At 74.7% G+C, this 56811-nt stretch carries 49 protein-coding genes and 1 pseudogene (1 of these 50 only partly in view); 25 read left to right on the top strand and 25 right to left on the bottom strand.

The features are described from left to right. The 4 genes in view from AB0H83_RS27090 to AB0H83_RS27075 are tightly spaced (at most 28 nt apart) and all read right to left on the bottom strand, a layout consistent with a single transcriptional unit that may run on beyond the window. Nucleotides 1–759: the 5' portion of a universal stress protein gene (locus AB0H83_RS27090; RefSeq protein ID WP_360099184.1), read on the bottom strand. It extends 96 nt beyond the left edge of the window; 759 of the gene's 855 nt are visible here — the first part of the coding sequence; its start codon is at nucleotides 757–759; its stop codon lies beyond the left edge, outside the window. Nucleotides 760–770: 11 nt separating this feature from the next. Further along, nucleotides 771–1307, bottom strand: coding sequence for a hypothetical protein (locus AB0H83_RS27085; protein WP_360099182.1), 537 nt, complete (start codon nucleotides 1305–1307; stop codon nucleotides 771–773). Nucleotides 1308–1335: 28 nt separating this feature from the next. Beyond that, the gene (gene ppdK / locus AB0H83_RS27080) at nucleotides 1336–3969 is read right to left on the bottom strand and encodes a pyruvate, phosphate dikinase (RefSeq protein WP_360099286.1); all 2634 of its coding nucleotides are present in this window, start codon (nucleotides 3967–3969) and stop codon (nucleotides 1336–1338) included. Nucleotides 3970–3985: 16 nt separating this feature from the next. Then, entirely contained in the window at nucleotides 3986–4480 is a 495-nt protein-coding gene (locus tag AB0H83_RS27075) for a CBS domain-containing protein (protein WP_360099180.1), read from the bottom strand. A 198-nt stretch (nucleotides 4481–4678) separates the two neighbouring features. Between AB0H83_RS27075 and AB0H83_RS27070 the strand changes: the two genes are divergently transcribed. Next, complete coding sequence (locus tag AB0H83_RS27070; RefSeq protein WP_360099178.1) at nucleotides 4679–5374, top strand: CBS domain-containing protein; 696 nt, start codon at nucleotides 4679–4681, stop codon at nucleotides 5372–5374. Between the two features lie 60 nt (nucleotides 5375–5434). Here AB0H83_RS27070 and AB0H83_RS27065 read toward each other — a convergent pair whose 3' ends face one another. The 6 genes from AB0H83_RS27065 to AB0H83_RS27040 are packed head-to-tail and all read right to left on the bottom strand — an operon-like array spanning nucleotide 5435 to nucleotide 10910. Further along, the gene (locus tag AB0H83_RS27065) at nucleotides 5435–5809 is read right to left on the bottom strand and encodes a hypothetical protein (protein ID WP_360099176.1); all 375 of its coding nucleotides are present in this window, start codon (nucleotides 5807–5809) and stop codon (nucleotides 5435–5437) included. After that, a complete protein-coding gene (locus tag AB0H83_RS27060; protein ID WP_360099174.1) occupies nucleotides 5806–8232 on the bottom strand; it encodes a GNAT family N-acetyltransferase in 2427 nt (808 codons plus the stop codon). Before AB0H83_RS27060 ends, AB0H83_RS27065 begins: the two co-directional genes overlap by 4 nt. After that, the gene (locus AB0H83_RS27055; RefSeq protein ID WP_360099172.1) at nucleotides 8229–8984 is read right to left on the bottom strand and encodes a CBS domain-containing protein; all 756 of its coding nucleotides are present in this window, start codon (nucleotides 8982–8984) and stop codon (nucleotides 8229–8231) included. The genes AB0H83_RS27060 and AB0H83_RS27055 overlap by 4 nt, the downstream gene beginning before the upstream one ends. Before the next feature lie 60 nt (nucleotides 8985–9044). Continuing rightward, nucleotides 9045–9497 carry a hypothetical protein gene (locus AB0H83_RS27050; protein WP_360099170.1) on the bottom strand — a complete coding sequence of 151 codons (453 nt, stop codon included), beginning with the start codon at nucleotides 9495–9497 and terminating at the stop codon, nucleotides 9045–9047. 19 nt (nucleotides 9498–9516) lie between these two features. Beyond that, entirely contained in the window at nucleotides 9517–10137 is a 621-nt protein-coding gene (locus AB0H83_RS27045) for a vitamin K epoxide reductase family protein (RefSeq protein WP_360099168.1), read from the bottom strand. Continuing rightward, a complete protein-coding gene (locus AB0H83_RS27040) occupies nucleotides 10134–10910 on the bottom strand; it encodes a thioredoxin domain-containing protein (RefSeq protein WP_360099166.1) in 777 nt (258 codons plus the stop codon). Before AB0H83_RS27040 ends, AB0H83_RS27045 begins: the two co-directional genes overlap by 4 nt. Before the next feature lie 281 nt (nucleotides 10911–11191). Here AB0H83_RS27040 and AB0H83_RS27035 point away from each other — a divergent pair, with 281 nt between their 5' ends. From AB0H83_RS27035 to AB0H83_RS27000, 8 genes are all read left to right on the top strand, one after another. After that, nucleotides 11192–11728, top strand: coding sequence for a DoxX family membrane protein (locus AB0H83_RS27035; protein ID WP_360099164.1), 537 nt, complete (start codon nucleotides 11192–11194; stop codon nucleotides 11726–11728). Between the two features lie 104 nt (nucleotides 11729–11832). Continuing rightward, entirely contained in the window at nucleotides 11833–14085 is a 2253-nt protein-coding gene (gene pflB / locus AB0H83_RS27030; RefSeq protein ID WP_360099162.1) for a formate C-acetyltransferase, read from the top strand. Further along, a complete protein-coding gene (gene pflA, locus AB0H83_RS27025) occupies nucleotides 14082–14894 on the top strand; it encodes a pyruvate formate-lyase-activating protein (RefSeq protein WP_360099160.1) in 813 nt (270 codons plus the stop codon). The genes pflB and pflA overlap by 4 nt, the downstream gene beginning before the upstream one ends. A 17-nt stretch (nucleotides 14895–14911) precedes the next feature. Further along, a complete protein-coding gene (locus AB0H83_RS27020; protein WP_360099158.1) occupies nucleotides 14912–15385 on the top strand; it encodes a CoA-binding protein in 474 nt (157 codons plus the stop codon). Between the two features lie 10 nt (nucleotides 15386–15395). Beyond that, entirely contained in the window at nucleotides 15396–16100 is a 705-nt protein-coding gene (locus AB0H83_RS27015; protein ID WP_360099156.1) for an SRPBCC family protein, read from the top strand. A 21-nt stretch (nucleotides 16101–16121) separates the two neighbouring features. Continuing rightward, nucleotides 16122–16880, top strand: a complete 759-nt coding sequence (locus AB0H83_RS27010; RefSeq protein ID WP_360099154.1) for a family 20 glycosylhydrolase — start codon at nucleotides 16122–16124, stop codon at nucleotides 16878–16880. A 161-nt stretch (nucleotides 16881–17041) separates the two neighbouring features. Further along, entirely contained in the window at nucleotides 17042–17590 is a 549-nt protein-coding gene (locus AB0H83_RS27005; protein ID WP_360099152.1) for a hypothetical protein, read from the top strand. Beyond that, nucleotides 17587–19827, top strand: coding sequence for a bifunctional polysaccharide deacetylase/glycosyltransferase family 2 protein (locus AB0H83_RS27000; protein ID WP_360099150.1), 2241 nt, complete (start codon nucleotides 17587–17589; stop codon nucleotides 19825–19827). Before AB0H83_RS27005 ends, AB0H83_RS27000 begins: the two co-directional genes overlap by 4 nt. Here AB0H83_RS27000 and AB0H83_RS26995 read toward each other — a convergent pair. Continuing rightward, nucleotides 19740–20465 carry a DUF4386 domain-containing protein gene (locus AB0H83_RS26995; RefSeq protein ID WP_360099148.1) on the bottom strand — a complete coding sequence of 242 codons (726 nt, stop codon included), beginning with the start codon at nucleotides 20463–20465 and terminating at the stop codon, nucleotides 19740–19742. The genes AB0H83_RS27000 and AB0H83_RS26995 overlap by 88 nt on opposite strands. A 33-nt stretch (nucleotides 20466–20498) precedes the next feature. Further along, nucleotides 20499–20951 (bottom strand): universal stress protein, encoded by a 453-nt coding sequence (locus AB0H83_RS26990; protein WP_360099146.1) that lies wholly within the window; start codon nucleotides 20949–20951, stop codon nucleotides 20499–20501. Between the two features lie 145 nt (nucleotides 20952–21096). Between AB0H83_RS26990 and AB0H83_RS26985 the strand changes: the two genes are divergently transcribed. Beyond that, nucleotides 21097–21807: an ATP-binding protein gene (locus AB0H83_RS26985; protein ID WP_360099144.1), complete on the top strand. Its 711-nt coding sequence runs from the start codon at nucleotides 21097–21099 to the stop codon at nucleotides 21805–21807. A 34-nt stretch (nucleotides 21808–21841) separates the two neighbouring features. Here the strand turns inward: AB0H83_RS26985 and AB0H83_RS26980 are convergent, their stop codons facing one another. From AB0H83_RS26980 to AB0H83_RS26970, 3 genes are all read right to left on the bottom strand, one after another. Beyond that, nucleotides 21842–24088 carry a molybdopterin oxidoreductase family protein gene (locus tag AB0H83_RS26980; protein WP_360099142.1) on the bottom strand — a complete coding sequence of 749 codons (2247 nt, stop codon included), beginning with the start codon at nucleotides 24086–24088 and terminating at the stop codon, nucleotides 21842–21844. A gap of 154 nt (nucleotides 24089–24242) precedes the next feature. Further along, a complete protein-coding gene (locus AB0H83_RS26975; protein ID WP_360099140.1) occupies nucleotides 24243–25847 on the bottom strand; it encodes an ABC transporter permease in 1605 nt (534 codons plus the stop codon). Beyond that, on the bottom strand, nucleotides 25844–26782 hold the full coding sequence (locus AB0H83_RS26970) for an ABC transporter ATP-binding protein (protein ID WP_360099138.1): 939 nt from the start codon (nucleotides 26780–26782) through the stop codon (nucleotides 25844–25846). The genes AB0H83_RS26975 and AB0H83_RS26970 overlap by 4 nt, the downstream gene beginning before the upstream one ends. A gap of 59 nt (nucleotides 26783–26841) precedes the next feature. Between AB0H83_RS26970 and AB0H83_RS26965 the strand changes: the two genes are divergently transcribed. Together AB0H83_RS26965 and AB0H83_RS26960 are read left to right on the top strand one after the other, a co-directional pair. After that, on the top strand, nucleotides 26842–27399 hold the full coding sequence (locus AB0H83_RS26965; RefSeq protein ID WP_360099136.1) for a MarR family transcriptional regulator: 558 nt from the start codon (nucleotides 26842–26844) through the stop codon (nucleotides 27397–27399). A gap of 159 nt (nucleotides 27400–27558) precedes the next feature. Next, nucleotides 27559–27906, top strand: a complete 348-nt coding sequence (locus AB0H83_RS26960) for a DUF6223 family protein (RefSeq protein WP_360099134.1) — start codon at nucleotides 27559–27561, stop codon at nucleotides 27904–27906. 85 nt (nucleotides 27907–27991) lie between these two features. Here AB0H83_RS26960 and AB0H83_RS26955 read toward each other — a convergent pair whose 3' ends face one another. Continuing rightward, entirely contained in the window at nucleotides 27992–28819 is an 828-nt protein-coding gene (locus AB0H83_RS26955; RefSeq protein ID WP_360099132.1) for a universal stress protein, read from the bottom strand. A 29-nt stretch (nucleotides 28820–28848) separates the two neighbouring features. Beyond that, entirely contained in the window at nucleotides 28849–29697 is an 849-nt protein-coding gene (locus AB0H83_RS26950; protein WP_360099130.1) for a universal stress protein, read from the bottom strand. Between the two features lie 175 nt (nucleotides 29698–29872). On the opposite strand from AB0H83_RS26950, the gene AB0H83_RS26945 reads away from it, so the two are divergent. Then, complete coding sequence (locus AB0H83_RS26945) at nucleotides 29873–30466, top strand: DUF2231 domain-containing protein (RefSeq protein ID WP_360099128.1); 594 nt, start codon at nucleotides 29873–29875, stop codon at nucleotides 30464–30466. Between the two features lies 1 nt (nucleotide 30467). Here AB0H83_RS26945 and AB0H83_RS26940 read toward each other — a convergent pair whose 3' ends face one another. Beyond that, a complete protein-coding gene (locus tag AB0H83_RS26940; protein WP_360099284.1) occupies nucleotides 30468–31547 on the bottom strand; it encodes an NAD-dependent epimerase/dehydratase family protein in 1080 nt (359 codons plus the stop codon). A gap of 89 nt (nucleotides 31548–31636) precedes the next feature. Continuing rightward, entirely contained in the window at nucleotides 31637–31819 is a 183-nt protein-coding gene (locus AB0H83_RS26935) for a hypothetical protein (protein ID WP_360099126.1), read from the bottom strand. A gap of 124 nt (nucleotides 31820–31943) precedes the next feature. Here AB0H83_RS26935 and AB0H83_RS26930 point away from each other — a divergent pair, with 124 nt between their 5' ends. After that, nucleotides 31944–32246 carry a hypothetical protein gene (locus AB0H83_RS26930; RefSeq protein WP_360099124.1) on the top strand — a complete coding sequence of 101 codons (303 nt, stop codon included), beginning with the start codon at nucleotides 31944–31946 and terminating at the stop codon, nucleotides 32244–32246. Between the two features lie 78 nt (nucleotides 32247–32324). Here AB0H83_RS26930 and AB0H83_RS26925 read toward each other — a convergent pair whose 3' ends face one another. The 4 genes and pseudogenes from AB0H83_RS26925 to AB0H83_RS26910 all read right to left on the bottom strand — a co-directional run. Continuing rightward, on the bottom strand, nucleotides 32325–34307 hold the full coding sequence (locus AB0H83_RS26925) for a CotH kinase family protein (RefSeq protein ID WP_360099122.1): 1983 nt from the start codon (nucleotides 34305–34307) through the stop codon (nucleotides 32325–32327). Nucleotides 34308–34310: 3 nt separating this feature from the next. Next, on the bottom strand, nucleotides 34311–35078 hold the full coding sequence (locus tag AB0H83_RS26920; RefSeq protein WP_360099120.1) for a polyphosphate polymerase domain-containing protein: 768 nt from the start codon (nucleotides 35076–35078) through the stop codon (nucleotides 34311–34313). After that, a complete protein-coding gene (locus AB0H83_RS26915) occupies nucleotides 35075–35719 on the bottom strand; it encodes a DUF4956 domain-containing protein (RefSeq protein ID WP_360099118.1) in 645 nt (214 codons plus the stop codon). The genes AB0H83_RS26920 and AB0H83_RS26915 overlap by 4 nt, the downstream gene beginning before the upstream one ends. A 322-nt stretch (nucleotides 35720–36041) precedes the next feature. Next, nucleotides 36042–36275, bottom strand: a pseudogene (locus AB0H83_RS26910) (Hsp20/alpha crystallin family protein); the annotation flags it as partial. 130 nt (nucleotides 36276–36405) lie between these two features. Between AB0H83_RS26910 and AB0H83_RS26905 the strand changes: the two are divergent. Together AB0H83_RS26905 and AB0H83_RS26900 are read left to right on the top strand one after the other, a co-directional pair. Further along, a complete protein-coding gene (locus tag AB0H83_RS26905; RefSeq protein ID WP_360099116.1) occupies nucleotides 36406–37293 on the top strand; it encodes an SGNH/GDSL hydrolase family protein in 888 nt (295 codons plus the stop codon). A gap of 170 nt (nucleotides 37294–37463) precedes the next feature. Continuing rightward, complete coding sequence (locus AB0H83_RS26900; RefSeq protein WP_360099114.1) at nucleotides 37464–38489, top strand: Gfo/Idh/MocA family oxidoreductase; 1026 nt, start codon at nucleotides 37464–37466, stop codon at nucleotides 38487–38489. A gap of 6 nt (nucleotides 38490–38495) precedes the next feature. On the opposite strand, the gene AB0H83_RS26895 is transcribed toward AB0H83_RS26900, so the two are convergent. After that, a complete protein-coding gene (locus AB0H83_RS26895; protein WP_360099112.1) occupies nucleotides 38496–39104 on the bottom strand; it encodes a hypothetical protein in 609 nt (202 codons plus the stop codon). A gap of 17 nt (nucleotides 39105–39121) precedes the next feature. On the opposite strand from AB0H83_RS26895, the gene AB0H83_RS26890 reads away from it, so the two are divergent. Continuing rightward, nucleotides 39122–39499, top strand: coding sequence for a hypothetical protein (locus AB0H83_RS26890; protein ID WP_360099110.1), 378 nt, complete (start codon nucleotides 39122–39124; stop codon nucleotides 39497–39499). Here the strand turns inward: AB0H83_RS26890 and nadE are convergent. Continuing rightward, entirely contained in the window at nucleotides 39490–40335 is an 846-nt protein-coding gene (gene nadE, locus AB0H83_RS26885; RefSeq protein WP_360099108.1) for an ammonia-dependent NAD(+) synthetase, read from the bottom strand. The two genes, AB0H83_RS26890 and nadE, sit on opposite strands and share 10 nt — an antisense overlap. A gap of 148 nt (nucleotides 40336–40483) precedes the next feature. Here nadE and AB0H83_RS26880 point away from each other — a divergent pair, with 148 nt between their 5' ends. From AB0H83_RS26880 to AB0H83_RS26845, 8 genes are all read left to right on the top strand, one after another. After that, nucleotides 40484–43588: an amino acid adenylation domain-containing protein gene (locus tag AB0H83_RS26880; RefSeq protein ID WP_360099106.1), complete on the top strand. Its 3105-nt coding sequence runs from the start codon at nucleotides 40484–40486 to the stop codon at nucleotides 43586–43588. 82 nt (nucleotides 43589–43670) lie between these two features. Further along, a complete protein-coding gene (locus AB0H83_RS26875; RefSeq protein WP_360099104.1) occupies nucleotides 43671–49184 on the top strand; it encodes an amino acid adenylation domain-containing protein in 5514 nt (1837 codons plus the stop codon). Beyond that, entirely contained in the window at nucleotides 49181–50689 is a 1509-nt protein-coding gene (locus AB0H83_RS26870; RefSeq protein ID WP_360099102.1) for a class I adenylate-forming enzyme family protein, read from the top strand. Before AB0H83_RS26875 ends, AB0H83_RS26870 begins: the two co-directional genes overlap by 4 nt. Next, entirely contained in the window at nucleotides 50686–53634 is a 2949-nt protein-coding gene (locus AB0H83_RS26865; protein WP_360099100.1) for an amino acid adenylation domain-containing protein, read from the top strand. Before AB0H83_RS26870 ends, AB0H83_RS26865 begins: the two co-directional genes overlap by 4 nt. Next, entirely contained in the window at nucleotides 53631–53828 is a 198-nt protein-coding gene (locus AB0H83_RS26860; protein WP_033360100.1) for an MbtH family NRPS accessory protein, read from the top strand. The genes AB0H83_RS26865 and AB0H83_RS26860 overlap by 4 nt, the downstream gene beginning before the upstream one ends. Before the next feature lie 29 nt (nucleotides 53829–53857). Continuing rightward, nucleotides 53858–54118 carry a phosphopantetheine-binding protein gene (locus AB0H83_RS26855; RefSeq protein ID WP_360099098.1) on the top strand — a complete coding sequence of 87 codons (261 nt, stop codon included), beginning with the start codon at nucleotides 53858–53860 and terminating at the stop codon, nucleotides 54116–54118. Between the two features lie 4 nt (nucleotides 54119–54122). Beyond that, nucleotides 54123–55496 (top strand): condensation domain-containing protein, encoded by a 1374-nt coding sequence (locus AB0H83_RS26850; RefSeq protein WP_360099096.1) that lies wholly within the window; start codon nucleotides 54123–54125, stop codon nucleotides 55494–55496. Beyond that, nucleotides 55493–56811, top strand: a 1319-nt coding sequence (locus AB0H83_RS26845; protein ID WP_360099094.1) for a N,N-dimethylformamidase beta subunit family domain-containing protein, incomplete at its 3' end; no start/stop codon positions are given. The genes AB0H83_RS26850 and AB0H83_RS26845, both read left to right, overlap by 4 nt.

Here is a 56811-nt window from a genome sequence, read left to right as displayed (position 1 = left end):
GCCGTGCCCGCGGCTGCCGACCACGGCGAGCTGCGCCGTGTGCGACATGCCGATGAGGACCTTCGCGGCCCGCCCGGCGGCGACGACGGCCTCGAGCTTCACGCCCGGGTACCGGTCCCGCCAGCCGCCCAGCGACGACTCGAGCGCGGTGCGCTCCGCCGCCTCGGCCGCCTCGTGCGGCACGACGGCCGCCGGTGGTGGCACGTACGCGCGGACGGCCACGACCCCGGTGCCGCGGGCCGCGGCGGCCTCGAACGCCAGGCGCAGCGCCGTCTCCGCGGACGCCGAGCCGTCCACGCCGACGACCACCGGCCCGCCGACCACGCCGGAGTGCCCGCGCACGACGGCGACGGGGATGCGCGCGTGCGTCGCGACCTGCTGGCTCACCGAGCCCAGCAGCAGGTTGCTGACCCCGCCGGCGCCGCGGCTGCCGACGACGAGCAAGGACGCGGCGGTGTCGCCGAGGTCGAGCAGGGTGGTGGCGCCGGACGCCTGCACGGCGGTGCCGATGACGTCGACGCTCTCGTGGCGTTCGCGGACCCGGCTGACGGCCTCGTCGACGAGCTGCTCGCCGGCGCGTTCGGCGGCCTCGATGAGCTCGGCTGTGACGTCGTAGTAGATGCCCGGCCACGCGAGCTGGTAGCCGTGCACGATCTGCAGCTGCGAGTGCGTCCGGGCGGCCTCGTCGGCGGCCCAGTCGACCGCCTTGCGCGCCTCGTCGGAGCCGTCGTAGCCGACCACGATCCGCTGGGCGTTCATGATGTCCTCCTTCAGTGCCCCCGCGCGTGCGCTGCGGGGCCGTCGTTCGATGGGTTCTGCGGCGGCGGGTCCCCGGCCCGCAGCGCGGCCGCGATCTGCTGCGCCCAGCTGCGGACCTCGCCGGGGTCGGGTTCCAGCGCGTGCGGCGTCCACGGCTGCCCCGGCGGGTGCGCGGCCAGGAACGGGCGGTGGTCCAGCGCCGCGACGGCGTCCTCGACGGCGCTGATGTCGATGCGCTGCTGCGGGGCGACCGCGTCGCCGGCCGGGCTGTTGGAGAACAGCCAGACCGGGACGCGGCACAGCCGCTGCCGCTGCGCCATCGCGAACCGCACCGTGCGCCGCGGCCAGTGCCCGCCCCGGGCCGGCCCGCCGAGCACGACCGCGTCGAAGCCGCCCAGGCCGCTTTCGCCGCCGCCTTCGCCGCTCCTGTCGGCGGGCACCTCGCGCACGACGCTGTCCAGGCCGTGCGCGCCGAGGGTGGCGCCGATCAGCCGCGCCGTGTCGGCGGACGCACCGTCGTCGTCGGTGTACGCGACCAGGACGCGCATGTCGTCACCCTCCAGTGTCCAGCGATGTTCAACGGGTGTCGGAGCCGCTCGCCGCGACGGCGCTGCGGCCCGCCTCCAGCCGGGCGACCGGCACCCGGAACGGCGAGCAGGACACGTAGTCCAGCCCTGCCTCGTGGAAGAAGTGGATGGATGCCGGGTCCCCGCCGTGCTCGCCGCAGACGCCGATGTGCAGGTCCGGCCGGGTCCGCCGGCCCTCCTCCACGGCGATGCGCACCAGCCGGCCGACCCCGTCGCGGTCGATCGACTCGAACGGCGACACCCCGAAGATGCCGAGCTCCAGGTAGCGGGCGAAGAACGCGCCCTCGACGTCGTCGCGGGAGAAGCCCCATCCCATCTGGGTGAGGTCGTTGGTACCGAAGGAGAAGAAGTCCGCAGCGCGGGCGATCTCCCCGGCGGTGAGGGCGGCCCGCGGCACCTCGATCATCGTGCCGACCCGCGCCTGCACGCCGAGCGAGCCGAGCAGCCGCAGCGCCTCGTCGCGGACGGCCTCCAGCTCCTGCACGGCACCGACGAGCGGCACCATGATCTCGGGGTGCACGGTGACGCCCTGCGCGCGGCAGTCGAGGGTGGCCTCGGCGACGGCGCGGATCTGCATCGCGAACAGGCCGGGCACCACCAGGCCGAGCCGGACCCCGCGCAGGCCGAGCATCGGGTTCTCCTCGTGCATCCGCTGGACCGCGTCCAGCAGCGCCCGGTCGTGGCCGTCCGGCTCGCCGCGCGACTCGGCCAGGGCGACCTTCACCGACAGCTCGTCGAGCGGGGGCAGGAACTCGTGCAGCGGCGGGTCGATCAGCCGGATCGTCACCGGCAGCCCGTTCATGGCCTGGAACAGCTGCACGAAGTCGGCGCGTTGCAGCGGCAGCAGGTCCGCCAGCGCCGCGTCGCGGTCCTCGTCGGTGCGGGCCAGGATCAGCCGTTCGACGAGCGGCCGCCGCTCACCGAGGAACATGTGCTCGGTGCGGCACAGCCCGATGCCCTGCGCGCCGAAGCGGCGGGCCCGGGCGGCGTCGTCGAACGTGTCGGCGTTGGCGCGCACGGCCAGCCGCCGCACCTTGTCGGCGTGGCCGAGGATGCGGTCGACGGCCGCGACGAGCGGGTCGGCGCCGGGGGAGAGGGTGCCCTCGAAGTAGCGCACCACCGGCGACGGCTGCACCGGCACGGCGCCGAGGTACACGCGGCCGGTGGTGCCGTCGATGGAGACCACGTCGCCCTCCGACACGACCCGGCCGGCCACGGTGAACCGGCGCGCGTCGACGTTGACGTCGAGGTCCTCGGCGCCGCACACGCACGTCTTGCCCATGCCGCGGGCGACCACGGCGGCGTGCGAGGTCTTGCCGCCGCGGCTGGTCAGGATGCCCTGCGCGGCGATCATGCCGGGCAGGTCGTCGGGGTTCGTCTCGCGGCGCACCAGGATCACCGCCGTCCCGCCGGCGGCCAGCTGCGCCGCGCGCCGGGCGTCGAACACGACCGCGCCGACCGCCGCGCCGGGCGAGGCGGCGATGCCGGTCGCGATCCGCTCGGGCGCGCCGGACAGGTCGAACGCCGGGAACATCAGCTGCCCGAGCTGCGCACCCGTCACCCTGCTCAGCGCCTCGTCGGCGTCGATGACGCCGTCGTCGACGAGCTGCGCGGCGATGACGAACGCCGCCGCCGCGGTCCGCTTGCCGACCCGGGTCTGCAGCATCCACAGCTTGCCGCGTTCGATGGTGAACTCGATGTCGCACAGGTCGCGGTAGTGCGCCTCCAGTTGCGCCATGATGGCCAGCAGCTCGTCGTACGAGCGCCGGTCGAGCCGCGCGAGCTCCTGCAGCGGCACCGTGTTGCGGATGCCGGCCACGACGTCCTCGCCCTGGGCGTTGGCGAGGTAGTCGCCGTAGACGCCGGGCGCGCCGGTGGCCGGGTCGCGGGTGAACGCCACCCCGGTGCCGGAGTTGGCGCCGAGGTTGCCGAAGACCATGGCGACGATGTTCACCGCGGTGCCGAGGTCCGCCGGGATGTGCTCCTGCCGCCGGTACAGCACGGCACGCTCGGCGTTCCAGGACTTGAAGACGGCCCGGATCGACTGGTCGAGCTGCTCGCGCGGGTCCTGCGGGAACGGCCGCCCGGTGTGCGCGGTGAAGATCTCCTTGTACGTGCCGACCAGCGCCCGCAGGTCCTCGGCGTCCAGGCCGAGGTCGTCGGTGGTGCCCTTGGCCGCCTTGGCCGCGTCGAGCGCCTGGTCGAAGCGTTCGCCGGGGACGTCGCAGACGGTCTTGCCGAACATCTGGATCAGCCGCCGGTAGGAGTCCCAGGCGAAGCGGGCGTCGCCGCCGGTCTGTTCGGTGAGGCCGGCGACGGTCTCGTCGGTCAGGCCGACGTTGAGGATCGTCTCCATCATGCCGGGCATCGAGAACTTCGCCCCGGAGCGCACCGAGACCAGCAGCGGGTCGGCGGTGTCGCCGAGCCGCCGCCCCGCCTGCTGTTCCAGGCGCTCCAGGTGCAGGCCGATCTCGTCGGCGAGGCCGAACGGTTCGTCGCCGGTGCGCAGGTACGCCCGGCACGCGTCGGTCGTGACGGTGAACCCGGGCGGCACCGGCAGCCCGAGCTTCGCCATCTCCGCCAGGTTGCCGCCCTTGCCCCCGAGCAGGTCCTTGAGCTCCATGCCACCTTCGGCGAAGTCATACACGTACTTGGTCACGACCGGCCTCCTTCAGCGCGGTGGGGGCCGCCGGCGCCGGCCGGCACTGGCGGGTGGTGATGGTGCCCCGTACGCAGCCCAGGTCGTCCACGACGAACGCGACGTCCATGCCGGCGTCGGTGAGGACCCTCGACGCCCGCGCCACCGGCCAGGTGCCGGCGACGGTGGCGGCGGGTGCCATGAGGTCGGCCGCGACCGCCCCGTGCAGTCCGGCCCGGCGGCGGCGGTGCCGCGGCGTGCCCGCGACCCGGGGGCCGGCGGCGTGGAGGCCGGCGGCGTGTGGGCCGGCGGCGGGGGCGAACAGGTCAGGGTGGTCGGCCGGGTCGATGACGCCGACGAGCCGGCCGAAGCCGTCCACGACCGCGACACCGGCGGCCGTGCCGCCCTCCACGAGGTCGACCACCTGTTGCAGGCGGGCGTGCTCCTCGACGGTGACCGCGCCAGCGGTCATCAGGGTCGCCACGGTCGGCGTCACGGTGCACCTCCAAGGGGTCCGTCTCGAAAGCTAGGCACGGTCCCCGGCCCTGGACAGGGCCGATGGACCCGGGTTCCCGGGCCGGTCGAACGTCACCCCCGGACGTGTCGTTGGGCCCTGCTGCACGGGTCCGCCCCGGTCGTACGGTCGGCCCGAGACACAGCGACGAACTGCAGGGACGCCAGAAGGAGGCACACCATGGGCCGCTGGAACGTCGCCGACGTGATGACGATCGGCGCGATATCGGTGCAGGAAGACACGCCGTTCAAGGAGATCGTCGACCTTCTGGAGGCGCACGAGATCAACGCGGTCCCAGTGGTGGACGGCTTCGACCGGGTCGTCGGCGTCGTGTCGTCGGCGGATCTGGTGCCGAAGATCGAGTTCGCCGGCGACGACGACCACCTGCGGCTGTTCGAGAACCGGCACACCCGCCAGGCGCGCGGCAAGGCCCACGCGACCGCCGCCGGCGAGCTGATGAACGCCCCGGCCGTCACCGTCATGAGTACCACGTCCGTGGTCGCCGCGGCCAGGATCATGGAGGCCGAGGAGCTCAAGCGGCTGCCGGTCGTCGACGACATGGGCCGCCTCATCGGCATGGTCACCCGCCGCGACCTGCTCAAGGTGTTCCTGCGTACCGACGAGGAGATCCGCCGCGAGATCCTCGCCGACGCCATCGAGGGCCTGGTCGGCGTCGAGCGGTCCCGGCTGCGCGTCGAGGTCGACGACGGCGTCGTCACCCTGCTCGGCCAGGTGGAGCGGGCCTCGCTCATCCCGGCCATCATCCGCCAGATCGAACGCGTCGACGGCGTCGTGGACGTCGTCAGCCACCTCTCACCCGAGGTGGACGACACCAGCGACCAGCCGAAGGGCTACCGCGCACCCGTGATGTTCTGACCGGCGGTGCGGCGGAAGGGGGCGGACGGCAGAGCCGTCCGCCCCCTTCCGCCGTGGCGATCACTCCACGACGAGCCGGTGGGCCCGGATCAACCGTGCCCACCATGGGCGAGGGGTGCGCCGCCGCGGCAGGAGGTGTGCGGGGGCGGCGCCCTTCACGCTGAGCCAGCCGCCGGGGCCCATGCTGACCGCGCCGACCGATGCGCCGGATCTGCGCGCGGCGGTGCCGGCGGCGACCACGGCAGCGGCGGCGGCGAGGCCCGCCACGGCGCACCACGCGAGGCGCTGCGGGTCCACGACCGGCACGAAGCAGACGGTGCCGTCACCGCGGACGGCGACGGCACCGAGGGGCCTGGACCAGTCGGCGTGGCGCTCGACCACGGGGATCAGCACGGTGCCGCCGGCGGCGGTGACGGTTGGTTCGAGTGCGGTCATGGTGGTGGCTCCCCGGGGTCGTCGGTGTCAGGACGGGCGCGCAGGCTGCGCAGGTACGGGTCGGGCTCGGCGCCGACCATGCACAGCCGCAGCCGCACCCCGCCGACCGCGCACCCGTCCGGGAGCACCCGGATCGGGTCCAGATCGAGCTCCGCGATCTCCGGTACGTCCTCGGCCAGCCGGCCCAGGCGCAGCAGCAGGTCCTCCAGGGCCGCGGTGCCGGCGGGCACGGCGCCGGTGAGCAGGGACCGCCACATGCCCGCCGCGTCGCGGTCGGTGAGGGGCAGCAGCCGCACGACCCGTTCGCCGTGCGGCCCGGTGGGGGCGCTGGCGCCGAGCGTCACCAGCGAGCCGAACAGCGGGTCGTGCGCGATCCCCGCGACCAGCTCCACACCAGCGGCAAGCTGCGAGTCCGGGGCCGGGATGCCGTACGCGTCGAGCAGCCGCCGGGCGACCCCGGCCGGTTGCCAGCCGCCGCCGGCGTGCACCGCGGCATCCACGACCGCGCGGGCGGCGGTGGCCCGCACGCCGCCGAGCGCCGGGCGTTCGCCGATCGGCGAGCGGCGCCACGCGGCGTAGCGGGCGACCCGGCCGAGGGCGCGGACCGCGGGTTCAGGCAGCCGGTACACGGGGACCTTGCGCCGGCCCAGCGTCGCCGGCGGGTCGGTGACCCCGACCACCACGACCGCGACGGGCAGGTCGGTGGCGTCGTCGACGGCGTCGGCGAGGGCCTGCAGCGTGGCCGCGCCGTCGTCGGTGCGGGTGGCGGCGTACGCGACGAGGAGCAGGTCGGCCTCGCCCGAGGCGGCCACCACCTGGACCGCGGCGGCCATGGCCGAGGCGGTGGCGCCGGTGCCGAGGTCGGCGGGGTTGCCGGCGGTCACGGCGCCGGGTGCCAGCCGGCGCAGCCGGTCGGCGGTCGCGGGGGCGAACGGCGGCACCGTCAGCCCGGCGGCGCCGGCCGCGCCGGCGGCCAGGACGGCGAGCCCGCGGGCGTTGCCGACGACGGCGAGCCGGTCACCGGCCGGCAGCGGCTGGTCCACGAGGATCCTGGCGGTGTCGAGCAGGTCGCCGAGGGTGTCGGTACGGATGACGCCGGCCTGCTCGAACAGCGCCTCGACGGCGACGTCGGCGGGGCTGGCGCCGGGGCGCCGGGCGCTCTGCACGGCCAGGACCGGTTTGCGCCGGCCGAGGGCGCGGGCGATCCAGGCGAAGCGGCGCGGGTTGCCGAACGACTCCAGGTACAGCGCGACCGCCCGGGTGGCCGGGTCGTCGTGCCAGTACGCCAGCAGGTCGTTGCCGCTGACGTCGGCCTTGTCGCCGAGGGACACGAAGGTGGACACCCCGATGGCGTCCCGCGCGGCGGCCTCGAGGATGGCCACGCCGATCGCGCCGGACTGCGAGGCGACCGCGAGCCCTCCGGATGGTGGCAGGGTCCGGGCGAACGTCGCGGTGAGCCGCACCGCCGGGTCGGTGTTGAGCACGCCGAGGCTGTCCGGGCCGACGAGCCGCATGCCGTGCCGCCGCGCCTGCCGTACGAGGCCCGCCTGGACGGTGGCGTCCAGCCCGGACGTGAGGATGAGCGCGGCACGGACCCCAGCGGCGCAGCACTCGGCCACAACCTGCTCCACGGCGGCCGCGGGCACGGCGATGACGGCCAGGTCGAGCGGCTCGCCGACGAGCGCGACGGACGGCAGCGCGGGCAGGCCGAGGATGTCGCGGGCGCGAGGGTTGACCGCGAACAGGTCGCCGTCGTACCCGCCGGCCTGCAGCGCGGCGAGGATCTCGTGCCCGGCGCCGCCCGGCCGCCGGCCCGCGCCGATGACGGCGACGGACGCCGGGGCGAGCAGCGGCCGCAGCGAGTGGTGGGCGGCGGTGCGGTCCCGTTCGCCGACCGCGGCGAGGGCGGCCTCGTCCGGCAGTGTCGGGATGCGCACCCGCACCACGCCGGGGTCCCCGAAGCCGCGCGGCACCCCCGGTGCCAGGTCGCCGCTGACGCGCAGCATCGCCCGGTTGCCGGCCAGGACGTCGCCGACGAGCTCGGTGATGCCCTGCCGGCGGGCGGCGGCGGCCAGGTGCTCCAGCAGCAGCGTGCCGAGCCCCTCGCCGTGGTGGTCGTCGTGCACGATGAGGGCGAAGTCGGCCTGTTCGGGGCCGATCCGCTCGTACGACCCGGCGGCCAGCACGGTGTCGCCCCGCTCGACCAGCAGCGCGAGGTGCTGGTCGTCGGCGGGGCGGGTCAGCCGCTGGACCTCCGTGTCCAGGGCGGCACCGGCGCTGAAGAACCGCAGGTACCGGTTCTGCACGGACATGCCCTCGTGCAGCGCGAGCAGCGCCGGCACGTCGGCGGCGGTGACCGGCCGGACCCGCACGACGCCGCCGTCGGCGGTCAGGCAGTCGGCCGGTGCCGCCGCGGCACTCATCCGGCGTCCGGGCCGGTGCCCCGTCCGGGCTCGGCGGGCACCGCCGGCTCGGAGACGACGAAGGACACCGCCGGCGCGGCGGGCGCCGGCGGCACGGTCACCAGGTCCGGCGCGCTGATGGCGTCGACCACGCTGAACACGCCGTCCAGGCTGCCGGCGATCCTGGCCGCCGCCATGACGTCGCGCCGCGGCGCGGTGCCCGACAGCGTCACCACGCCGTCGTGGACGGTGCCCGTGACACCCTCGTCGCCCTGGCACAGCCCGTTGACGAGCAGCTCGTCCACCAGCTCGCGTTCGATCGCCTCGTCGGAGCGCAGCGCGCCGCGCAGCAGGTCGCGCCTGGTCACGATGCCGACGAGCGCCCCGGTGTCGTCGTCGAGCACCGGCAGCCGCTTCACCCGGTGCCGCTGCATGAGCCCGGCGGCGGTGCTCACCGGCGCCCCGGCGGTCACGGTCACCGGCGGGGCGGTCATCAGCGCGGCGGCGGTGCCGGGGTCGGACCGTCGCGGGGTGGCGTCGCCGGCCGGGTCCAGCGCGGGCGCGGTGGCCGGTTGCAGGTTCGGCAGCAGGTCGGCCTCGGAGATCACGCCGATCACCCGGTCGTCGTCGCGCACGACGGGGACGCCGCTCACGCCGAACTCGGTGATGACGTCGACGACGTGGCGGCTGGTGCAGTCGGCGGTCACCACGACCACCGACGGGTTCATGACGTCACGGACCAGCAGGTCGTGCGCCGGTCGTAGGTCGTTCATCGGTCCACCTCCTTCGCGCTCACGATGCCCCGTGACCGCCGTGCGTACACGGGGCAAAGGTCACCTGAGTCCGGGCCCGTCGTCCTGACGTGGCGGCTCCGGGCCGGTGACGGAGTGCTCGGCGGCGTCGCGGGCGGCGAGCGACGCCATGATGCGCCGGTACCCGGCCGCGTCGAGCCGACCGGCGACCAGCCGCCTGGCGGCGTCCGCCTCCGCGGCCGCCAGCGGGTCGTCGGCCGCCCACGGGTCGTCGGCCGCCCACGGGTCGTCGGCCGCCCACGGGTCGTCGGCCGCCAGCGGGTCGGCAACTGCCAGCGGGTCGTCGGGCGCGACCGGCTCGGCGGGGGCCGGCGGCCGCGCCGGAGGCCGGGTCTGCCGCGCCGTGCGGCGGGCGCCGAGCCCGGCCCGGGTGCCGTCCGTGGCGGTGCCGGCCCGGTACACGGCCAGCACGGCGAACCCGGCAAAGCCGTACACCAGCAGGACGACGGCGGTCACGATCAGCGTGTGCATCATTGGTCCAGCTCCCGTCGGGCTACGCGACCAGTGCGCTGCCGTACTTCACGACCACCACCAGCGCCAGCAGCAGCAGCCAGATGGTGACCGCGATGGCGTCGAGGTCGGCGTCGATGGCGGCCCGCAGCGCGGGTGCGGCGCGGCGGGGCAGCGGCAGGTGGCCGTCGCGGATGTTGACATGGGTCAGGGTGGAGAACACCAGCGTGGTCGACACGGTGATCAGCAGGCACCACGGGCACAGCGCCCCGATGACGAACGACGACTGGTAGAACAGCCAGTAGGCGAAGACGACGCCGATGGTGTACACGATCTGCGCGGCGAGCATGAACCAGCGCGGGAACCGGACGCCGCCGAGGCTGGCGACCGCGACCGTGATCACGACGGGCTCGGCGACCAGGCCGAAGAAGGCGTTCGGGAAGCCGAACAGCGACGCCTGCCAGGAGCTGCCGACGGTGCCGCAGGACAGCACGGCGTTGATGTTGCAGGTGAGGTCGGCGGCCGGGTCGGCGGCGAGGCGGACCGCGTCGACGGACAGCACGAACGACGCGATCAGACTCAGCACCGCGGACAGCAGCATGGTGCCGTAGATCCAGCCGGTGCGGTGCCGCAGCCGCCGCACCCGCTCCAACGTTCCGGTCATGACTTCCCCTTGGCCGCCGTGATGGCGGCGGTCAGCGGGCCGGTGGTGTACAGGTCGCCCTCGAACACCTTGCCGTTGATCTTCACGGTGGGGGTGCCGGTGACGCCGCCGCGCTGGAACGCGGTCTCGGTGGAGGCCGCCACCCAGTGCTCGAACAGGCGCTGGGTGAACGTCGCGGCGACGTCCGCGGGGACCCCGGCGGCGGTCGCGATCGCCGCGATCCGCTCATCGGTCAGCCCGGGACCGCCCTCGGCCGGCTGCTGTGCGAACAGCGCGGCGTTGAACGCGAGCACCGACGCCGGCGCGCGGTCCGCCACGGTAGCGACGGCGTTCGCGGTACGGGTGGAGTACCGCGTGCCCTGCGACGCCTTGTCCAGGAAGGCGAGGGGGTGCAGCTCCAGCCGGACGGTGCCGTCGGCGACGAGCCGCTCCAGCTCGGCGCTGTTGGCCCGCTCGAACCGGCCGCAGTACGGGCACAGGTAGTCGAGGTACACCGTCACCGTGACGGGCCCGGTGCCGGTCACGATCGCGCCGGCGGCGGTGGCCCCGGCCGGCGCGGCCGTCGAGGACGGTGCGGGTGCCGCGGCGTCGTCGCCGGAGGCGGCGTCGAACAGGACGAACCCGATCGCGGCCAGCAGGACGAGGATGACGACCCCGCCGGCCGCGGCCAGGTAGCGGTGCCGGCGCTGGGTGCGCCGCAGCGCCTCGGCGCGTGCCTGGTGGGCGCGTGCTTGCTGGTTGCGGCGTGACGCGGTGCGTGCCTGTGTGCCCATGGCGGTGGTCCCCCTGTCGGCTGCGGTGTGCGCCATGCCAGCCTGCGGGCGGGCCGCGGGGTGGCGGATGAGGCGAACGTCATCGGCTCGGGCCCGATCGGCCCTGTCCCGCCGGGACCTTCGCCTCATGCCCCCCCGGCGGTGCCCGCCGGCGAGCCGGCGCCGGGACCTTCGTCCCGTGGTTCGGTGCGAAGGACTCTGCTGACGCCGATCGATCCGCGCGAACCTGAGCGTGTCAAACGATCAGGGCCGATATCTCACCTCGAAGGGAAGCGAGCACCATGGCCACCCTCGCCCCCAGCACCGCCACCACCGCGACCGGCGCGACGGCGGGCACCGCAGGCCGGTACGTCTTCGCCGGCGTGCGCATCGCGCTCGGCTGGGTCTTCCTGTGGGCGTTCCTCGACAAACTGTTCGGGCTCGGCCACGAGACCACCGAGAAGGCCGCCTGGATCAACGGCGGCAGCCCCACCAACGGGTTCCTCGGCCGCGCCGTCGCCGGCCCGTTCAAGGACTTCTACCACAACATCGCGGGCGCCGGCTGGGCCGACTGGCTCTTCATGCTCGGCCTGCTCGGCATCGGCGTCGCGCTGATCCTCGGCATCGGCATGCGGGTCGCCGCGGCCGCCGGCGCGCTGCTGCTGGTGCTCATGTGGACCGCGGTGCTCCCGCCCGCCAACAACCCGTTCATGGACGACCACCTCATCTACGCCGGCACCATCGTCGGGCTCGCCCTCACCCACGCCGGTGACACCCTCGGCCTCGGCCGGTGGTGGGGCGGCACGGCGCTGGTCAGGAAGGTGCCGTGGCTGCGGTGAACACCGGGCCCGCGTCCCGGGGCGGCAGGACTTCCGGCCCTGCCGCCCCGGGGCGTGCCACGGCAGGCTTGAGCCGCAGCAGGAAACTCTCGAGGAGGACAGCGATGACCACCATCAGCGCCCCGGCCGAGCTCGCCGCCTGGCGGGGCTTCCAGGGCGGATCGTGGCGCGACCAGGTCGACGTGGCCGGGTTCGTGCGGGCCAACGTCCGCCCGTACAACGGCGACGAGGGCTTCCTGAGCGGCCCGACCGAGCGGACCACGCACGTGTGGGGCCTGCTGACCGCGATGTTCCCGCAGGAGCGCGAGCGCGGCATCTACGACGTCGACACGCACACCCCCGCCTCGATCACCGCGCACGCGCCCGGGTACATCGACCGCGACCGGGAGCTGATCGTCGGCCTGCAGACCGACGCGCCGCTGCGCCGCGCGATCATGCCGTTCGGCGGGCTGCGGATGGTGGAGAACGGGCTGAAGGCCTACGGCTACGAGCTCGACCCCGTCGTGAAGGAGATCTTCACCCGGTACCGCAAGACGCACAACGCCGCCGTGTTCGACGCGTACACGCCGCAGATCCTCGCCGCGCGCAAGGCCGGCGTCATCACCGGCCTGCCCGACGCCTACGGCCGCGGCCGGATCATCGGCGACTACCGGCGGGTGCCGCTGTACGGCGTCGACTTCCTCATCGCCGCGAAGCAGCTGGACAAGGCGTCGCTGAACGGCCGCGCCGCGACCGCCGACGTCATCCGCGACCGGGAGGAGCTCGCCGAGCAGCTGCGCGCCCTCGCCGAGCTCAAGGCGATGGCGGCCGGCTACGGATACGACATCTCCGGGCCGGCCCGCACCGCGCGGGAGGCCGTGCAGTGGCTGTACTTCGCCTACCTCGCCGCCGCGAAGGAGCAGAACGGCGCGGCGATGTCGCTCGGGCGCACCTCCACGTTCCTGGACGTGTACCTCGAACGCGACCTCGCCGAGGGCACCCTCACCGAGTCCGGCGCGCAGGAGCTCATCGACGACTTCGTCATGAAGCTGCGCATCATCCGGTTCCTGCGCACCCCCGAGTACGACCAGCTGTTCTCCGGCGACCCGACCTGGGTCACCGAGTCGATCGGCGGGATGGGCATCGACGGGCGGACCCTGGTCACCAGGACGTCGCTGCGGTACCTGCAGACCCTGTACAACCTGGGCCCGGCCCCGGAGCCGAACCTGACGGTGCTGTGGTCGCCGGAGCTGCCGGAGCCGTTCAAGCGCTTCTGCGCGAAGGTGTCGATGGACACCAGCGCCATCCAGTACGAGAACGACGACCTGCTGCGCCACTACAGCGACGACGACACCGCGATCGCCTGCTGTGTGTCGGCGATGCGGGTCGGCAAGGACATGCAGTTCTTCGGCGCCCGCGTCAACGTCGCCAAGGCGCTGCTGTACGCCATCAACGGCGGCCGCGACGAGATGACCGGGGCGCAGGTCGCGCCCGCGACGGCGCCGGTCACCGGGGACGTGCTGCGCTACGAGGACGTCCTCGCCGCGTTCGACCGCACCCTGGACTGGCTCGCCCGCACCTACGTCGACGCGCTCAACATCATCCACTTCATGCACGACAAGTACGCCTACGAGCGCATCGAGATGGCGCTGCACGACTACCCGGTCCGCCGGTTCCTCGCCTGCGGCATCGCCGGGCTCTCCGTGGCCGCCGACAGCCTCGCCGCGATCCGCTACGCGCGGGTCACGCCGGTGCGCGACGAGACCGGCCTGGTCGTGGACTACACGATCGAGGGGGAGTACCCGGCGTACGGCAACGGCGACGACCGCGCCGACAGCATCGCCGTGTGGCTGGTCGAGACGTTCATGGACAAAGTCCGGGCCAACCCCAGCTACCGCGACGCGATCCACACCCAGTCGGTGCTCACCATCACCTCCAACGTGGTGTACGGCAAGCACACCGGCAACACCCCGGACGGCCGGCGGGCCGGCGAGCCGTTCGCGCCCGGCGCCAACCCGATGAACGGCCGCGACACCCACGGCATGGTCGCCTCGGCGCTGTCGGTGGCGAAGCTGCCCTACGCCTCGGCCCGTGACGGGATCTCCCTCACCAGCACCGTCACCCCCGACGGCCTCGGCCGCGCCGACGCCGAACGGGTCACCAATCTCGTCGGCATCCTCGACGGCTACACCGGCGCCGGCGGCTTCCACCTCAACGTCAACGTCCTGGACCGGGCCACGCTGCTGGACGCGATGGCGTACCCGGAGCGGTACCCGCAGCTGACGATCCGGGTCTCCGGCTACGCCGTCAACTTCGTCCGGCTCACCCCGGAGCAGCAGCGTGACGTGGTCAACCGCACCTTCCACGGCACGACATGAACCACCCGACCGTCCCGCCGGCTGCCCCCCTCGGTGGGACCACCCTGCCGGACGCCACCGGTTCCCCCCACTGGTGGCGTCCGGTACAGGGCCGCCTGCACTCCTGGGACGTCTCCACCGGCGTCGACGGCCCCGGCACCCGGTTCGTGGCGTTCGCCGCCGGGTGCCCGCTGCGCTGCCTGTACTGCCAGAACCCCGACACGTGGCGCATGCGCGACGGCACCCCGACCACCGCCGAGCAGGTCGTCAACCAGGTCCGTGGCTTCGTCCAGTTCGTGCGGACCGCCGGCGGCGGCATGACCGTCAGCGGCGGCGAGCCGCTGCTGCAGCCCGCGTTCACCCACGCGCTGTTCACCGGCGCCAAGGAGCTCGGCCTGCACACCGCCCTCGACACGTCCGGCGCGCTCGGCGCCCGGGCGAGCGACGCTCTGCTCGACGCGACCGACCTGGTCCTGCTGGACATCAAGTCCTGGGACCCGGCCCGCTACCACCGGCTCACCGGCGCGGCGATCGAGCCGACGCTGGCCTTCGCCCGCCGCCTCGCCGAGCGGGGCACGCCGGTGTGGGTCCGGTACGTGCTCGTGCCCGGCCTCACCGACGACCCGTCCGACGTCGAGGGCGTCGCCCGGTTCGCCGCCGGCCTCGGCAACGTCGAACGCGTCGACGTCCTGCCGTTCCACCGTCTCGGCGCCGCCAAGTACGACCGGCTCGGCATCCCGTTCGCCCTGCGCGACACGGCACCGCCGGACGCCGAACTGCTCACCCGGGTCCGCGACACGTTCACCGCCGCCGGGCTCACCACCTACTGACCTTCAAGGAGGTCGCCATGCGTACGAAGGCCGCCGCGGCACAGTTCCTGGCCAGCCGGCGGATCGCGGTGACCGGGGTCTCCCGCACCGCCCAGGGGCACGGCAGCAACGTCGTCTACCAGCGGCTGCGCGACCGCGGCTACGAGGTGTTCGCCGTCAACCCGAACACCGGCACGGTCGAGGGTGACCGCTGCTACCCGAACCTCGGCGCCATCCCCGGCGGCGTCGACGCCGTCGTCATCGGCACCCGCCCGGAGACCGCCGACGCCACCGTGCGCGAATGCGCCGAGCTCGGCATCCGCCAGGTGTGGATGCACCGCTCGTTCGACGCCGGCAGCGTGTCGCCCACCGCCGTCGAGTACGGCCGCAGCCACGGCATGACCGTCATCGACGGCGGCTGCCCGCTCATGTACGGCCCCACCGCCGACCCCGGCCACAAGGTGATGCGCTGCGTGCTGTCCTGCACCGGCAAGGTTCCCAGGACCGTGTGAGGAGGCTGCCGTGCGCGTACTGAGGACAGCCGGCCTTGTGGCCGCAGCCGCCGGCCTGACCGTGGCGGCGGTGTACCCGCTGCTGCTGCGCCACTGGTGCCTCACCTGGGGCGCCACCGCCGACGAGGAGACCCGCCCGATCCCCGGCGACGCCCTCCTGCCGGACCCCGACATCTGCTCCACCCGCGCGGTCACCATCGCCGCCCCGCCCGCCGCCGTCTGGCCGTGGCTGGTCCAGATGGGCAGCGGCCGCGGCGGCGCGTACACCTACGACTGGATCGAGAACCTGCTCGGCCTCGACATGCACAGCGCCGACGAGATCCTGCCCGAGTTCCAGTCCCTCCACGCGGGCGACGTCCTGCCGTTGGGGGAGCGGGGACCCAAGATGCGCGCGGAGATCGTGGACCCGGAGCACACGCTGGCGTTCCGCTCCGAGGACGGCAACTGGGTGTGGGCGTTCGGCCTGTACCCGGTGGCGGGGGCGACGCGGCTGGTGAGCCGGAACCGGATCGCGACCCCGGACGCGACGGCGCTGCACCGGCTCGCCGACCTGCTGGTGATGGAGCCCGGCAGCCTGGTCATGGAGCGCAGGATGCTGCTCGGCATCAAGGAACGCGCCGAGCGCCTGGCCCGGCAGCCGGCCGGCCGCTCGTCCCGGGCCTCCTGCTGTCAGGCCGCCCAGCCGTACAGGTTGATCTCGGCGGCGGAGGCGTAGCCGGCGCCGTTGGCGGCGCGGGTGGTGCGTAGCCGGACGTGCCGTGCGGTGGTGGGGGTGAAGGTGACGGTTTTGAGGGTGTTGCATGCCCTTCGAGGCGCCGGCCGAGCTGTTCCACGCCGCGGTGCCGTAGACGGCACCGCCGGCCGGGTCGCCGCCGACCCAGTGCACGTCGCTGAGCAGCCGTTCGTTGGTGCGTGCCCACCTGGCGTTGGCCGCCACCGTGTCCCAGAACCAGGCCGCGCCGGGCCGGTCGGCTACTCCTCGCTGGACGCGGGCGCGGCGGTGACGTACGAGTTCGTCCGGCAGGTCCTCACCCAGATCGCGGCCATGACGCCCGGCCCGTACCTGCACATCGGTGCCGACGAGGCGTACGTGACCAGCCACGCCGACTACACCGCGATGGTCGACGCGTTCACCGCCCAGGTCGCCACGCTGGGCAGGACGGTCATGGGGTGGAACGAATACGCGGGCACGGCGCTGCCGCGGAACAACGCCGTCGTGCAGTACTGGAACGGCGACCGGACGGCGGTGGCGAACGCGGTCACCACCCGCGGCGCCAAGGTGGTGCTCTCACCGGCGCCGCACACCTACGTGCCGCAGAAGCAGGACGCCCGGCAGCCGCTGGGCGGCACCTGGGCCTGCGGCGGCGTGTGCGGCCTGGACCGGCACTACAACTGGGACCCCGGCACGTTCATCCCGGGCGTCGCGCGACGAGGTCCTCGACGACCGTCACGATGCCGGAGAGGTTCCCGGCACCGGCCAGCGCCGCGGCGCTGACCGGCGCGAAGCGCGGCACCGGGTGAAGGTGGGGCCGGCGGTCGGTACTGCCGGGTGAGGCGGCAGCGGTCGCGGGTGAGCGCCGTGGGAGATTCGACAACGCCCTGCGGCGGGCGGTGCTTCCGGCGATTTCGGCGGCGGGTCGCTCCTAAGCTGGCGCGGTGCCCGTGAAAGCCCCGGCCGCCGGTGCGGCGGTCGACACCGTCGTCGTCGCCGCCGGTGAGGCGTCAGCGCCTGTCTTCGTCGACACCACCGGTCGTCGTGGACGGCGGATCCGGCTCGTCTTCCATCTGGCCGGTGCGGCGGCGCTGACCTATGCGGTGCTGGTACTGGCCGCCACGCTCTTCTTCACCGGCCCGCTGGAGCTGCTGTCGCTCCCAGCACCGGGGCAGTCCCCGTCCGCGCCGGCGCCGGCGACGAAGAAGGTCCCGCCGACGCCCGGTCAGGCCGGCAAGCGCACCACCGGCGGCGGGCCCGGCCGCAGCAGCCCGGCGCCCGTCGTGGCGAGTGCGTCCCCGGGGCCGAGTGGCTCCGTGACCGCCGCACCGTCGCCCGGGGCGACGGCGAGCGCGGGGCCCTCCGCGTCACCGTCGAGCCTGCCGGCCGAGCCGAGCGAGTCCGCCACGCCGGCTGCGCCAGCCCCGACGCAGCAGCCGGAGCAGGGCTCCGCCGCCGGTGTCACCGTGGTCGTCGTGGTGGGCCCGGCGTGACCCGTGCGCGGGAGCGGGTGTCGTTCAGCCGGCTCATCTTCGGGGTGATCGCGCTGAGCGTGCTGGCCGGCGCGCTGCTGGTCGAGGCATACGCCAACGCCGAGTTCCACCCCGACCACACCGCGAAGCCCGGGCAGCGCAAGAAGGTGCCGGCCGAGGTCATCGGTGGCGGCCCGATCATCGACACCCGCACCGGCACGGTGCGCTCCTACCGGCTGCCGGCCCGCACCATCGCCCTCACGTTCGACGACGGCCCGGACCCGCGGTGGACGCCGCGGGTCATGGAGGTGCTGCGCCGGCACCACGTCAACGCCACGTTCTTCGTCGTCGGGTCCCAGGTGATCCGGCACCCGCAGATCGTCACCGAGCTGGCCCGGGCCGGTGACGAGATCGGCGTCCACACCTTCACGCACCCGCAGCTCGACCGCCTGCCGCGGTGGCAGCGCGAGCTGGAGTACTCCCAGGCCCAACTGGCCGTCGTGCACGCCACCGGGACCAAGTCGGCGCTGCTGCGGCTGCCGTACACCTCCAGCGCTCGCGCCGTCGACGACACCCAGTGGCCGCTGATCCAGGAGGCCGGCCGGCTCGGCTACCTGTCGATCCTGGCGGACACGGACAGCCGGGACTGGAGCAGCCCCGGCGTCGAGGCGATCATCGCCGGCGCGACCCCGCCGGGCGACGAGGGCGCGATCGTACCCATGCACGACGGCGGCGGGGACCGCGCGCAGACCGTCGCGGCGCTGGACAGGTTCATCCCCATGATGCAGCGGCGCGGCTACACGTTCACCACCGTGTCGCAGGGCCTGGCGCGCACGCTCGCGGGCCGGGCGGTCGTCGCCGCCGCGCCGAGCGCCGCGGCCGACCGGCGGCGCGCATTCGCCCTGGTCACGGCGGTCGTGCTGGCGGACTGGGTGACGGCCGCGTTCCGCGTGCTGTTCCTGGCCGCAGGTCTGCTGACGATCGCCCGCACCGTGGCGATGCTGCTGCTCGCGGGGCGGCACGCGCGGCGCCGCCGGGCCGCGTCGTGGCGGTGGGGCCCGCCGGTGCGGCTGCCGGTGTCGGTGATCGTGCCTGCCTACAACGAGAAGGAGGGGATCGAGGCGGCCGTGCGGTCCCTGGCCGGTGGCGACCACCCGGGTGGGATCGAGGTGGTGGTCGTCGATGACGGCTCGACCGACGGCACGGCGGCGCTGGTGGAGGCGATGCGATTACCGAACGTGCGGGTGGTGCGGGTCCCCAACGGCGGCAAGCCCAACGCGCTGAACGTCGGGGTGGCGATGGCCCAGCACGAGCTGATCGTCATGGTCGACGGCGACACCGTCTTCGAACCGGACTCGATCCGGCACCTGGTGCAGCCGTTCGCCGACGCCTCGGTCGGCGCGGTGGCGGGCAACGTCAAGGTCGGCAACCGTCGTTCGATCGTGGCCCGGTGGCAGCACATCGAGTACGTCATCGGGTTCAACCTCGACCGCCGGCTGTACGACACCCTGCGCTGCATGCCGACCATTCCGGGCGCGATCGGCGCGTTCCGCCGCGAGGCGTTGCAGGCCATCGGCGGGATCAGCCACGAGACCCTGGCCGAGGACACCGACGCCACGATGGCGTTGTGCCGCGTCGGCTGGCGCGTCGTCTACGAGGAACGCGCCCGTGCCTGGACCGAGGCGCCCGCCACCCTGCGGCAGCTGTGGCTGCAGCGGTACCGCTGGAGCTACGGCACCATGCAGGCGATGTGGAAGCACCGCCGCTCGATCCTGGACCGCGGCCCGTCGGGCAGGTTCGGCCGGGTCGGGCTGCCCCTGGTCGCGCTCTTCGGCATCGCGCTGCCGCTGCTCGCCCCGCTCATCGACATCATGCTCGTGTACGGCCTGTGCTTCTCCAGCTGGAAGGTCACCACCGGCGCGTGGCTGGCCATGTTCACCATGCAGGTCCTCACCGCCGCCGTCGCGTTCCGCCTCGACCGGGAGAAGCTGCGCGCCCTGTGGGTCCTGCCACTGCAGCAGATCGTCTACCGGCAGCTCATGTACATCGTGCTCCTGCAGTCCCTCGGCACGGCCCTCACCGGCGCCCGGCTGCGCTGGCACAAGCTGCACCGGGCGGGCTCCGCCGGCGCGGCCGCCCCGGTGCCCCCGGTGGGGCCGCCCGTGGATGCCTACCCGGCGGCGGTGCGCACCGGCTCCGCGGCCGGCGCCGGGCCAGAGGTGATCGGGGCGGGCCGGAACCCTTTGACGATCAGGTAGACGCCCAGCGAGAACTCCCACACCGCGATGGGGAGCGCGGCGACCGCGGCCACCGGTGACAGCCGGTCCCAGGCGCCGAACAGCGTCCCCACGTCGGAGGCCACCAGCAGCGGCGCCCCGACGAGTCCCAGCAGGGGAAGGATCCGTGGCACGAGGCGCGACTGGTACAGCAGCGAGCCGAGCAGCACGGCGTTCACGGCCGGGATGAACCCCTGACTGAGCAGGAAGACGGAGTCGTAGAAGGCGACCAGGGCGTGGCCGACGGCCTCGTCCTCCGGGCCGGCGCCGGCCCGCCGCAGCGTCACCAGGGTCATGAGGCTCCCGACCCCGATGAGGATGGCGCCGGCCTCCAGGACCCGGGTGCCGACGAAGCCCAGCGCGCGGGCCGGCCCCTGCCGCTTGAGCACCGGGTAGAGCGCGACGGCGGTGCCGATGCAGGCGAGCGCCACGATCATCTCGAGGATGCCGCCGGTGACGACGGCGGTGTCCGGGCCGCTGCCGCGGAGATAGTCGTCGTCACGGACCCGCCCGTACAGCGCGACGGTCGGGATGGAGACGAACGTGAGCACGTAGAACCCGCCCGCGACCAGGGCGGTCCTGCGCAGCGGACTCGTCGGCGTCCGGTCGATGTCGGTCACGGCGCTGCTCCCAGGAGACGACCCGCAGTGTCCTCAGTATCTTCGCGCGATCCGGTGGACGTTGTCGATGGGTTGCCGCTGCGGCAGCGGTACGACCACGACCGGGCAGCTCGCGTGCCGGGCGCACCGCCGGCTGGTCGAGCCGAGCAGCGCGCGGCGCAGCCGGCCGTGGCCGTGGCTGCCGAGCACCAGCAGGCGGGCGTGGCGGGCGGCGGCGAGCAGCACCGGGACCGGGTCGCCCTCGACGACCGAGACCGACGCCCCGCCGGCGGGGAACCGGGCCAGTTCATAGCGGCAGACCAGCTCCGCGAGCTCGCGTTCGACCCGGGGCCCGGCCCCGGCCGGCAGGGCGGCGTCCCAGGTCCAGGCGGTGACGGCGGCGACCGGCACGCCGGTCCGCAAGCCCTCGGCGATCGCCCAGCGCAGCGCGTGCCGGGCGCCCTCGGTGCCGTCGACGCCGACGACGATGCGGTCCCTGCTGGTCATGCCCGCAGCCTGCCCCGGGCCGGGCGCGGGCGGCAGGGCACACCGGCCCGGGCCGGCGGGGCGAAGGGCCCGCAGTAACGCCGGCGGCCGATGTCTCGCTCCTTGCGGTGAGGGTGCAACCAGCGGGGGCGGCGGGAGGTGGGTGGTGGGCACGTTCGGGCTGTGGCTCGGATCCGGCGCGGCGGCGTTGCGGCGGCGGCGGGAACGGTCGGCCGTCGCGGTGCGGGCCGCCGAGCCGGAGCGCAGGCAGGAGCACGCCGAGCTGCTGGCGCGGCTGCGGGAGCTGGAGTCAACCCGTACCGGCGACGACGCGGGACACGGCGGGCACCGGCGGACGCAGGAGGTGGCGGCGATCATCGGCTCGACCCGGGCCGCCGCCGACCCGGCCGTGCGGGCCCTCACCTCGCGCGCCGAGACGGTGCTGCGCCACGCGCTGCGGGACCTGTGCGACGCGGCCCTCGGCGACGGCGCCGGCGAGGGGCCCGCGGAGCCGGAGGATCTCGACACCTCGGTGCGGGCGCTCGCGGCGGCCGTCCCGTTGCCGGTGCGGGTGACCGTGGACGTGGGGCCGCTCGCGCCGGCGGTGGCCGCGACCGTGTACGCCGTGATCTGCGAATCACTCGCCAACGTCGTCGGGCACGCCCGGGCCCGGCAGGTGGTCGTGACGGTGCGCCGGCACGGGCCGACGGTGCAGGTGGCGGTCAGCGACGACGGCGACGGCGGCGCGCAGCCGGTCATGGGCGGCGGCATCGTCGTGCTCGCCGCCCGGGTGGCCGCCCTCGGCGGCTTGCTGCACGTGGACAGCCCGCCCGGCAGCGGCACCCACGTCACGGTGGAGCTGCCGGCCCGCACCTGAAAGGCCGCGGGTCACGGCCGCGCCGGCGCGCGGGTCAGGCGGCCGGCGCGACGGTCACCGGGATGCCGTTGAGGACGCTGTTGCCCGACAGCGGGTCGATCGCCCGGTCGTCGGTGAGGATGTTGCTGTTGACGCCGGGGCGGGCGGCAGCGACCTGGGCGCGGGTGCCCGGCGCGTCGTGGCCCCAGCCGTGCGGCAGGCTCACCACGCCCGGCATCACCGTGTCGGTGACCTCGACGGGCACGGTGAGCGTGCCGACCCGCGACGCGACGGTCGCGGCGGCGCCGTCGGTGAGGCGCAGCGCGGCCGCGTCGCTCGGGTGGACCTGCAGCGTGCACCGGTCGCGGCCCTTCATCAGCCCGGGCACGTTGTGCATCCAGCTGTTGTTGGAGCGCAGGTGCCGCCGGCCGACGAGGACCAGGCCGTCGCCGGGGCGCTCCAGCGCGGCGCGCAGCCGGGCGACGTCGGCGGCGACGGGTTCGGGGCACAGCTCGACCTGCCCGCTGGGGGTCCGCAGCACCTCCGGGATGCGCGGCCGCAGCGGCCCGAGGTCGAGGCCGTGCGGGTGGTCGAGGAGCTTGCGCAGGGTCAGCCCGTCCGGGGTGGCGCCGAAGCCGTCGCCGTACGCGCCGAGCCGCAGCCGGGCGTCGAGGAGGCGTTCGGCGGGGCCGTCGCCGTCGACGAGGGCCCGCAGGTCGGTCACGGCCCGGCCGGCGACCGGCGAGTCCGGGTCGTCGGTGGCGCGTTGCAGCAGCTGCGCCAGCAGGTACTCGTGGCCGGCGGTCACGTCGGCGCCGGCGCCGCGGCCGGCGGCGATGAGCGTCAGCCGGGCGAGGATGTCGCTCTCGTCCATGCCGCCGGGGTCCTTCGGCAGCACCGGCGGGGAGTACGCGGCGATGTTGTGCACGACGAGCGTCAGGAACGCGAAGTCGTAGTGCCCGACGCGGGCCGGGTCGGTCGGCGGCAGGATCACGTCGGCGTGCCGGGTGGTCTCGTTGAGGTACGGGTCGACGCTCACCATGAACTCGAGCCCGGCGAGGGCCCGGTCCAGCTGCCCGCTGTTCGGGGTGGACAGCGCCGGGTTTCCGGCGACGGTGACGAGCGCCCGGACCTGCCCGTCGCCGGGGGTGGTGATCTCGTCGGCGAGGGTCGCGACCGGCAGCTCGCCCTTGACCTCGGGCAGGCCGCGGACCCGGCTGGTCCACCGCCCGACGCGGAAGCCCTTGCCGCCGGGCCGGGCGGCGGTGCGCGCGTGCGGCGCGAGGGGGAACATCACCCCGCCGGGCCGGTCGAGGTTGCCGGTGAGGACGTTGACGACGTCGACGAGCCAGGTGGTCAGGGTGCCGAACTCGACCGCGCAGGTGCCGATGCGGCCGTACACGGCGGCGGCCGGCGCGGCGGCCAGCTCCCGGGCGAGCCGGCGGATGTCGCCGGCCGGGACGCCGCAGCGCGCCCCGACGACCTCGGGCGCGAAGTCCTTGGCGAGGACCGCGAGCCGCTCGACGCCGCGGACGTGCCCGTCGAGCCGGCCGAGGTCGGCGAGGCCCTCGTCGAACAGGGTGTGCACCAGCCCGAACAGCAGCAGCGCGTCGCCGCCGGGCCGGATGAAGACGTGCTCGTCGGCGAGGGCCGCGGTACGGGTGCGCCGCGGGTCGACGACCACGAACCGCCCCCCGCGGGCCTGCAGGGCGGCGAGGCGGCCCGGGAAGTCCGGGGCGGTGCACAGGCTGCCGTTGGACTCCAGTGGGTTGGCGCCGATGAGCAGCAGCAGGTCGGTCCGGTCGACGTCGGGCACCGGGATCGCGTCGGGGTTGCCGTACAGGTACCCGCACGCGACGTGCTTCGGCATCTGGTCGACGGTGCTGGCGGAGTACACGTTGCGGCTGCCGACCGCGCGCACGAGGGGCCCGCCGAACAGCGGGCCCGCCATCGTGTGCACGTTGGGGTTGCCGAGGTAGACGGCGACGGCGTCGCGGCCGTGCCGGGTGACCACGCCGGTCAGCCCGGCCTCGACCGCGGCGAACGCCTCGTCCCAGCTCACCTCGTGGTGTACCCCGTCGGCGCCGCGCAGCAGCGGCCGGCGCAGGCGGTCCGGGTCGTGCACGAGCTGCCCGAACGTGGCGCCCTTCGGGCAGACGAAGCCGGCGCTGAGCACGTGCTCGCGGTCGCCGCGGGCGGCGGTGATCCGCTCGCCGGTGACGGTGAGCTCGAGGCCGCAGACGGCCTCGCACAGCGGGCAGGTCCGGTAGGCCGTGTGGGTGCCGTTCGGTGCGCCGGTCATGTGCCTCACCACCGTTGGTCGAGGTTGCGGTCGCCGTCAGCTTGGCCGGTGGGACGCCGTCCCAGCAAGCGCCGCCGTGAGGTTTCCGGCGTTGCTGATTTCGGCGTTGCTGATTTCGGCGTCCCTGATTCCGGCGTCGCTGATTCCGGCGTCGCTATGTGACGGGCACGCTGCGCCGGCGGAAGCCGGTGAGACCGGCGAGCACCAGCGCGACGGTGATGACGGTGAGCACGAGCAGCGGTGCCACCGTGACCGTCCCGCCGGGGACGCGGGGGATGTGGGTGAACGGCGACACGTCCAGCAGCGCCTGGCTCAGCTGCAGCGCCGCGCCGATCTGGCCGAGCACCACGCACACCGACAGCGCCGCCCAGCCGACCGCCGGGGCCCGGCGCGGCGCCAGCCCGAACACCGCGACGGTGAGCGCCGCGAGCACCCAGATCGCGGGCAGCTGCACGAGCGCGCCGGCCAGCACGCGGGGGACCGCCCGGCCGACGTCGCCGGTGCTCACGCCGTAGCAGAGCCCGGCGACCAGACCGGTGACGAGCATGACCGCGGCCGGGCCGAGGAAGGCGAAGACCAGGTGGCTGGCCGCCCACCGCAGCCGGCTGACACCGGTGGCCAGCAGGGCCTCGCTGCGCAGCGCGGCCTCCTCGGTGCGCATCCGCAGCGCCGCGGAGATGCCGTAGGCGGCGACGGCGATCGCGCCGATGCCGAGGGTCCCGGCCAGGAACACGTCCGCGGCCCCGGACGTGCCGCCGATGCGTTCCAGGATCTGCTTGAGCTGCTCGTTGTCGGCCAACAGGTCGGCGGAGGTCTTGGCGACCCCGCCGAAGAGCAGCCCGCCGACGATGCCGAGGCCGGCCAGCCAGCCGTACAGGCTGCCGCGGTGCAACCGCCAGGCGAGCGCGAGCGGGCCGGACAGCCCCGGTGCCGCGGCGGGCGGGCCGAGCCGCGGCGGGAGCAGCCCGGCACCGACGTCGCGGCGGGCCGACAGGCGCAGCGCCAGCGCGGACACGGCGACCGTGGCGACGGCGACCACGCCGAAGATCCACCAGCGGTTGCCGGTGTACGCGTGCACCTGGTAGATCCAGCCGAGCGGCGACACCCAGGACAGCCACGACAGCCCGGCGGCCACGTCGCCGGCGCCGCGCACCCCGAACGACAGGCCGACCACCGCGACGCCGATGCCCCTGGCGGCGCCGGCTCCCTCGCTGAGCTGCGCGGTCACCGCACCGACCGCGGCGAACAGGATGCTGGCCGACGCCCACGCCAGACCCATCGCGAACGCGCCGCCGGCAGGGGTGTCCTGGCTGATCATGCCGAGCGCGACGAGCACGCCGACGGCGAGGCTCGCGACGGTCATGGTGAGCAGGGCGGCGGCGACGGCGGCGTGCCGGCCGACGACGGTGGCGCCGAGCAGCTCGCGGCGGCCGGCCTCCTCCTCGACCCGGGTGTGCCGGATGACGAACAGCACCCCGATCAACGCCATGATCACCATGCCGGTCGCGCCGCGCCAGAAGATCAGCGCGCCGAGGTTCGGGTCGGCGGGTTTGGTGCCGTAGAACAGCAGCAGCAGCGGGCTGCTGCCGAGGTCGTCGATGTAGCCCTGCCGCTCGGCGTCGGTCTTGTACAGCGTCGCCGTGCCGGACGCCAGCGACAGCGGCAGCACGGCCATGAACAGCATCCAGATCGGCAGCAGCACGCGGTCGCGGCGCACGATCAGCCGGGCGAGGTTTCCGGTGCCGGTGAACGCGGTCATGTCGCCGGCTCCGTCTCGTGCCGGCCGGTCTGGTGCTGGCCCGTCTCGTGGCGGCTCGTCTCGTAGTGCCGCAGGAACAGCTCCTCCAGCGTCGGCGGCTGGCTGACCAGGCTGCGCACGCCGTGCGAGGTCAGCTGCCGCAGCACCGGGTCGAGCTGGGCGGAGTCGACCTGCAGCCGGACCTGGTTGGCCGCCACCTGCAGGTCGTGTACGCCGGGCAGGTCCGCCAGGCCGTTGGGCGGCGTGCTGAGCTCGGCGGAGATGAAGGTGCGGGTCAGGTGCCGCAGCTGGGTGAGGGTGCCGGTCTCGACGGTGCGGCCCTGCCGGATGATGCTGACCCGGTCGCAGAGCGCCTCGACCTCGGACAGGATGTGGCTGGACAGCAGCACGGTGCGCCCGCGGCGCTTCTCCTCCGCGATGACCTGCCGGAACACCTCCTCCATCAGCGGGTCGAGGCCGGAGGTCGGCTCGTCGAGCAGCAGCAGCTCCGCGTCGGAGGCGAGGGCGGCGATGAGGCCGACCTTCTGCCGGTTGCCCTTGGAGTAGGCGCGGCCCTTCTTGCGCGGGTCCAGGTCGAAGCGCTCCAGCAGCTCGTTGCGGCGGGCCGGGTTGAGGCCGCCGCGCAGCCGGCCGAGCAGGTCGATGACCTCGCCGCCGGACAGGTTGGGCCAGAGCGTCACGTCGCCCGGCACGTACGCGAGGCGCCGGTGCAGCGAGACGGCGTCGTGCCACGGGTCGCCGCCGAGCAGGCGCACGGTGCCGCCGTCGGCGCGCTGCAGGCCGAGCAGGATGCGGATGGTGGTGGTCTTGCCTGCCCCGTTGGGACCGAGGAACCCGTGCACCTCGCCCTGCGCGACGGTCAGGTCCAGACCGTCCAGCGCGGTGGTCCGGCCGAACCGTTTGATGAGGCCTGCGACCGAAATGGAATTTTCCATGGTTCAGACGCTACACTCATTTCACACAACTGTGAAAGTACGCGTTGGACAATTGATGGATGGAACCGCAGATGCCCCAGCGACCGCAGCGTGACGAGGCGGCCCTCCGAGCCTTCGTCGAGGACATGGCCAGGCTCCTCGGCGACTGGGGCTTCCCGCGCATGGCCGGCCGGGTCGTCTTCACCCTGATGGCCGCCGACGAGCGTTCCCTGAGCGCCGGCGAGCTCGCCGACCGCCTGGGCGTGAGCGCCGCCGCCATCTCCGGCGCCGTGCGCTACCTGTCGCAGATCGCCATGGTGACCCGGGAGCACGTGCCCGGCTCCCGGCGCGACCGGTACCGGCTCGTCGACGACTCGTGGTACGAGGTGACCGTCGCCAAGATGACGCTGCTCAAGACCCTCGCCGACGCGGCGGGCCAGGGCGCGGCGGCGGCCGGTGGCGCCGGGACCACCGCCGGGTCGAGGCTCGCCGGCATGCGCGACTTCTACAACTGGGTCCAGGATCGGATGCCGACCCTGCTGGACGAGTGGGCGGCGCTCAAAGCCGCCAGGACCGGGCAGGACCCGCCGGAGCCGACCCCGGCGGCGGTCGCGGACCCCGCCGTCCGGCCGTGGTGATCTCCGCCGGTGCCGCTACGCCGGGCGGCGCGGTCGGGTGCCGGGCGGCTACGCCGAGCTGCGTACCGGCGGCCGCCTGACGGCCCAGGACAGCACCCGTGTCGAACCGTGACGATCGGTCGTGACCGCTGATCGCCCACGGATTCGAAGGGACCCACCATGTCTGTCCTGCACCTGCTCGCCGCCCGGGACGTGCTCGCCGCCGGATACGAGATCGGCACCGGCCGGCTGGTGCCCACGTCGGCCGCCGCCGTCGGCCTCGCCGGCGTGGTGCTCGGCGTCCTCGCGGTGACCCGCGCCGCTCGCCCCAGCGCCGCCCGGCGCGCCGTCGTGGCCCTCGCCGCCGGCCTGGTCAGCGCCACGGTCGGCGGCGTGCACTGGGCCAACGTCGCCGGCGGCCTCGGCACCGGCAACGGCCTGGCCGGGGCGGTCATGGCCGTGGCGCTGGGCGCGGTCGCCGTCGTCGCGGCGGGCCTGGCCCTCGTCCGCACCCGCCGCGCTGCCTGATGGCCGCCTGACGGCCTGACCGCCTGACCGAGCCGTCCGCCGGGCCGGTCGACCCGCCGGGCCGGTCGACCCGCCGGGCGGGTGGTCAGTGCGGGGCCGGGTCGCTGTCGGGCTCGTCCGGGAGCGGGACCGGCTCGCGCAGGAGCAGGACCGGGCAGTCGGCGCGCTGCAGCAGGTGATGGGTGACCGGTTCGAGCAGCGCCCCGATGACACTGTCGCGGCCGCGGCCGTCGCGCACGACCAGCTGCGCGCTGCGGGAGGCGGCCACGAGGACGTCGGCGGGGTTGCCGGCGGCCTGCTCCACCTCGACCGGCACCTCCGGGTGCCGCTGCCGCAGCCGGGCGAGCGCGTCGGGCGTGCCCTCGTCGGTGTGCACGACGACGAGGCCGCAGCTGCGGCGGTACGCCTCCACGAAGGCCGCCGACAGGACCCGCTCGCTCACCGGCCCGTCGTCGATCCCGGCGACCACCGGCCCGATCGCGGTGTGCGCCCGGCCGCGCACGACCACGATCGGGCCCTCGGCGTGCGTGGCGACCTGCAGCCCGACGGAGCCCAGCAGCGCCGAGGCGAGCGCGCCGCGGCCGTGGGAGCCGACGACCAGCAGCGCCGCGGTCTTCGCCTCGGTGAGCAGCGTGTCGGTCGGCAGGCCGAGGATCGCGCCGCCCTGCACGTCGAGTCCGGGCCGGGCGGCGTGGGCGTCGGCGACCGCCGCGGCCACGACGGCCTCGGCCTGGCCGCGGGCGGACGCGTCCATCTCGGCGGCCGACCCGATCGGGCCGGGCAGGTGCCACTGGTAGACGCACACGACCCGCAGCCGCGCACCGGTCCGCGCCGCGTGGTCCGCGGCCCACCGGACCGCGGACGTGCCGGACGCGGAACCGTCGGTGCCGACCACGACGTCGGTGTACTGCATGCCTGCTCCTTCGGGGGGTTGGGTGATGCTCAGGCGTGCCGGGCGATGAGCACCGGCGCATCGGCGTGCTGCACGACGTGCTGCGTGACGCTGCCGATCCGCAGCCCGGTGAACCCGCCGTGCCCGCGGGCGCCGAGCACGACCATCAGCGCGTCGCGGGCCTCGTCCAGCAGGACCTGCACGGGCGGGCCGTGCACCACCCGCGGCTCCAGCCGCACGGCGGGGTCCTTGGCGCGCAGCGGCTCCAGGTCGGCGGCGAGTTCGGTGGCGAGGTCGGCGGCCAGCCGGTCCGGGCCGGCGCGGCGGGCGTGCCGGCTCGGCGGCTCCTGCCACGCCCGCACCGCGATCAGCGGCACCTGGCGCGCGGACGCCTCCCGGAACGCCAGCTCCAGCGCCTGCCGGCCACCAAGCGACCCGTCGGCGCCGACGACGACCGGCCGGCCGGAAGGCAGCGCCGCCTCCGGTCCGGCCCAGCGCTCGGCGTGGTGGACCACGAGCACGGGGCAGTGCGAGTACATGGCCAGATTCAACCCGACCGAGCCGACCCGCAGCGCGTGGAAGCCCCCGTGGCCCCGGCTGCCGACGACGATCAGCTCCGCGTGCCGGGACTGCTCGCGCAGCACGTGGGCCGGCTGGCCGTGCCACGTCGACGTCGTCACGTGCAGCCCCGGGTACCACAGCCGGGCCTCGGCCGCGGCGTCCAGCACCAGGCCCTGCTCGTCGATGACCTCCTCGAACGGTCCGGGCATCCCGAGCGCGTGCATGATGCGCAGCGACCGGCCCATGCGGGCCGCGAGGTCGGCTCCCCAGCGGACCGCGCCGAACGCGGCCGGCGAACCGTCGACACCCACGATGACCGGCCGATGGATGATGCTCATGACGGCCTCCTCACGGTGCGAGCTGTGCAGCTTCCACCGTTGCGCGCCCAGGGGCGCCCCGGAAGGGCCGATGGTCCCGTCCCGCGACGGAAACCGGTACACGGGACGCATGAGGGCATCATCCACCATCGGCGGCGCGGCGTTTCGGCGGCCGGTGCCCGGGCAAGGGACCTTCATGCAGAGGTTGCTCGCCAGACTTGAAGGTGCCGGCTCGCTCGACCGGGCCGCGGACATGCTGCGTCGGATCGCCGGGGCCACCGCCGGAAGGGGCCGGCTGCGCTCGGCCTTGCACGGCGAGTGGTTCGGCCACCCGCTGCACCCGGCCATCGTGCAGTTCCCCGTCGGCGCCTGGATGAGCACGGCCGTGCTCGATCTGATGCCGGGCACCGAGCGGGCCGCGGCCGCGTTGCTGACCGCCGGCACCGCCGGGGCGCTGCCCGCCGTCACGACCGGACTCGCCGAGTACACCACCCTGTCGCGGCGGCAGCGCCGCGTCGCCCTGGTGCACGCCGGCGCCAACACCGCCGCGCTCGGCTGCTTCGCGGCGTCGATCGCGGCCCGGATGCGCGGCGACCACAGCCGCGGCAGGATGCTGTCGCTCGCCGGGCTGAGCGTCGCCGGTCTCGGCGCGTACCTCGGCGGGCATCTCGCGTTCAGCCAGGCCGCCGGCGTCGACTCCGGCGCGGTCCGCGACGCGGCCGCCGACGAGACCCGCGACGCGGCCGCCCGCGAAACCCTCGAACAGGCCCTGGAGACCGCGCCGCGGTAGCTCAGTACGGATCCCCGGTGCCCGGCAGGCGGCCTCGCAGCAGCCCGCCGGGCCGGCCCGCCATCGTGGCCGCGTCCGACAGCGGCGGCGCGTCGGTGTGGGCGTGGGTGGCCATGCCGTCGACGAGCTCCCGCAGTGCCGTGGCCGCGTCCGTGCGAGGGCGCCAGCCCAGCTCGGTGGCGGCCCGCTCGCAGGACATCAGCGGCGCGTTCAGGGCCAGGCGCACCCAGCCGCTGTCGACCGGTTGCAGCCGCAGCCGCCACGTGACCCCGGCGGCGACGCGCAGCAGCCCGCCCGGCACGCCGACGGCGCGGCCGTGGAACAGCGCCGCCGCGACCTGCGGGGTGAGCACCGGATCCGCGGCGATGTTGAAGGCACCCCGGACCTCGGCGGTGATCGCCCGGGCGTAGGCGTCGGCGACGTCGTCGGCGTGCACCGCCTGCACCCGCAGCGCCGGATCCGACGGTACGAGCGGAATCCGGCCGAACCGCAGCAGCCCGGTCGGTGCCAGTGGACCCAGGAAGTAGCGGCCGATCTCGGTGCCGGCGTCGCGCTGGAAGATCAGGCCGGGCCGCAGCCGCACGACGCGCAGCGACGGGTGCTCGGCCTCGGCGCGGTCCAGCAGCGCCTCCACCGCGGCCTTGTGCATGCTGTACGACGAGCCCGGTACCCCGGTGTGCGGCCAGCTCTCGGTGACCCGCCGGTCCTTCGGCCCGGGCGCGTACACGCCGACGGACGAGGCCACCACGAGGGCGGGCACCCCGGCGCGGATCGTGGCGTCGACCACGGCGCGGCTGCCGCCGACGTTCGTGCGGTGCAGCCGCCGCTGGTCGTGGCTCGGCTGGATCTGCCAGGCCAGGTGGACCACCACGTCGGCGCCGTCGAAGATCGCGGCCAGCCGGTCCGTGGCGCCGTACGCGGCGATGTCGCACTGGTGCCACCGCACCCCGTCGTACGGCGCCGCCGAGGTCTGCGGCACGCGTCGCACGACCCCGGCGAGCTCGTGGTTGCCGTCCTGGTGCAGGCGGCGCAGCAGCGCCGTCCCCGCGTTGCCGGACGCACCGACGATCACGATGCGCAGCCCACTGGTCGATGCGTCCATGCGTGCCGGTCCCTTCGCCGTGCCTGACCGGCCTTTACCCGGGGCCCCTGCCCGGAAACCCGCCGCGGTCAGACGCCGTCCGGGTCGCCGCCGGAGCGCTCGACGTCGGCGCGCAGGTCGTCGCGGCCGACCGGCGTGCCGTCGGTGTCGCGCACGACGCCGTCGCCGGTGTCGCCGGCGCCGGTGCCGGTGTCATCGTCCGGCAGGACCGGCACGATCGGCGGGATCGGCTGCTGCGAGGGGGTCGTCATGGTGCACCTCCAGGTCGGGGATCGACCGTCGTGGTACCCACTCCGGCGCCGGCCACACGGGGCAGTGCCTCAGGCGGCCACGGGCGCGACGTTTCGGATCACGCGGAGCGGGCAACATCTCTGCATGCAACCAGGCACATCAGCAGCGGACGTCCTGCCCCTCGTGCAGGTGGGGATGCGCGTCGTGGACCCGGCGGGCGAGCAGGCCGGCACGGTCGCCGCCGTGCAGGGGCCGGGCACCGACGTGCGGCCCGACACCATCGCCGGCATCGCCGAGCACCTGATGGCCACCGGCTACATCCGGGTGGACGGGGCCGGGTTCCTGTCCAGCGACGTGTACGCGGCCGGCAACCAGCTCAGCGGCGTGTCCGGCGACGTGGTCGAGCTGCGGGTCCTGCGGGAGGAGCTGCACCGCGCCGCCAGTTGAGACCGAGCCGCCGGCTGAGACCGCGCCGCCGGCCGAGACTGTGTCCCGGCCGGCGGCGGATTGCGGGCCGCCGAGCGGTCATGCCGGTGCGCAGGTCACCGTGGCGGGGCGGTCGTTGGCGGTCGTCCATGTGCCGAGGAAGCCGAACGACGTGGCGGCGCCGGCGCCGAGCGTGCCGTTGTACGAGACGTTGCGCGCGGTCACGGCGCCGCCCGCGGCGGTCACGGTCGCGCCCCACGCCTGGCCGACCGTCTGACCGTTGGGGAACGTCCACGTGACGGTCCAGCCGCGGATCGCGGCCGGGCCCGCGGTCACCTTCACGTCACCCTGGAAGCCGCCCTGCCACTGGTTGGTCACCGTGTACGCCGCCGTGCAGCCACCACTGCCGCCGCTGGACGGACTGGAGGAGGGACTGGGGGAGGGGCTGGTGGACGACAGCCAGCCGCCGCCGCCCGGTGACTCCAGCCAGGCGATCCGCTGGGTCAGCCAGGTGCGCATGAGGTCCACGTGGCCCTGCCAGGTCGCCGCGGTCGGGGTGATGAACGGGCCGATCTGCGCGCTGGTCAGCGTCGGCCACTTCTGGAAGTTGCGGGCCGCGGCCGCCGCGAGCGGGCCGGTGAGCCCGGCGATGCGGGCGTTGAGCTGCGCGGTCGAGAGGACCCCGCCGCGCAGCTGCTGCCAGCGGGTCTTCACCTGGTTCACGAACGCCGGGTCCAGCATGAGGCGGTTGAACCAGTCGTTCGCGACCGGCTGGCGGGTCTGCTGGTACTGCCAGCCGCTGGTCTGCTGGTTGTTGAAGTACCCGCCGACGCCGAAGGTGAGGTCGTAGTCCCAGACCGGCCCGGCGGTGATCTTGCCGGTGCGGTCCTTGTGGAAGTACGCGCTGCGCAGGTAGGCGTCCATCTCGCGGCTGAGCTCGTTGAGGATGAGCTGGTCGACGAACGAGCCGACGTCGATGTAGGCCGGGTACCCGGTGACCGGGTCGGCGAACTGTCCACTGTGGAGCACGTCGTTGAACTGCTGGATGTGCTGGGTGAGCCAGGTCTTCTGCGCCGGCTGCAGCGGGTCCGGGTCGACGACCTCCAGGAAGCTCCAGCAGGACTGGCCGGTGCACGGCAGCGTGGGCTCCTCGGCCGCCAGCCACTCGAACTTGAAGATGTACCCGCCCTGGATCTTCGGCAGGGTCACGTCCTCCGGGTCGAGCTGCTTGAGGTCGAGCCGGTTCTTGGAGTTCTTGATGGTCTCGATGAAGAGGTACACGCCCTGGTAATCGTCGGCGGACACCGGCTGCGCGTCGAGGTTGACGTACACCTCGGCGAAGGCGAACCGCGGCGCGGCCCGGCCCATGTCCCTGGCCAGGCTGAACATGAACGCGTCGTGGATGAGGGTCTTGTCGGTGTACGGGCCGCGCATGACCCAGTCGGAGTCGGCCGGCATGCCCAGCAGCGGCAGGTCCACGTCGTCGCCGGCGTTGTCGCGCAGTTCCAGCCGGTACGGCGTCTTCGGCAGCGTCGCGGTCGACTGGCCGTGCAGGTGGAACCCGGCCCGGCTGGTCAGCGCCGGGGTGGCGGTGAGGCTGGCGGTGCCCCCGGCCGGCTGGAACTCCATGACCGCGACGTCGACGTAGTCCCGGCCGGGCTTGCCGGCGCCGTACGCGTCGAGCACGACGATCGGCAGGTCGTGGGTGGCGGTGACGGCGCGGGCGACGTACAGCGCGGTGCCGGGCGCGCCGGACGGCTGGCCGGCGACGAACGCCTGGGCCCGCAGTTGAGTGGTGCGGCTGAACCGCACGGGCGCGCCGGCGTACAGGGTCGAGGCGGCGTCGGGGACGCGCCCGTCGGTGGTGTAGCGGATCTGCGCGCCCGCGACGCTCGTGCCGAGCGTGACGGCGAGCTCGCCCTGGAAGGTGCCGCTGGGCACGGAGAAGGTGATGTCGCCGGTGAGGTCGGCGGCGGCCGGCGGCGGGCCGGCGACGAGGCACGCGACGGCGGTCAGGATGGCCGCGAGCCACCCGGCGGTGTACCGCCGCGCGCGGGGTCCGCGCCTTCTGGTGTGTGACATCGCTCAGTCCGTTCGTGAGGGGGTGGGCGGGACGGTGAAGTGGCGGCGCAGCGTGCGGGTCCACGGTGCGGCGGGCAGGCCGGGGTACAGGGCGGCGAGGCCGGTGGCGTACTTGGAGATGCGCACCGGCCGGTGCCCGTGTGTCCACAGCAGACGGTCCAGCTGGGACGCGCCCGAGGCGCACTTGGTCTCGACCACCGCGCGGCCGGCCAGCCGCAGCCGCCGCCCGTCGGTGGCGCACCAGGTGAGGTCGGTGTCGACGGTCGCCCGGCTCGGCGTCGCCGGCAGCAGCAGGGTGCTGCGCCGGTACGCGGTCACCAGGGTCGGCGCGAACCCGGCGCCGGCGGGCCACCGGCCGTCGAGCACGGCGTCGACGAACGCGCGGCCCGGGTCGAGGCGGGTACGGTCGTCGGGCCGGTACGGCAGGCGGTGCTTGACGGTGCTGCCGCGCGGGCCGCACGTCTTCACCTCCAGCCAGCACAGCGAGGACTCGACGTACGTGCGGGTGCGGATCTTGAACCGGTGCCGCCGGCGGTGCGCCGCCAGCCGGTAGCTGGCCAGCTCGGGCGTGTCGAAGTAGACCGACTCGTAGCGGAACGCGCGATCCCGCCCGATCTGCAGCACCCGGGTGCCCGGCGGCAGCCGGTCCAGCAGGCGCTCCAACTCGGCGGTGCCGAGCACGTACTTGCGGTCGACCCTGGTCTGCAGCGCGGCGCGCTCGGTGAGCTCGTCCAGCCCGATCGGGTCCAGCGCGGCGAGGGCGGCGGTCACCGGTGGCCGCCGGCGGGCGCGGCGGCCACCGGTTCGGCGGAGCCGGCCGGGTCTGCCGAGTCTGGTGAGCCGGCCGGTGGGGCGGCGGCGGTGCGCGGCCGGCGGGAGAACCGGACCTCCACGACGGTGGTGTCGTTGACCAGGTCGAGGCGTTGCACGGCGGCGGCGTGCACCCGGGCGCCGAGCAGCCGCTCCAACTGGGCCCGCAGCGCGGCCGGGTCGGTGACCGCCGTGTCCAGCACGACGATCTGGTGGCCGTACGAGCGGAACAGGCGTGGGTGGTCGCCGACGTACACGACGGCCAGCAGCAGCCCGAGCAGCCCCGCGACCGGCGCCACGTCGGTGCCGAGCGCGGTGATGAGGCCGATCGCGAGGCTGGAGAAGTAGTACGCCACCTCGTGCTGGTCCAGCTCGGTCGAGCGCAGCCGGATGATCGACAGCACCCCGAACAGGGCGAGCCCCAGGCCCAGCCCGGCGCCGACCCGGCTGGTGCTCAGCGCGCTGGCGACGGCGAGGACGCCGACGTTGACGACCAGGTAGGCGGCGACCAGGTCGCGGCGCCGGTGCCGGGGGAAGTAGAGGGCGAAGACGAGCAGCCCCGCTGCTGCGACGTCGATGCCGAACATGGCGATCCGCGACATGTGCGTGTGCCTCCCGGGAGTTCGTCCGGTGAACGCGACCCGAACGGCGGGTTGCGTTGCCATGACGAACGTAGGAGCGGCACACCCTGACCCGGTGTGTTTCGAAAAAGCCTGATCAGTGGCGGTATGGGGCGGTCGGCGCGGAGCGGCAGCTCATCGGCGTGCGTCGAAGTGGTGGTGCTGTTGGGGCGCACGACTTTCGAAATGAAAGAACCATCGACATCGATTGTCAGGCCCGCCGTGTGCGGTCCCGGGTCCCGGCCCGGCGCCCGCGGTCGGCGTGGCGCCGGGCCGGTTGAGGTGACCGGAGAGGGCGGTCTGATCAGCCCTTGATCTGGCGCAGGCCGGTGGTGCCGGCGCCGACGCTGATCTTGCGGGGCTTGGCGTGCTCGGACACCGGGATGCGCAGGGTCAGCACGCCGTTGTCGTAGGTGGCCTCGAGCTTGTCCGTGTCGAGGGTGTCGCCGAGGAACAGCTGCCGGCTGAACACGCCCATCGGGCGCTCGGAGATCACGGTCTCGACGCCCTCCTTGGCCGGGCGCTGCCGCTCGGCCTTGCCCTGGCCGTGGAGCGGATGACCCGGTGACGCCGCGCGGGGGTGCGCGGCGAAGGCCATTGACCGATGTCGCTGGATGGTGACAGAATCGCGGTCCCTGTACCACCCCTTTCCGCCAAAAGGGACCGCCATGAGCCTCGCCGCCCCGCGCCTGCGCGCCGCCGTCCTCACCGCCGTCATCAGCGCCGCCGTCACCGTCACCGTCCTGCCGGGCACCCCGGCCCACGCCGCCGCGCCGACCGGCCGGTACGTGGCGCTCGGTGACTCCTACACCTCCGGACCGCTCATCTCCGACCAGGTCGACCTCAACTGCGTGCGGTCGAACCGCAACTACCCGTCGCTGGTCGCCCGCGCGATCGGCTCCGCCGCGTTCGCCGACGTCAGCTGCGGCGGCGCGACGACCGGCGACATCCTCAACGCCGGCAAGGGGACGCTCGGGCTGCCCGTGCCGGCCCAGATCAGCGCCGTCACCGCCGCGACGGCCCTGGTCACGATCGGCATCGGCGGCAACGACATCGGCTTCTCGGGCATCGTGTCCGCCTGCGCGCAGGACGGGGTCGGTGACCCGTTCGGCACGCCGTGCCGGGACCGGTACACCGCCGGCGGCACCGACCAGCTGCAGGCCCGCATCGCCGCGGCGGCCCCGAAGGTCGCCGCGGTCGTGCAGGCCGTGCGCGCCGCCGCGCCGAACGCCCGCATCGTCGTCGTCGGCTACCCGGTGATCGTGCCGGACAGCGGCTACGGGTGCTGGCCGGTGGTGCCGTTCGCGTTCGGCGACGTGCCGTACCTGCGGACGGTGGCGAAGTCGCTCAACAGCATGCTGGCCCGGACCGCGGCGGCCAACGGCGCGCAGTACGCCGACGTGTACACCCCGTCGATCGGCCACGACGTGTGCCGGTCGAAGAGCGTGCGCTGGGTCGAGGGCCTCGTGCCGGAGAACGCCGCCGCGCCGTTCCACCCGAACGCCGCCGGCGAGCAGGGCATGGCGACCGCGGTCACGGCCCGCCTCGCGGCCTGACCGCCGGCCGGCCGCGACAGGGCGATCCCCCGTTCGCCCTGTCGCGGCGCGGCAGGCGGGGTTGCCCGCGTCATGATCACCGTCGCCCTCGGCGCCCGCCGGATGCGGATCGTCGCACCGGCGGCGCCGTGTAGGTTCGTCGTAAGGAACCGAACGACAGAGGGACGACCGTGAACGCTCTGCCCGCCGCACGCACCGCCGACCCCGCGGACGCACCGCCGATGAAGTGGGGCGTCATCGCGCCCGGATGGATCGCGGAGCAGTTCGCCAACGCCGTCCACCGGTACTCGAAGTCGCGGATCGTCGCGGTCGGCTCCAGCTCCACCCAGCGCGCCGAGGCGTTCGCCGCGCGGCACGGCGCGGAGCGTGCGTACGGCTCCTACGAGGCGCTCGTCGCCGACCCAGGCATCGACGCGGTGTACGTCGCGTCGCCGCACAGCCACCACTTCGAGCAGACGCTGCTGGCGCTGCGCGCCGGCCGGCCGGTCCTGGTGGAGAAGGCCTTCACGCAGAACGCGGCGCAGGCCGCGCAGCTCGTCGAGCTGGCCCGCGGCTCGGGCCTGCTGCTCATGGAGGCGATGTGGAGCCGCTTCCTGCCGCACTACGACGTCATCCGGCAGGTGCTGGCCGACGGCGGGCTCGGCGAGGTGCAGACCGTGATCAGCGACCACGGCCAGTACTTCGAGATCGAGCCGACGCACCGGCTGCTCAACCCCGCCCTGGCCGGCGGCGCCCTGCTGGACCTCGGCATCTACCCGATCTCGTTCACGTCCTTCGTCCTCGGCGCCCCCGAGGAGATCCAGGCGACCGGCACCATGACGACGACCGGCGTCGACGCCCAGGTCTCCGCGGTGCTGCGCACGGGCAGCGCGCACGGGATCATCTCCACCACCCAGACGGCGGCGTCACCGACCACGGCCAGCATCTCCGGCACCGCCGGCCGGATCGAGATCGCCGGGCCGTTCTATCAGCCGCAGCAGGTGCGGTTCACCGCCGTCACCGGCGAGACGCGGGAGAGCGCACCGGCCGCCGTCACCGGTCACGAGGGCCTGGTCTACCAGGCGGCACACTTCGCGGAGCTGCTCGCCGCCGGCGCCACCGACTCGCCGCTGCTGCCGATGGGCGAGACCCTGTCGATCATGGGCACCCTCGACGAGATCCGGCGCCAGATCGGCCTCGTCTACCCCAACGAGTAGTTCACGTCACCGGTCGCTGCGCGCGGCGGTGACGCGCGCGAGCACGGCGGTGGTGACGGCGTCGCCCGGGCCGGCCGTCAGGACCCGCTGCAGGTGCGCCTCGGCCTCGGCGAGCGCGGCCGGGTCCTCGTCGTCCAGACCCTCGGGCTCCGGCTCGTCGCCGGCCGGGTAGTACACGAAGTCCTCGGTGTGCGGCGGGTCCAGCAGCGCCAGCGCGAGCCCGTTCGCCGCGGCCGCGTGCACCGGGTCCGCCGCGAGAGCGCGCCGGAACCAGTCCAGGGCCTCGGCGCGCCGGCGCCACAGCGCTCGCAGCCATGCCGCGCGGCCGGTGCCGGGGGCGCCGAGGCCGTCGTACAGCGGGGACAGCTCCAGCGCGGTGCGCTGCTGGCGCAGCAGGAGCCCGGCCAGCAGGGTCGCCGTGACCGGGTCGGCCGGCGCGGCGGCGAGCGAGCGGCGCAGCCAGCGCTCCGCCTCGGGCTCGTCGTCGGGGGTGTCCAGATACACGGCCCCGCTCAGCACGCACAGCCGGTGCCCGAGCGCCCGCATCGCCGCCGGGTCGCCGGTGCCGGCGGCCGCGCGGAGCCCGTCGAGGTCGTCGCGCTGCGTCGCATCCACCCGGCTACGGTACGGCCATGCACAGCTTCTACGTCCTGCGGCACACGGGGCTGCCCAACAACAGCGACACCATCACCGAGTGCTACGTCCTGGCCGACCGCGACGACCTGATCCGGGTGCTGACCGGCCTGGACGTCGACCCCCGCTGGACCGAGGCGTGCACCCTGACCGTCCACGCGGACGGCGCGGTCACCGGCACCGTCGACCTGCTCGCGACGGTCCCCGGCGATGATCCCGACGATGAGCCCGACGAGGACGACGGCGAGGGCTTCCGCACCCTGGACCTGGCCGGGCTCGAGATCCCGTCCCTGCCGGGCCCGCCCCTGCCGCCGGGCCACCCGGTGATCGTCGACGGCGAGGCACTGCCGTACGGCTGCACCGCCTTCTACAACTGAGCCCACCAGCCGTCGAGGGGCGTCGCCGGCAGGGCGCGTTTGTGGCGGGTCGAGCGGTACACCGACTCCAGCCTCGCCGCCACCTCGGGCGCGACGTCGGCGCCCTCCAGGTAGTCGTCGATCTGCTCGTACGTCAGGCCCAGCGCCACCTCGTCGGGCAGGGCGGGGCGGTCGTCCTCGAGGTCGGCGGTCGGCACCTTCTGCCAGGTGCTGGCCGGGGCGCCCAGCTCCTGCAGCAGAGCGGCGCCCTGGCGCTTGGTCAGGCCGGTCAGCGGGGTCAGGTCGACGCCGCCGTCGCCGTGCTTGGTGAAGAAGCCGGTCACCGCCTCGGCGGCGTGGTCGGTGCCCACGACGAGCATGCCGAGCTGGCCGGCGATCGCGTACTGGATCACCATGCGCTCGCGGGCCTTGATGTTGCCGCGGACGAAGTCGCGCAGCCACGGCTCGCCGCCGAGCAGGTCGTGCAGGCCCAGCGCCGTCTCGGCCGCGACGGCGTCCGCGCCGGGCTTGACGTTCACCGTGATTGAGCGGTCCGGGCTGATGAACTTCAACGCGAGCTGCGCGTCCTGCTCGTCGGCCTGTGTGCCGTACGGCAGCCGCACGGCGACGAACGTGGCCGCCCGCCCGTCGGCGCGCAGCTCCTCGACCGCGAGCTGGCACAGCCGGCCGGCGAGGGTGCTGTCCTGGCCGCCGCTGATGCCCAGGACGTATCCCACCGCGGGGGTGGAGCGCAGGTAGTCCTTGAGGAAGCCGACGCGCCCGCGGATCTCCGCCGCCGGGTCGATCGTGGGCTTGACGCCGAGCTCGGCCTGGATGCGCTGCCGTGGGTTCGCCATGCCGGCACTGTACTGAACAAGATCGACGGGCGCCGGGCGGTCCGCGGCATCGACGGGCAACTTAATCGTAAGGAATGTTGACAGTTTGCGCGTCGACTCGTACCTTACCGATGGTCACGCCGACGAGAGGGGACTCGTGTCGGGAGCATTGTCTTTCGGTCAGGAACGGCTCTGGTTTCTGGACCAGCTCGATCCCGGTGACGCCTCCTACAACATCCCGCTGGTCCTGCGGCTGACCGGTGACCTGGACGTCCACGCGCTGTGTGCGGCGCTGCACGGGGTGGTCGAGCGGCACGCGACGCTGCGCACCAGGTTCCCCGCCGTCGACGGGCGCCCGCACGCGACCGCCGGGCCCGCGCCGGCCCTGCGGGAGCTCGCCTGCACCGCCGCCGAGCTCGACGCGCTGCTCGCCGAGCGCAGCAACGCCCCGTTCGACCTGGCCGAGGGGCCGCTGCTGCGGGCCACCCTGCTGCGCGTCACCGACCGGCCGGGCGAGCACGTCCTGAGCCTCGTCGTGCACCACATCGCCGCCGACGGATGGTCGCTCAACGTGCTGCGCGACGAGCTGGCCGGCCGATACGCCGGCACCTTCGACGCGCCGCCGCTGCCGACCACGTACGCCGCGTTCGCCCGGGCCCAGCGCGACGCCGGCGCCGAGCAGGACACCACGTTCTGGCGGGAGCAGCTCACCGGCGCCACCCCCCTGGACCTGCAGCCCGACCTGCGGCGGCCCGCGTCCAGGACGTCCGACGGCGCGTTCCACACCCGCCGCGTCGCCGGCGCCGCCGCCCTCGACGCGTTCGCCCGCGAGCAACGGGTCAGCCCGTTCATGGTGCTGCTCGCCGCGTACCAGGTGCTGCTGCAACGGCACACCGGCCAGGACGACATCAGCGTCGGCGTGCCCGTCGCCGGGCGCAACGACCCGGACCTCGAGCCGCTCGTCGGCTACTTCTCCAACACCCTCGTCATGCGCGGCGACCTCGGGGCCGACGTCACGTTCCGGGAGCTGCTGCGGGCCACCCGCCGCATCGCACTCGGCGCGTTCTCCCACCAGGACATGCCGTTCGAGCGGCTCCTCGACGAGCTGCAGGTGGAGCGGGACCTGTCGCGCAACCCGCTGTTCCAGACCCTGCTCACCGTGCACAGCCAGGACGGCGACCGGCACGGCGTGCCGCGGCCGTTCGGCCCGCTGACCGCGGTCGAGATCGACGGCGGCCACGCCCAGACCAAGGTCGACGTCATGCTCGACGTCTGGCGCTCCGGCGAGGACCTGCTCACCGTCTTCGGCTACCGCCGCGACCTGTTCCGCCCCGAGACGATCGCCGCCCTGGCCGAGCGCTTCGAGCTGCTGCTGCGCGCCGCGATCGCCGCCCCGGACACCCGCCTGCGGGACCTGCCCGCGCTCACCGGGGCCGACCGTGCGTTCCTCGCCCGCGCGGGTACGGCCGGCGCCCCGCCCGCGGGCACCGTCCTGGACGAGCTGGCGGCGCGGGTGGCCGCACACCCCGGCCGGGCGGCCCTGGACACCATGACGTACGCCGAGCTCTGGGAGGCCTCGGGCCGGCTGGCGGGGGCCCTGGGCGAGGCCCTGCTCGCGGCGCTGCCGGCGGGCGCGCCGCGGATCGTCGGCGTGTGCCTGCCCCGCGGGCCGCACGCCGTCGTCGCCATGCTCGCCGCCTGGCGGGCCGGCGCCGCCTACCTGCCGCTCGACCCGGCGTACCCGGCGGCACGGCTGGCGTTCATGGTCGCCGACAGCGGCGCCGCCGTCGTCGTCACCGGCGACCGGCATCCCTTCGACGGCGTGCGGACCCTGCCGGTCACCGCGACCGGCACCCGGCACCCGGTGCCGCCGGACCCCGAGGACGCCGCGTACGTCATCTACACCTCCGGCTCGACCGGCACCCCGAAGGGGGTCCTCGTGCCGCACCGGGCCCTCGCCGCGCGCGCCGCCTGGATGCGCGACGGCTACGGCATCACCGCCGCCGACACCGTCGCGCAGTTCGCCGCGCTGAGCTTCGACACCCACGCCGAGGAGCTGTGGCCGGCGCTGAGCGCCGGCGGCACCGTCGTGTTCGCCGACGCCGACCTGCCGGACTTCCTCGCCACGCCGGCCGGCGCCGCCGTCACCGTGCTGGACCTGCCCACGCCGTACTGGCACCGGCTCGTCGACGACCTCAGCGGGGTGCGCTGGCCGGCTGGGCTGCGCCTGGTCATCCTCGGCGCCGACCAGGTCGAGGCGGCCGCCGTCGCCGCGTGGCGGGCCACGTTCGGCGACCGGGTCCGGCTGGTGAACTCCTACGGCCCGACCGAGACCACCATCATCGCCACCGTCGCGGATCTCACCGGCGGGGACACCGGCGCCGACACCGCCGAGCGGCCGCCGATCGGGCGTCCACTGTGGAACACCACGGTCGCCGTCACCGACCGGCACGGCCGCCCGGTGCCGCCCGGCGTCCCCGGCGAGCTGCGCATCGGCGGCGCCGGCGTGGCCCACGGCTACCTCGGCCGCCCCGGCCGCACCGCCGAGGCGTTCGAGCCCGACCCGGACGGTCCGCCCGGCGCTCGCCGGTACCGCACCGGCGACCGGGTCCGGTGGCGGCCCGACGGGCAGCTGGAGTTCCTCGGCCGCCTCGACGAGCAGGTCAAGGTCCGCGGGTACCGGATCGAGCCCGGCGAGGTCACCGCCGCGCTGCTCGCCCTGCCCGGCGTCGGGCAGGCCGCCGTCGTCGCCCGCGCCGACGCGCTCATCGGCTACGTCGTCCCGGCAGGCCCGGAATCGGGCCGCGACCCGGCCGCCCTGGACCCCGCTGGGCTCCGGCAAGCGCTTGCCGCGACGCTGCCGGCGCACCTGGTGCCCAACGCGGTCGTCACCCTGGCCGCGCTGCCGTTGACCGTCAACGGCAAGCTCGACAAGGCCGTCCTGCCCGACCCGGAAATCCGCTCGGCGACCGGGTACCTCGCGCCGCGCACCGACGCCGAGGACCTCGTCGCGGGTGTGTGGGCCGCGGTGCTCGGCGTGGAGAAGGTCGGCGCGCTCGACGACTTCTTCGACCTCGGCGGCCACTCGCTGCTCGCCACCAGGATGGTGGCCCGCATCCGCGCCGCCGTCGACCTGGCGGTGCCGATCCGCACCCTGTTCACCCACCGCACGGTCGCCGGGTTCGCCGCGGCCGTCGAGGCGCTGCTCATCGCCGAGATCGAGGCGATGAGCGAGGAGACGGCACAGCACATGCTCACGGGGGAACAGTTATGACCGATCCGCAGCGCAGCGAGGACATCGGGCATCAGCAGCGCGGTCAGTCAGGCGGGCGCCGGAGCGCAGCGGAGGCGAACGCATGACCGTGGAGGACCTGTCCGCGACGAAGCGGGCACTGCTCAGCGCGAGACTCCGCAGACGACCGGCCGCCGCCGAGGCCACCATTCCGGTCCGTCCGGCGGGCACCACCCCGCCGCTGTCGTTCGCCCAGGAACGACTCTGGTTCATGGAGCAGTTCGCTCCCGGCACCGCCGCCTACCACATCCCCGTCGCCCGCCGGTTGCGCGGTGCCCTCGACGAGGCGGCCCTCGCCAGATCGCTCGACGACGTCGTCGCCCGGCACGAGTCGCTGCGCACCCGGTACCCGGTCACCGACGACGGCAGGCCCGTCCTGGAGATCGCCGCGCCCGGCAGCCCGGACGCGCAGGTCACGCTGACCGTCGTGGACGCCACCGACGAGCAGGCCGCCGCCCGCATCGTCGACGAGGCCGTCGGCCGCCTCTTCGACCTCGTGCACGGCCCGCTGCTGCGCGCCCTGCTGGTGCGCATCACCGGCACCGCCGGGCGGCCGGTGACCGACGACCACGTGCTGCTGCTCGTCACCCACCACAGCATCAGCGACGGCTGGTCCAGCGAGGTCCTCGTCGGTGAGGTCCTCGCCGGCTACGACGCGTACGCCGCCGGGGTCCCGTCGCCGGTGCCGCCGCTGCCCGTACAGTACGGCGACTTCGCCGCCTGGCAGCGCGAGCGGCTCACCGGGGCGGCGCTGGCCCGCGAGGTCGACTACTGGCGCACCGAGCTCGCCGGCGTCGAACCCCTCGCCCTGCCCACCGACCGGCCCCGCCCCAAGCAGCAGACGTTCGACGGCGCCGGCTACGGCTTCGACATCGACCGGGAGCTGCTCGGCGGGCTCACCGCCCTCGGCCGTACCCACGGCGCCACCGTCTACATGGTGCTGATGGCCGCGTTCCAGGTCGTGCTGGCCCGGCACAGCGGGCAGCGGGACTTCGCCGTCGGTTCGCCGATCGCCGGGCGCCCCGAGCCGGAGCTGGAGCGGCTTATCGGCATGTTCGTCAATGTCCTGGCGATCCGGGCCCGCCTCGACGGCGACCCGACCTTCGTCGAGCTGGTCGGGCGCACCCGCGAGACGTGCCTGTCCGCGTACGCGCACCAGGAGCTGCCGTTCGCGCAGCTGGTGTCGGAGCTCAACGTGGCCCGCGACGTGAGCCGCTCCCCGGTCTTCCAGGCCGTCCTCGCCGTGCAGAACTACGCCACCGCGGCCGCCGCCGACGCCGGCGGGCCGCTGGACGTGACCCCGTTCGGGCTGCGGGCCACCGGCACCCGCTTCGACCTCGAGCTGTTCGTCATGGAGGACCCGACCGGGCTGCGCGGCGCCTTCAACTACAACGTCGACCTGTTCGACGAGGCCACCGTGGCCCGCATCGGCCGTCACCTCGACCAGCTGCTGCGCGCCGTCGTCGCCCGCCCCGACGTCCCGGTGTCCGCCGTGGACCTGCTGGAGCCCGCCGAACGCGACCTGGTGCTGCACGCCTGGAACGACACCGCCGCCGACTTCCCGGACGAGGCGACCCTGCCGGGGCTCATCGCCGCCCAGGCCGCCCGTACCCCCGACGCGGTCGCCGTGCAGTTCCAGGACCGGCGCCTCACCTACCGGGAGCTGGAGGCCGCCGCCGACCGGGTCGCGCGCCGGCTGCGCGCCGAGGGCGCCGGCCCCGGCGGGCTCGTCGCGGTCAGCGCCGAACGCTCCACCGACCTCGTCGTCGGCCTCCTCGGCGTGCTGAAGTCCGGCGCCGCGTACGTGCCGCTCGACCCGGACTACCCTGCGGACCGGCTCGCGTTCATGCTCGCCGACGCCGGCGCGCCGGTGCTGCTGACCCAGTCGCGGCTGCCGGTGCCGGACACCACCGCCACCGTCATCTTCCTCGACGACCCGTCGGCGTTCGCCCGCAAGCTGCCGCCGGTGCCCGACGCGCCGCGGGCCGGTGACGTCGCGTACATGATCTACACGTCCGGCTCGACGGGGAAGCCGAAGGGCGTGCCGAACACGCACCGCGGCATCGTCAACCGGCTCGACTGGATGCAGCGCACGTACCGGCTCGACGGCACCGACGTCGTGCTGCAGAAGACCCCGGCGAGCTTCGACGTGTCCGTGTGGGAGTTCTTCTGGCCGCTCATCACCGGCGCCCGGCTCGTGCTGGCCAGGCCCGGCGGGCACAAGGACGCGGCGTACCTGCGCGACCTGATCGTCCGCGAGGGCGTCACCACCACCCACTTCGTGCCGTCGATGCTGGCGATGTTCCTCGCCGAGGACGGCATCGCCGCCTGCACCAGCCTGCGCCGCGTCGTGTGCAGCGGCGAGGAGCTGCCGGCCGACGCCGTGCGCGCGTTCGCCGCCGCGCTGCCCGCGACCCCGCTGTGGAACCTGTACGGCCCCACCGAGGCCGCCGTCGACGTGTCCGCGTTCCGGTGCGTGGGCGACGCCGGCACGGTGCCGATCGGCGCGCCGATCCAGAACATCCGCCTGTACGTGCTGGACCCGGCCGGCCAACCGGTGCCCCCCGGCGTCCCCGGCGAGCTGCACATCGGCGGCGTCGGCCTGGCCCTGGGCTACCACGACCGGCCCGGCCTCACCGCGACCCGGTTCGTCCCGGACCCGTTCGGGCCGCCCGGCGGCCGGCTGTACCGCACCGGCGACCTCACCCGGTGGCGCGCCGACGGCACCATCGAGTTCCTCGGCCGCATCGACCACCAGGTAAAGCTGCGCGGCCTGCGCATCGAGCTCGGCGAGATCGAGGCCGCGCTGCGCGCCCAGCCGGGCGTCACCGAGGCCGCCGTCACCGTCCGCGAGGACCGGCCCGGCGACAAGCGCCTCGTCGCCTACCTCGTCGCCGACGCCGAACCCGACCCGGCGGCGCTCAAGACGGCCCTCAAGAAGGCGCTGCCGGACTACATGGTGCCCAGCGCGTACGTCGGCCTCGACCGGCTCCCGCTCGGCCCCAGCGGCAAGCTGGACCGCCGCGCCCTGCCCGCACCGGTCGCCGCCGCCGGCGGAGGCAGCGCACCGCCGAGCACCCCGGCCGAGCTGGTGTTCGCCGCGATCTGGTGCGACGTGCTCGGGCTGCCGTCCGTCGGCGTCGACGACGACTTCTTCGACCTCGGCGGGCACTCGCTGCTGGCCACCCAGGTCGTCGCCCGGGCCCGCAAGCAGCTCGACGGCGTCGGCCAGCCGGTCAGCGTCATGGACGTGTTCACCCTCAAGACGATCCGCGAGCTGGCCGCGTTCGCCACCATGTCCGCCGAGGACCGCGGGCCGCGGCGGCTGCTGCACCGGCTCACCAGGGACGCCAGGACGCCGCAGCGGTCGCTGGTCTGCGTGCCGTACGGCGGCGGCAGCGCCGTGGTCTACCAGCCGCTCGCCGACGCGCTGCCGGCCGGGCACGCGCTGTGGTCGGTGGCGATCCCCGGCCACGACGTCGGCCTCACCGAGCAGCGGCTGCCGTTCGAGGAGCTCGCCGACCGCGTCGCCGCCGAGATCCAGGAGCGGGTCAGCGGGCCCGTCGCCCTGTACGGGCACTGCGGCGTCGGCAGCGCCCTCATCGTCGCCGTCGCCCGCCGCCTCGAACACGCCGGCCGGGATCTCGAAGCGGTCTACATCGGCGCGCAGTTCCCGTTCGCCCGCCCCCGCAGCCGGGTGCTCAGCGCCCTGAGCCGGTTCGCCGCCCTGGAGCCGCTGCTGGGCAACCGCGTCTACGAGAACTGGCTCACCTCGATGGGCGCCGACGTCGCCGACCTGGACGAGACCCAGAAGCAGTTCATCATCGGCAACATGCGCCGCGACTCGGTCGCCGCCGAGGAGTACTTCACCGCCACCCTCGACGGCGGCGACGCGCGGCTGCGCGCCCCGATCGTGTCGGTCATGGGCACCCGCGACCCCGCCGCCGACTTCTACCAGGAGCGGTACAAGGAGTGGCTGCTGGTCTCCGACCGGGTCGCCCTGGTGCTGCTGGACGAGGCCGGGCACTTCTTCCTCAAGTACCGGGCGAAGGAGCTGGCGGAGATCGTCAGCCGCACCCACCCGGCCCTCGCCGCCGGCGGTCCGCAGCCGCAGGAGGTGCTGCCGTCCACGGCGGGGGAGACGTCGTGGTGGCTGCACGGCACCGGCGCCGCCGCGCCCGCTCCCGCCGACCCTGCCCAGGCCAGACCGGTCCCGCAGCCTGGCATGGGCCGGTTCCTCATCGTGGCGCTCAGCCAGCTGGTGTCCATCACCGGCTCCGCGCTCACCGAGTTCGCCCTGCCGATCTGGATCTACCTGGAGACCGGCTCCGTCGCCCGGTACGCCCTCTACGCCGTCATCGGCATGCTCCCCGGCATCCTCGCCGGGCCTCTCGCCGGTGCCATCGTCGACCGGTTCGACCGGCGCAAGGTGATGCTCGCCGGTGATGTCGCCGCCGGCGCCACCCAGGCCGTGCTGCTGGCCCTGCTGCTCAGCGGCGCGCTCGTGCCGTGGCACATCTACCCGCTGCTCGGGGCGCTGTCGATCGCGCTGACGTTCCAGCGGCTCGCGTACGCCTCCGCGGTGCCGCAGCTCGTGCCGAAGCAGTACCTCGGCCACGCCAACGGCATCGTCCAGCTCGCCGGCGGGGTCAGCGCCTTCGTCGTGCCGCTCGTCGCGGTCGGGCTCATGGCCGGCATCGGGCTCAAGGGCATCCTGATCCTCGATGTGGTCAGCTACACCGTCGCGATCACCGTCCTGGCCGCCGTCAAGTTCCCGAAGACCCTGCCGTGGCGGCGCCGCGAGTCGCTGCTCGCCGAGATCCGGCACGGCTTCACCTACTCGTGGCACCACCGCGGGTTCCGGGCGATGCTGCTGTGGTTCGCCGGCCTGAACATCTTCCTGTCCCCGCTGTTCCTGCTCATGACCCCGCTCGTGCTGTCGTTCACCGACCTCGACGCGGCCGCGCGGGTCGCCATGTGCGGCGGCGCCGGCGTCATCGTCGGCGGCATCGCGATGGGCTTCTGGGGCGGGCCCCGCCGGCAGCGGCTGCGCGGCATGCTCGGCCTCGCCGCGCTGCTCGCCGTCGCCGCCGTCCTCGGCGGCACCCACCCGAGCGTGTGGGTCGCCGGCGCGTGCGCGTTCGGCCTGTCCGCGGCGCTGTCGCTGGTCAACGGCGTCTACACCACGATCGTGCAGGTGAAGGTGCCGCAGCGGTACCACGGCCGGGTCTTCGCCCTGAACACCATGGTCGCCTGGTCGACGCTGCCGATCGGGCACGGCATCGTCGCACCGCTCGGCACGAAGTTCTTCGAGCCGCTCCTGGCGCCCGGCGGCGCGCTCGCCGGGTCGGTCGGCGCGGTCATCGGCACCGGTCCCGGCCGCGGGATCGCCTTCATGTACGTCGTGTTCGGCCTCGCGATGGCGGCCATGGTCGCCGCCGGGCTGCGGATCCCGGTGCTGCGCCGCTTCGACCGCGACGTGCCCGACGCCCTGCCCGACGACCTCGTCGGCATTCAGGAGCTGCGCCGCCGGGTGCCCGCCACCGAGGACGCCCGGCCGCTGGAGCCGGTCCGATGACCGCCAGGGCCAGGCCCGTGCGCGCCCCGGCGGTGCCGGCGACGCTGCCCGAGCTGCTCGCCCACCGGGCGGACACCGAACCGGACCGGGTCGCGCTGGTCGCCGGCGACGAGCAGGTCACCTTCCGCCAGTGGCACGCCCGGGCCGGATCGGTCGCGGCCGGCCTGCACGCCCGTGGCCTGTGGCCCGGTGACCGGGTCGCGCTGCACTACGGCACCGCGAGCTGGCACGACTACGCGGTCGCGTTCGCCGGCGTGCTGCGCGCCGGCCTGGTCGCGGTGCCGATGTCGGACCGGCTCGCCCCGGCCGAGGCCCGTCACGTGCTCACTCACAGCGGCGCGGCCGCGGTGCTGCGCCCGGCGGGCCGCCCGGACGCCGACGGGGTGTGGGCGGCGACCCTCGCCGAGGTCGAGGCCGGCGGCGGGGGCCAGCCGCCGCCGCAGCCGCCGGCGCCGCGGGACCTCGCGCAGATCCTGTACACGTCCGGCACCACCGGCGTGCCCAAGGGCGTCGGCGCGACCCACGCCAACCTCGCGCACGGCTGCACCCTCGACCCGCGCCGCCGGCCGCTCGCGCACTCCACGCACTTCCTGCACGCGTTCCCCGTCGGCAGCAACGCCGGGCAGGCGATGCTGGTCAATGCGCTCAACACCCGCGCCGCCGCGCTGACCGCCGGCACGTTCACCCCCGGCCGGTTCGCGAAGCTCGCCGAGCGGTACGCCGCCGGCACCATCTTCCTCGTGCCCGCCATGGCGATCGAGATGCTGCACGCCATGGTGCACACCACGCACGACCTGTCCGCGGTCCGGCTGGTCGGGTCCACCGCCGCCGCCCTGCCGCCCGCGGTCGCGCTGCAGCTCGCCGCCGCGTTCCCGGCCGCGACGATCGTCAACTACTACACCTCCACCGAGGCCGCCCCGGCGCAGACGTCGATGGTGTTCGACCCCGAACGACCTTCCGCGCTGGGCCGCCCGACGGTCGCCGCGGACCTGATGATCGCCGGGCCGGCCGGGCAACCGCTGCCCGCGGGCGAGGTCGGCGACGTGTGGCTGCGCTCGCCGGTCGCGGCCCGGTCGTACTACCGCGACGGCGACGCGTCCGCCGAGGTGTTCCGCGGCCGGTGGGTCCGCATGGGCGACGTCGGCCGCCTCGACTCCGACGGCTACCTGTACCTCGTCGACCGCGACTCCGACGTGGTCAAGTCCGGCGCGCACAAGGTGTCGACGCTGCAGATCGAGCACGCCCTGCACGAGCACCCCCTGGTGCGGGAGGCCGCCGCGTTCGGGGTGCCGCACCCGGTCCTCGGCGCCGCCGTCGCCGCCGCCGTCGTCACCGACGGCCCCCTCACCGCCCCGCAGCTGCGCACGTTCCTGCTGGAGCGGCTCGCCGGGCACGAGGTCCCGGGCCGGGTCCTGTTCCTGGACCGGCTGCCCCGCAACGACAACGGCAAGATCCTCAAACGTGAGCTGCGCCAGCTCCTCGACGACGACAGGGCGACCCAGTGACGACCCAGGCCATCCGGACGACCGCCGCGATCCCGCTCACGCCCGCCCAGCACGGCGTCTGGATCACCGAGCAGGCCCTGCCGGCCGGGGCCGCCTACCACCTCACGGTGACGATCCGGTTCACCGGCGGGCTCGACGCCGAGCGGCTGCGCGCCGCCTGCGCCGCGGTCGTGGCCCGGCACCCGGTCCTCGCCGGCGCCGTCGACGACACGGACCTGCCCGCCCTGGTGCCCGCCGCCGCTCCCGTGGACCTCGTCGTGCGCGCGGGGGAGCCCGCAGACGTCGCGGCCCTCGCCGCCGAGCCGTTCGACCTGCGGCATGGCCCCCTGGCCCGGTTCACGCTGCTGCAGACCGGGCCCGGCGACCACCTGCTGGTGGTCGTCGTGCACCACCTGGTCTTCGACGGCACCTCCAAGCAGGTCCTCGTCGCCGACCTCGCCGCCGCGTACAACGGCGCCGCACTGTCCACCGTGGATGCTGGTGATAAGGCGTCCACTGTGGACGTGGCCGGGGCCGCGGCGTTCTGGGCCGCGCGGTGGCAGGAGCCGGCCCCGCCGCAGCTGCCCGGCCTGCGGCACACCCCGCCCGGTCCGGCCGCCGTCGCCGTGCCGTTCACCATCGGCACCGCGGAGCTCGCCGAGGCGGCCGCCACGACCGGCGTCACCCACTTCGAGCTCCTCCTCGCCGCCTGGCACGCGCTGCTGCGCCGGTACGGCAACGACACCGTCACCACCGCCGTGGAACTGTCGACCGCCGGCCGTGCCGCGCCGCCGCGCATCGGCCTGCACGTCAACGAGCTGCCGGTCACCACCGCACCGGACCCGGCGCAACCGTTCGCCGCGTTCGCCCGGTCGCTGCGCGCGCACCTGCGCGAGGTGTACGCCCACCGCGGCGTCCCGCTCAGCCACGCCGTGCGCCTCACCCCGCGGGCGGCGCTCGCCCCGCTGACCGTCAGCTACCGGCGCCGCGCCGACCCGCCCGCGTTCACCGGCACCGGCAGCACCGTCGACTGGCTGGTGTTCTGCGGCGCCGTGCGCGGCACCGCCAACCTGCAGCTCGTCGAGGGACCCACGGTCGTGGAGGGCAGCCTCCAGCTGGCCGCCGGCGCGTTCGACGCCGACCAGGTCGCCGCCGAGTACCGGGCGCTGCTCGCCGCCGCGGTCGCCGCCCCGGGCACCGCGATCGGCGACCTGCCGCTGCCGGCGGCCCCGGCCGTGGCCGCTGCCGGTCCCGGGCCGCGGGACACCGTCGTGGACCGGTTCCTCGCCCGTGCCGCCGCCGATCCGGACGCGGAGGCGGTCGTCTGCGGCGACCGGCGCGTCAGCTACGGCGAGCTCGCCGCCGCCGCCGCGGGCCTCGCGGGCCGGCTCCGGCGGCAGGGGATCGGGCCCGGCACGCTCGTCGGGATCGCCCTGCCGCGCACCGCCGAGCTGCTCGTCGCGGTGCTCGGCGTACTGGAGACCGGCGCCGCCTACCTGCCCCTCGACCCGTCCTACCCGGCGGAGCGCATCGCCTTCATCCGCGACGACGCCGGCGCCGCGACGGTCCTCACCGCCGCCGACGTGTCCCTCGACGGCACCGGCGACGCCGCGCCGGACGAGGCGCCGTCCCCCGATGACGTCGCTTACGTCATCTACACGTCCGGCTCGACCGGGCGGCCGAAGGGCGTCGCCGTCCCGCACGGCGCACTGACCAACCTACTGGACTCGATGCGCGACCACCTCTGCGCCGCCCCTGGCGACACCTGGCTCGGGCTCACCTCGCTGTCGTTCGACATCTCCACCGTCGAGCTGCTGCTGCCGCTGACCGTCGGCGCCCGCGTCGTGCTCGTGCCGCCGGACGGGCACCGCGACGCCGCCGCCCAGCTGCGCCTCATCGACCGGCACGGCGTCACCCACGTACAGGCCACCCCGTCCGGCTGGCGGCTGCTGCTGGAGGCCGGCCTCACCGGCGGCGACCTGGTCGCGGTCAGCGGCGGCGAGGCGCTGCCCGCCGACCTCGCCGCCGCGCTGCGGCCCCTGGTCAAGCGGCTCGTCAACGCGTACGGCCCCACCGAGACCACCGTCTGGTCCGCCCTGGCCGACATCGAGGCCGGCGCGCCCGTCACCATCGGCGGGCCCGTCGCCAACACCACCCTGCACATCCTGGACGGCGACCTGCGGCCGGTCCCGGACGGCATCGCGGGGGAGCTGTGGATCGGCGGCGCCGGCGTCGCACACGGGTACCGCGGCCGGTCCGGGCTCACCGCCGACCGGTTCCGCCCCGACCCGACCGGCGCCCCCGGCGCCCGCATGTACGGTACCGGCGACCGGGTCCGCCGCGGCCCCGGCGGCCTGGAGTTCCTCGGCCGGGTCGACAACCAGGTGAAGCTGCGCGGCCACCGGATCGAACCCGGCGAGATCGAGGCCCGCCTCGCCACCCACCCGTCGGTTGCGCAGGCCGCGGTGACCCTCGCCGACCCGCACGGCCCGCGGGCCCGCCTGGTCGCCTACGTCGTGCCCGCCGGCACCAGGGACGGCACCACCGACGGCACCGTCGACGCGGGGGCGCTGCGCGAGCACGTGGGGCGGGTGCTGCCCGGGTACATGGTGCCGTCCGCCGTCGTCACGCTGGACCGCTTCCCGCTCACCCCGAACGGCAAGCTCGACCGGGCGGCGCTGCCCGCACCCGGTGACGGCGGGCGCCCGGACGGGCCGGCGGCCACCCGTACCGGCGACGACACCACCGCCACGGTCACCGCCATCTGGCAGGAGGTGCTCCGCATCGACGACATCGGCCCCGACGAGGACCTGTTCGACCTCGGCGGGCACTCCCTGACCATCACCCAGATCGCGGTCCGTATCCGCAAACGCCTCGGCGTCGACGTGCCGCTCGACGTCTTCTTCGACACCCCCACGATCGACGGCGTCGTCGCCGCGATCGCCGAGCTCAGGGAGGCCCGATGAGCACGCCGGACACGTTCGCCGTCGTCGTCAACGACGAGGAGCAGCACTCGCTGTGGAACGCCGCCGAGGAGCCGCCCGCCGGCTGGCGGCGCACCGGGTTCACCGGCACGAAGGACGAGTGCGTCGCCCACATCGACGAGGTGTGGACCGACATCCGCCCGCTGAGCCTGCGCCAGCGGCTGGCCGCCCGATGAGCGGCCCGCAGCGCAGCGGAGGTGACGGCATGACCGGGGCCGACCTGCGGGACCGGGTCGCGGGGATGGTCAGCACCGCGACCGACGGCGAGGTCAGCACCGAGGAGATCCTGGCCGCCGGCGGGTCGCTCGCCGCGCTCGGCGTCGGCTCCCTCGCCGTGCTGCGGCTCATCGACGCCCTCGACGACGAGCTCGGCGTTCAGCTCGATCTGGACGTACCCGGCACCCATCTCGACGACTTCGACGACCTGGTGCGCACCGTGCAGGAGCGGGCGGTCCGCGATGACTGAGCTGATGACGACGGCACGGGTGCCGTTCACCGGCGCGCGGTCGGGCGCCGGCCCGCTGACGTGGGGGCAGCGGGCCATCTGGCACGCGATCGGCCGTACCGTCCCGAACGACCACTACTTCAACCTGGACCGGGTCGTCGACCTCGGCCCGCGCACCGTGCCGGTCGGCACCGCGCTGGACGCGCTCGCCGCCCTCGCCGCCCGCCACGAGGCGCTGCGCACCCGTCTCGACGACCCTTCCTGTACACCCGACGGCGCGCCCGGTCAGGTCCTCGCCGACGGCGGCGTCCTCGACGTGTCCATCGTGGACGGTGGCGGCGATCCGGCCGCCGCGGCCACCCGCGTCCGGGATCTCCTTGCCGGCACCGCGTTCGACTACCGCGCCGAGTGGCCGCTGCGCGCCGCGCTCGTCACCGCCGGCGATCAGGTCAGCCACCTGGTCCTCGTGCTGTGCCACCTCGCCACCGACGGGCACGGCGCCGAGGTGCTCGCCCGCGACCTGCGGCTGCTCGTGCGGCGCGGCACCCGCGGCCTGCGCGAGCCGGAGACCACCCCGCTGGACCTCGCCGCCGAGCAGCACTCCGCGGAGGGGCACCGGCGGGGGACCGCCGCCCTCGCGTACTGGGCCGAGCAGTTCGCCCGCATCCCCGCGACCATGTTCGCCACCCCCGTCGCCGCGCCGCAGGCACCCCGGTACTGGACCGGGCGGATCGTGTCGAGCGCGCTGAGCGGCGCCGTGGACGCGCTCGCCGCCCAGCACGGCGTCAGCGGCTCCACCGTGCTGCTCACCGCCGCCGGTGCCCTCGCCGCGGCCGCCGGCGGGCACGCGACCACCGCCGTCATGCCGATCGTCAACAACCGGTTCACCACCGGGCACCGCGACCTCGTCAGCACCCTGTCCCAGGATGGCCTGTTCGTCCTGGACGTCGAGCGGCCCACGTTCGGCGCGCTGCTGCGCCCCGGCTGGCAGGCGGCCCTGCGCGGTTACCGCGCCGCAGCCTACGACCCGGCCGGCTGGGACGCGATGCTCGCCGATGCCGCCGCGGCCCGCGGGACCGAGGTGCACCCGTACTGTTGCTTCAACGACATGCGGCTCGTCGCGCAGACCGGCGGGGGCCGGCCCACCCGGACCGCGGCTGACCTGCGCGCCCTGCAACGCGACACCCGGGTCGACTTCCCCGCCACCCAGGACCGCGTCGCGTGCCGGTACTGCCTGCACATCACCCAGGACGGGCAGGCTCTCGTCGTGACGCTCACCGCCGACACCGCGTACCTGCCGCCGGCCGCGATCGAGGGCCAGCTGCGCGCGGTCGAGGAGCTGCTGGTGCGCGCCGCCGGGGAAGACGTGCCGATGACCGCGCTGACCGGGCTGCTGTGACCCCGCAGGCGTACGCGCGCGCCACCTCCTGCGTGGCCGGGACCCCGCTGCGGTTCGCGGTGCGCGGCGCCGGGCAGGTCGTCGTCACCGACGCGGTCACCGGCCTGGTCATGCACCGGGACACCGTGGACGGCCCGGCATGGACCCTGCCGGTGCCCGGGTCGTGGCCGTCGTCGCTGTACCGGGCCACGTTCGCCGCCCCCGGCGCGGTCCCGCGCATCGACGGCGCCGGCGACGACGAGGCCTGGTTCGTGGTGCGCTCCGCGGCGCCGGTCGCGCCGATCCTGGTGTCGATCCCGTTCGCGACGTGGCAGGCGTACAACCGGGCGGGCCGGCCGTCCGAAGGCCTGTACTACGCGGAGGAGCCGACCCGGGCGACCGCCGTCACCTTCGACCGGCCGGGCGGCGGCCCGCCGCCGGAGCGCTGGGAGGAGCCGCTGCTGCGCTGGCTGCGCGCCGCCGGGTACCAGGTCGAGTTCTGCTCCAACCTGGACCTGCACCTCGACCCGGGGATCCTCGACGGGCACCGGGCGCTGGTCGTGTGCGCCCACGACGAGTACTGGACGTGGGAGCAGCGCGACGCCGTGGAGAGCTTCGTCCGCCGCGGCGGCAACCTCGCCGTCCTCGGCGCGAACACCGCATGGTGGCAGATGCGCCTCGAGGACGGCGGCCGCACCATGGTCTGCCACCGCGACGCCACCACCGACCCGATGGCCGCCGCCGACCCGGGCCGGGTCACCGTCGAGTGGTCCAGCGCCCCCGTCAACCGCCCCGAGAACGCGATGACCGGCGTCAGCTTCCGCCGCGGCGCCGGCGCCTGGGGCGACGGGATGGCCGTCATCGGGCTGGAGGCGTTCACCGCCCGGTTCGCCGGGCACTGGGTGTTCGACGGCACCGGCCTCAGCGACGGAGACAAGTTCGGCCAGGGCACCCTCGGCTACGAGACCGACGCCGCCGACATCGTCGACGTCGACGGCGTCCCCCGTGCCACCGGCCGGGACGGCACCCCGCCGTCCTTCGTCGTGCTCGCCACCGCCGACCTGCGGCACTGGCGCCGGTACGGCCAGGGCGGCGCGGCCACCATGGGCGTCTTCGACCTCGGCGCCGGCACCGTGTTCACCGCCGCCACCGTCAACTGGGGCAAGGGCCTCACCGACCCGGTCGTGGACCGCATCACCCGCAACGTCCTGGACCGCTTCTCGGCGTCCTCCCCGCCGCCGCCTCCCGCGCCGACGACGTGTCGCCGCTGGGATGGATCGGACCGGCCGGGGTCACGAACGCCGGAGCGACGGGCAGCGTCAACGTCATGCTGCAC

This window comes from Dactylosporangium sp. NPDC050688 (assembly GCF_040654515.1).
Lineage (GTDB): Bacteria > Actinomycetota > Actinomycetes > Mycobacteriales > Micromonosporaceae > Dactylosporangium.
This window is presented reverse-complemented; position numbering and strand designations above follow the sequence as displayed.

What these genes read in the sequence shown, in the direction of transcription:
- AB0H83_RS27085 (WP_360099182.1), bottom strand. Translation starts at nt 1,307, where the DNA reads ATGCGCGTCCTGGTCGCGTACACCGACGACGACGGTGCGTCCGCCGAC.
- ppdK (WP_360099286.1), bottom strand. Translation starts at nt 3,969, where the DNA reads ATGGAGCTCAAGGACCTGCTCGGGGGCAAGGGCGGCAACCTGGCGGAG.
- AB0H83_RS27070 (WP_360099178.1), top strand. Translation starts at nt 4,679, where the DNA reads ATGGGCCGCTGGAACGTCGCCGACGTGATGACGATCGGCGCGATATCG.
- AB0H83_RS27065 (WP_360099176.1), bottom strand. Translation starts at nt 5,809, where the DNA reads ATGACCGCACTCGAACCAACCGTCACCGCCGCCGGCGGCACCGTGCTG.
- AB0H83_RS27060 (WP_360099174.1), bottom strand. Translation starts at nt 8,232, where the DNA reads ATGAGTGCCGCGGCGGCACCGGCCGACTGCCTGACCGCCGACGGCGGC.
- AB0H83_RS27055 (WP_360099172.1), bottom strand. Translation starts at nt 8,984, where the DNA reads ATGAACGACCTACGACCGGCGCACGACCTGCTGGTCCGTGACGTCATG.
- AB0H83_RS27050 (WP_360099170.1), bottom strand. Translation starts at nt 9,497, where the DNA reads ATGATGCACACGCTGATCGTGACCGCCGTCGTCCTGCTGGTGTACGGC.
- AB0H83_RS27045 (WP_360099168.1), bottom strand. Translation starts at nt 10,137, where the DNA reads ATGACCGGAACGTTGGAGCGGGTGCGGCGGCTGCGGCACCGCACCGGC.
- AB0H83_RS27040 (WP_360099166.1), bottom strand. Translation starts at nt 10,910, where the DNA reads ATGGGCACACAGGCACGCACCGCGTCACGCCGCAACCAGCAAGCACGC.
- AB0H83_RS27035 (WP_360099164.1), top strand. Translation starts at nt 11,192, where the DNA reads ATGGCCACCCTCGCCCCCAGCACCGCCACCACCGCGACCGGCGCGACG.
- pflB (WP_360099162.1), top strand. Translation starts at nt 11,833, where the DNA reads ATGACCACCATCAGCGCCCCGGCCGAGCTCGCCGCCTGGCGGGGCTTC.
- pflA (WP_360099160.1), top strand. Translation starts at nt 14,082, where the DNA reads ATGAACCACCCGACCGTCCCGCCGGCTGCCCCCCTCGGTGGGACCACC.
- AB0H83_RS27020 (WP_360099158.1), top strand. Translation starts at nt 14,912, where the DNA reads ATGCGTACGAAGGCCGCCGCGGCACAGTTCCTGGCCAGCCGGCGGATC.
- AB0H83_RS26990 (WP_360099146.1), bottom strand. Translation starts at nt 20,951, where the DNA reads ATGACCAGCAGGGACCGCATCGTCGTCGGCGTCGACGGCACCGAGGGC.
- AB0H83_RS26980 (WP_360099142.1), bottom strand. Translation starts at nt 24,088, where the DNA reads ATGACCGGCGCACCGAACGGCACCCACACGGCCTACCGGACCTGCCCG.
- AB0H83_RS26975 (WP_360099140.1), bottom strand. Translation starts at nt 25,847, where the DNA reads ATGACCGCGTTCACCGGCACCGGAAACCTCGCCCGGCTGATCGTGCGC.
- AB0H83_RS26970 (WP_360099138.1), bottom strand. Translation starts at nt 26,782, where the DNA reads ATGGAAAATTCCATTTCGGTCGCAGGCCTCATCAAACGGTTCGGCCGG.
- AB0H83_RS26965 (WP_360099136.1), top strand. Translation starts at nt 26,842, where the DNA reads ATGGAACCGCAGATGCCCCAGCGACCGCAGCGTGACGAGGCGGCCCTC.
- AB0H83_RS26960 (WP_360099134.1), top strand. Translation starts at nt 27,559, where the DNA reads ATGTCTGTCCTGCACCTGCTCGCCGCCCGGGACGTGCTCGCCGCCGGA.
- AB0H83_RS26955 (WP_360099132.1), bottom strand. Translation starts at nt 28,819, where the DNA reads ATGCAGTACACCGACGTCGTGGTCGGCACCGACGGTTCCGCGTCCGGC.
- AB0H83_RS26950 (WP_360099130.1), bottom strand. Translation starts at nt 29,697, where the DNA reads ATGAGCATCATCCATCGGCCGGTCATCGTGGGTGTCGACGGTTCGCCG.
- AB0H83_RS26945 (WP_360099128.1), top strand. Translation starts at nt 29,873, where the DNA reads ATGCAGAGGTTGCTCGCCAGACTTGAAGGTGCCGGCTCGCTCGACCGG.
- AB0H83_RS26935 (WP_360099126.1), bottom strand. Translation starts at nt 31,819, where the DNA reads ATGACGACCCCCTCGCAGCAGCCGATCCCGCCGATCGTGCCGGTCCTG.
- AB0H83_RS26930 (WP_360099124.1), top strand. Translation starts at nt 31,944, where the DNA reads ATGCAACCAGGCACATCAGCAGCGGACGTCCTGCCCCTCGTGCAGGTG.
- AB0H83_RS26925 (WP_360099122.1), bottom strand. Translation starts at nt 34,307, where the DNA reads ATGTCACACACCAGAAGGCGCGGACCCCGCGCGCGGCGGTACACCGCC.
- AB0H83_RS26915 (WP_360099118.1), bottom strand. Translation starts at nt 35,719, where the DNA reads ATGTCGCGGATCGCCATGTTCGGCATCGACGTCGCAGCAGCGGGGCTG.
- AB0H83_RS26905 (WP_360099116.1), top strand. Translation starts at nt 36,406, where the DNA reads ATGAGCCTCGCCGCCCCGCGCCTGCGCGCCGCCGTCCTCACCGCCGTC.
- AB0H83_RS26890 (WP_360099110.1), top strand. Translation starts at nt 39,122, where the DNA reads ATGCACAGCTTCTACGTCCTGCGGCACACGGGGCTGCCCAACAACAGC.
- nadE (WP_360099108.1), bottom strand. Translation starts at nt 40,335, where the DNA reads ATGGCGAACCCACGGCAGCGCATCCAGGCCGAGCTCGGCGTCAAGCCC.
- AB0H83_RS26875 (WP_360099104.1), top strand. Translation starts at nt 43,671, where the DNA reads ATGACCGTGGAGGACCTGTCCGCGACGAAGCGGGCACTGCTCAGCGCG.
- AB0H83_RS26870 (WP_360099102.1), top strand. Translation starts at nt 49,181, where the DNA reads ATGACCGCCAGGGCCAGGCCCGTGCGCGCCCCGGCGGTGCCGGCGACG.
- AB0H83_RS26860 (WP_033360100.1), top strand. Translation starts at nt 53,631, where the DNA reads ATGAGCACGCCGGACACGTTCGCCGTCGTCGTCAACGACGAGGAGCAG.
- AB0H83_RS26855 (WP_360099098.1), top strand. Translation starts at nt 53,858, where the DNA reads ATGACCGGGGCCGACCTGCGGGACCGGGTCGCGGGGATGGTCAGCACC.
- AB0H83_RS26850 (WP_360099096.1), top strand. Translation starts at nt 54,123, where the DNA reads ATGACGACGGCACGGGTGCCGTTCACCGGCGCGCGGTCGGGCGCCGGC.